Origin of the sequence: Photobacterium lipolyticum (assembly GCF_003026475.1) — a bacterium.
Lineage (GTDB): Bacteria > Pseudomonadota > Gammaproteobacteria > Enterobacterales > Vibrionaceae > Photobacterium > Photobacterium lipolyticum.
This window is the reverse complement of sequence record NZ_PYMC01000020.1, coordinates 1-57,671: the sequence shown is the minus strand read 5'-3', so window position 1 is coordinate 57,671 and position 57,671 is coordinate 1. Positions and strand designations below refer to the sequence as shown.

The 57,671-nt window shown below is 47.5% G+C and carries 50 protein-coding genes, 1 tRNA gene and 2 rRNA genes; 20 read left to right on the top strand and 33 right to left on the bottom strand.

Features of this window, described 5'->3' with window-relative positions; translation table 11 throughout:
• Positions 1–71: 71 nt before the first annotated feature.
• The 11 genes from lpxD to rpsB all read right to left on the bottom strand — a co-directional run bounded on the left by lpxD (position 72) and on the right by rpsB (position 11,766).
• Positions 72–1,091, bottom strand: coding sequence for a UDP-3-O-(3-hydroxymyristoyl)glucosamine N-acyltransferase (gene lpxD, locus C9I89_RS19695; protein ID WP_107285027.1), 1,020 nt, complete (start codon positions 1,089–1,091; stop codon positions 72–74).
• A gap of 99 nt (positions 1,092–1,190) precedes the next feature.
• Positions 1,191–1,700: an OmpH family outer membrane protein gene (locus C9I89_RS19690; protein WP_107285026.1), complete on the bottom strand. Its 510-nt coding sequence runs from the start codon at positions 1,698–1,700 to the stop codon at positions 1,191–1,193.
• 18 nt (positions 1,701–1,718) lie between these two features.
• Positions 1,719–4,139 carry an outer membrane protein assembly factor BamA gene (gene bamA, locus C9I89_RS19685; RefSeq protein WP_107285025.1) on the bottom strand — a complete coding sequence of 807 codons (2,421 nt, stop codon included), beginning with the start codon at positions 4,137–4,139 and terminating at the stop codon, positions 1,719–1,721.
• A 36-nt stretch (positions 4,140–4,175) separates the two neighbouring features.
• Entirely contained in the window at positions 4,176–5,531 is a 1,356-nt protein-coding gene (gene rseP, locus C9I89_RS19680) for a sigma E protease regulator RseP (protein ID WP_107285024.1), read from the bottom strand.
• Entirely contained in the window at positions 5,528–6,724 is a 1,197-nt protein-coding gene (gene ispC, locus C9I89_RS19675) for a 1-deoxy-D-xylulose-5-phosphate reductoisomerase (RefSeq protein ID WP_107285023.1), read from the bottom strand. The genes rseP and ispC overlap by 4 nt, the downstream gene beginning before the upstream one ends.
• Positions 6,725–6,786: 62 nt before the next feature.
• On the bottom strand, positions 6,787–7,635 hold the full coding sequence (locus tag C9I89_RS19670; protein ID WP_107285022.1) for a phosphatidate cytidylyltransferase: 849 nt from the start codon (positions 7,633–7,635) through the stop codon (positions 6,787–6,789).
• Between the two features lie 121 nt (positions 7,636–7,756).
• The gene (locus tag C9I89_RS19665; protein WP_107285021.1) at positions 7,757–8,521 is read right to left on the bottom strand and encodes an undecaprenyl pyrophosphate synthase; all 765 of its coding nucleotides are present in this window, start codon (positions 8,519–8,521) and stop codon (positions 7,757–7,759) included.
• A gap of 93 nt (positions 8,522–8,614) precedes the next feature.
• Positions 8,615–9,172 (bottom strand): ribosome recycling factor, encoded by a 558-nt coding sequence (frr, locus tag C9I89_RS19660; protein WP_107285020.1) that lies wholly within the window; start codon positions 9,170–9,172, stop codon positions 8,615–8,617.
• An 86-nt stretch (positions 9,173–9,258) separates the two neighbouring features.
• Positions 9,259–9,987 carry a UMP kinase gene (gene pyrH / locus C9I89_RS19655; RefSeq protein WP_107285019.1) on the bottom strand — a complete coding sequence of 243 codons (729 nt, stop codon included), beginning with the start codon at positions 9,985–9,987 and terminating at the stop codon, positions 9,259–9,261.
• Between the two features lie 91 nt (positions 9,988–10,078).
• The gene (gene tsf, locus C9I89_RS19650; protein WP_107285018.1) at positions 10,079–10,924 is read right to left on the bottom strand and encodes a translation elongation factor Ts; all 846 of its coding nucleotides are present in this window, start codon (positions 10,922–10,924) and stop codon (positions 10,079–10,081) included.
• 113 nt (positions 10,925–11,037) lie between these two features.
• On the bottom strand, positions 11,038–11,766 hold the full coding sequence (gene rpsB / locus C9I89_RS19645; protein ID WP_107285017.1) for a 30S ribosomal protein S2: 729 nt from the start codon (positions 11,764–11,766) through the stop codon (positions 11,038–11,040).
• A 342-nt stretch (positions 11,767–12,108) separates the two neighbouring features.
• Here rpsB and map point away from each other — a divergent pair, with 342 nt between their 5' ends.
• The 3 genes from map (at position 12,109) to C9I89_RS19630 (ending at position 16,198) form a co-directional block, all read left to right on the top strand.
• Entirely contained in the window at positions 12,109–12,930 is an 822-nt protein-coding gene (gene map, locus C9I89_RS19640; RefSeq protein ID WP_107285016.1) for a type I methionyl aminopeptidase, read from the top strand.
• A 115-nt stretch (positions 12,931–13,045) separates the two neighbouring features.
• Positions 13,046–15,667 (top strand): bifunctional uridylyltransferase/uridylyl-removing protein GlnD, encoded by a 2,622-nt coding sequence (gene glnD / locus C9I89_RS19635; RefSeq protein WP_107285015.1) that lies wholly within the window; start codon positions 13,046–13,048, stop codon positions 15,665–15,667.
• Positions 15,668–15,817: 150 nt separating this feature from the next.
• Positions 15,818–16,198 carry a DUF3461 family protein gene (locus tag C9I89_RS19630; protein ID WP_107285014.1) on the top strand — a complete coding sequence of 127 codons (381 nt, stop codon included), beginning with the start codon at positions 15,818–15,820 and terminating at the stop codon, positions 16,196–16,198.
• A gap of 134 nt (positions 16,199–16,332) precedes the next feature.
• Here the strand turns inward: C9I89_RS19630 and C9I89_RS19625 are convergent, their stop codons facing one another.
• The 3 genes from C9I89_RS19625 to C9I89_RS19615 form a co-directional block, all read right to left on the bottom strand.
• Complete coding sequence (locus C9I89_RS19625; protein WP_107285013.1) at positions 16,333–16,788, bottom strand: flavodoxin; 456 nt, start codon at positions 16,786–16,788, stop codon at positions 16,333–16,335.
• 110 nt (positions 16,789–16,898) lie between these two features.
• A complete protein-coding gene (gene truC / locus C9I89_RS19620; RefSeq protein ID WP_107285012.1) occupies positions 16,899–17,636 on the bottom strand; it encodes a tRNA pseudouridine(65) synthase TruC in 738 nt (245 codons plus the stop codon).
• A gap of 3 nt (positions 17,637–17,639) precedes the next feature.
• Positions 17,640–17,960 carry a YqcC family protein gene (locus C9I89_RS19615; protein WP_107285011.1) on the bottom strand — a complete coding sequence of 107 codons (321 nt, stop codon included), beginning with the start codon at positions 17,958–17,960 and terminating at the stop codon, positions 17,640–17,642.
• A gap of 176 nt (positions 17,961–18,136) precedes the next feature.
• Between C9I89_RS19615 and C9I89_RS19610 the strand changes: the two genes are divergently transcribed.
• From C9I89_RS19610 to C9I89_RS22880, 6 genes are all read left to right on the top strand, one after another.
• Positions 18,137–19,183, top strand: a complete 1,047-nt coding sequence (locus C9I89_RS19610; protein ID WP_107285010.1) for a DUF3549 family protein — start codon at positions 18,137–18,139, stop codon at positions 19,181–19,183.
• A 46-nt stretch (positions 19,184–19,229) separates the two neighbouring features.
• The gene (locus C9I89_RS19605) at positions 19,230–19,544 is read left to right on the top strand and encodes a DUF3301 domain-containing protein (RefSeq protein ID WP_107285009.1); all 315 of its coding nucleotides are present in this window, start codon (positions 19,230–19,232) and stop codon (positions 19,542–19,544) included.
• A gap of 1,665 nt (positions 19,545–21,209) precedes the next feature.
• Positions 21,210–21,440: a DUF2789 domain-containing protein gene (locus tag C9I89_RS19595; protein WP_107285008.1), complete on the top strand. Its 231-nt coding sequence runs from the start codon at positions 21,210–21,212 to the stop codon at positions 21,438–21,440.
• A 44-nt stretch (positions 21,441–21,484) separates the two neighbouring features.
• The gene (locus tag C9I89_RS19590) at positions 21,485–21,754 is read left to right on the top strand and encodes a hypothetical protein (RefSeq protein ID WP_107285007.1); all 270 of its coding nucleotides are present in this window, start codon (positions 21,485–21,487) and stop codon (positions 21,752–21,754) included.
• Positions 21,755–22,194: 440 nt separating this feature from the next.
• On the top strand, positions 22,195–22,407 hold the full coding sequence (gene cspE / locus C9I89_RS19585) for a transcription antiterminator/RNA stability regulator CspE (RefSeq protein ID WP_107285006.1): 213 nt from the start codon (positions 22,195–22,197) through the stop codon (positions 22,405–22,407).
• Between the two features lie 342 nt (positions 22,408–22,749).
• Complete coding sequence (locus tag C9I89_RS22880) at positions 22,750–22,962, top strand: hypothetical protein (protein ID WP_107285005.1); 213 nt, start codon at positions 22,750–22,752, stop codon at positions 22,960–22,962.
• Between the two features lie 279 nt (positions 22,963–23,241).
• On the opposite strand, the gene C9I89_RS19575 is transcribed toward C9I89_RS22880, so the two are convergent.
• Positions 23,242–24,015 carry a Zn-ribbon-containing protein gene (locus tag C9I89_RS19575; protein ID WP_107285004.1) on the bottom strand — a complete coding sequence of 258 codons (774 nt, stop codon included), beginning with the start codon at positions 24,013–24,015 and terminating at the stop codon, positions 23,242–23,244.
• Positions 24,016–24,018: 3 nt separating this feature from the next.
• Complete coding sequence (gene syd / locus C9I89_RS19570) at positions 24,019–24,585, bottom strand: SecY-interacting protein (protein WP_107285003.1); 567 nt, start codon at positions 24,583–24,585, stop codon at positions 24,019–24,021.
• 63 nt (positions 24,586–24,648) lie between these two features.
• Here syd and queF point away from each other — a divergent pair, with 63 nt between their 5' ends.
• From queF to xni, 5 genes are all read left to right on the top strand, one after another.
• A complete protein-coding gene (gene queF, locus C9I89_RS19565) occupies positions 24,649–25,494 on the top strand; it encodes an NADPH-dependent 7-cyano-7-deazaguanine reductase QueF (protein ID WP_107285002.1) in 846 nt (281 codons plus the stop codon).
• Positions 25,495–25,610: 116 nt separating this feature from the next.
• Positions 25,611–27,893 carry a tetratricopeptide repeat protein gene (locus C9I89_RS19560; protein ID WP_107285001.1) on the top strand — a complete coding sequence of 761 codons (2,283 nt, stop codon included), beginning with the start codon at positions 25,611–25,613 and terminating at the stop codon, positions 27,891–27,893.
• A 137-nt stretch (positions 27,894–28,030) separates the two neighbouring features.
• Complete coding sequence (locus tag C9I89_RS19555; protein WP_107285000.1) at positions 28,031–29,590, top strand: GGDEF domain-containing protein; 1,560 nt, start codon at positions 28,031–28,033, stop codon at positions 29,588–29,590.
• Between the two features lie 354 nt (positions 29,591–29,944).
• Positions 29,945–31,318, top strand: a complete 1,374-nt coding sequence (gene ppnN / locus C9I89_RS19550) for a nucleotide 5'-monophosphate nucleosidase PpnN (protein ID WP_107284999.1) — start codon at positions 29,945–29,947, stop codon at positions 31,316–31,318.
• 132 nt (positions 31,319–31,450) lie between these two features.
• A complete protein-coding gene (gene xni / locus C9I89_RS19545) occupies positions 31,451–32,224 on the top strand; it encodes a flap endonuclease Xni (protein ID WP_107284998.1) in 774 nt (257 codons plus the stop codon).
• A 146-nt stretch (positions 32,225–32,370) separates the two neighbouring features.
• Here xni and rlmM read toward each other — a convergent pair whose 3' ends face one another.
• Genes rlmM through C9I89_RS19525 form a run of 4 tightly spaced genes read right to left on the bottom strand, consistent with a single transcriptional unit; the run spans position 32,371 to position 35,444 of the window.
• Positions 32,371–33,453 (bottom strand): 23S rRNA (cytidine(2498)-2'-O)-methyltransferase RlmM, encoded by a 1,083-nt coding sequence (gene rlmM / locus C9I89_RS19540; protein ID WP_107284997.1) that lies wholly within the window; start codon positions 33,451–33,453, stop codon positions 32,371–32,373.
• Positions 33,454–33,462: 9 nt separating this feature from the next.
• Complete coding sequence (locus C9I89_RS19535) at positions 33,463–33,837, bottom strand: DUF423 domain-containing protein (protein ID WP_107284996.1); 375 nt, start codon at positions 33,835–33,837, stop codon at positions 33,463–33,465.
• Entirely contained in the window at positions 33,827–34,543 is a 717-nt protein-coding gene (locus tag C9I89_RS19530) for an alpha/beta family hydrolase (RefSeq protein ID WP_170107743.1), read from the bottom strand. Before C9I89_RS19530 ends, C9I89_RS19535 begins: the two co-directional genes overlap by 11 nt.
• Positions 34,536–35,444, bottom strand: coding sequence for a transcriptional regulator GcvA (locus tag C9I89_RS19525; protein ID WP_107284995.1), 909 nt, complete (start codon positions 35,442–35,444; stop codon positions 34,536–34,538). The genes C9I89_RS19530 and C9I89_RS19525 overlap by 8 nt, the downstream gene beginning before the upstream one ends.
• A 421-nt stretch (positions 35,445–35,865) precedes the next feature.
• On the opposite strand from C9I89_RS19525, the gene csdA reads away from it, so the two are divergent.
• Positions 35,866–37,086: a cysteine desulfurase CsdA gene (csdA, locus tag C9I89_RS19520; protein WP_107284994.1), complete on the top strand. Its 1,221-nt coding sequence runs from the start codon at positions 35,866–35,868 to the stop codon at positions 37,084–37,086.
• 8 nt (positions 37,087–37,094) lie between these two features.
• Positions 37,095–37,532: a cysteine desulfurase sulfur acceptor subunit CsdE gene (gene csdE / locus C9I89_RS19515; RefSeq protein WP_107284993.1), complete on the top strand. Its 438-nt coding sequence runs from the start codon at positions 37,095–37,097 to the stop codon at positions 37,530–37,532.
• Positions 37,533–37,599: 67 nt separating this feature from the next.
• On the opposite strand, the gene tcdA is transcribed toward csdE, so the two are convergent.
• The 3 genes from tcdA to C9I89_RS19500 all read right to left on the bottom strand — a co-directional run bounded on the left by tcdA (position 37,600) and on the right by C9I89_RS19500 (position 40,189).
• On the bottom strand, positions 37,600–38,409 hold the full coding sequence (tcdA, locus tag C9I89_RS19510) for a tRNA cyclic N6-threonylcarbamoyladenosine(37) synthase TcdA (RefSeq protein WP_107284992.1): 810 nt from the start codon (positions 38,407–38,409) through the stop codon (positions 37,600–37,602).
• Positions 38,410–38,521: 112 nt separating this feature from the next.
• Positions 38,522–39,622 (bottom strand): murein transglycosylase A, encoded by a 1,101-nt coding sequence (gene mltA / locus C9I89_RS19505; RefSeq protein WP_107284991.1) that lies wholly within the window; start codon positions 39,620–39,622, stop codon positions 38,522–38,524.
• 204 nt (positions 39,623–39,826) lie between these two features.
• The gene (locus C9I89_RS19500; protein WP_107285047.1) at positions 39,827–40,189 is read right to left on the bottom strand and encodes a DUF2850 domain-containing protein; all 363 of its coding nucleotides are present in this window, start codon (positions 40,187–40,189) and stop codon (positions 39,827–39,829) included.
• A 187-nt stretch (positions 40,190–40,376) separates the two neighbouring features.
• Between C9I89_RS19500 and argA the strand changes: the two genes are divergently transcribed.
• On the top strand, positions 40,377–41,702 hold the full coding sequence (argA, locus tag C9I89_RS19495) for an amino-acid N-acetyltransferase (RefSeq protein WP_107284990.1): 1,326 nt from the start codon (positions 40,377–40,379) through the stop codon (positions 41,700–41,702).
• Between the two features lie 69 nt (positions 41,703–41,771).
• On the opposite strand, the gene recD is transcribed toward argA, so the two are convergent.
• From recD to recC, 3 genes are all read right to left on the bottom strand, one after another.
• Positions 41,772–43,856 carry an exodeoxyribonuclease V subunit alpha gene (gene recD / locus C9I89_RS19490; protein WP_107284989.1) on the bottom strand — a complete coding sequence of 695 codons (2,085 nt, stop codon included), beginning with the start codon at positions 43,854–43,856 and terminating at the stop codon, positions 41,772–41,774.
• Positions 43,849–47,463: an exodeoxyribonuclease V subunit beta gene (recB, locus tag C9I89_RS19485; protein ID WP_170107744.1), complete on the bottom strand. Its 3,615-nt coding sequence runs from the start codon at positions 47,461–47,463 to the stop codon at positions 43,849–43,851. The genes recD and recB overlap by 8 nt, the downstream gene beginning before the upstream one ends.
• Positions 47,464–47,796: 333 nt before the next feature.
• Entirely contained in the window at positions 47,797–51,237 is a 3,441-nt protein-coding gene (recC, locus tag C9I89_RS19480; protein ID WP_107284987.1) for an exodeoxyribonuclease V subunit gamma, read from the bottom strand.
• 193 nt (positions 51,238–51,430) lie between these two features.
• Here recC and C9I89_RS19475 point away from each other — a divergent pair, with 193 nt between their 5' ends.
• Positions 51,431–52,324, top strand: a complete 894-nt coding sequence (locus tag C9I89_RS19475; RefSeq protein WP_107284986.1) for a LysR family transcriptional regulator — start codon at positions 51,431–51,433, stop codon at positions 52,322–52,324.
• A 7-nt stretch (positions 52,325–52,331) separates the two neighbouring features.
• Here C9I89_RS19475 and C9I89_RS19470 read toward each other — a convergent pair whose 3' ends face one another.
• Positions 52,332–53,018: a DNA-3-methyladenine glycosylase I gene (locus C9I89_RS19470; protein WP_107284985.1), complete on the bottom strand. Its 687-nt coding sequence runs from the start codon at positions 53,016–53,018 to the stop codon at positions 52,332–52,334.
• A gap of 83 nt (positions 53,019–53,101) precedes the next feature.
• Here C9I89_RS19470 and C9I89_RS19465 point away from each other — a divergent pair, with 83 nt between their 5' ends.
• Together C9I89_RS19465 and dapD are read left to right on the top strand one after the other, a co-directional pair.
• A complete protein-coding gene (locus tag C9I89_RS19465; protein WP_107284984.1) occupies positions 53,102–53,404 on the top strand; it encodes a YebG family protein in 303 nt (100 codons plus the stop codon).
• Between the two features lie 300 nt (positions 53,405–53,704).
• Entirely contained in the window at positions 53,705–54,736 is a 1,032-nt protein-coding gene (dapD, locus tag C9I89_RS19460; protein ID WP_107284983.1) for a 2,3,4,5-tetrahydropyridine-2,6-dicarboxylate N-succinyltransferase, read from the top strand.
• 68 nt (positions 54,737–54,804) lie between these two features.
• Here dapD and C9I89_RS19455 read toward each other — a convergent pair whose 3' ends face one another.
• From C9I89_RS19455 to rrf (C9I89_RS19430), 6 genes are all read right to left on the bottom strand, one after another.
• Entirely contained in the window at positions 54,805–55,140 is a 336-nt protein-coding gene (locus C9I89_RS19455) for a DUF2799 domain-containing protein (RefSeq protein WP_107284982.1), read from the bottom strand.
• 89 nt (positions 55,141–55,229) lie between these two features.
• Positions 55,230–56,426: a multidrug effflux MFS transporter gene (locus tag C9I89_RS19450; RefSeq protein ID WP_107284981.1), complete on the bottom strand. Its 1,197-nt coding sequence runs from the start codon at positions 56,424–56,426 to the stop codon at positions 55,230–55,232.
• 182 nt (positions 56,427–56,608) lie between these two features.
• A complete protein-coding gene (locus C9I89_RS19445) occupies positions 56,609–56,911 on the bottom strand; it encodes a hypothetical protein (RefSeq protein ID WP_107284980.1) in 303 nt (100 codons plus the stop codon).
• A 338-nt stretch (positions 56,912–57,249) separates the two neighbouring features.
• Positions 57,250–57,326, bottom strand: a tRNA-Asp gene (locus tag C9I89_RS19440).
• Between the two features lie 31 nt (positions 57,327–57,357).
• Positions 57,358–57,473 (bottom strand): 5S ribosomal RNA (gene rrf, locus C9I89_RS19435).
• A gap of 80 nt (positions 57,474–57,553) precedes the next feature.
• A 5S ribosomal RNA gene (gene rrf / locus C9I89_RS19430) occupies positions 57,554–57,669 on the bottom strand.
• Between the last annotated feature and the right edge of the window lie 2 nt (positions 57,670–57,671).

The window sequence follows — 57,671 nt, the reverse complement described above, 5'->3', positions numbered from 1 at the left end:
CGTACAGGTTAAACGCAAAACGGCCTACGCATGCGCAGGCCTGTTCAGCGGCTCGACTGAAGATTAATGAGTTACTCTTCCAGTTTCTTTTCAACTGACTTGAGACGTTTATTCATTTCGTCAATCTTCATGACACGCGCAGCGGTTTTACGCCATTCTTTGTTCGGCTGTAAGGGGATACCGGAAGAGAACATACCTTTCTCTTCAATGCTGCGCATCACCATACCCATACCGGTAATCGTCACACCATCTGCGATCTCAATATGACCGTTCAGTACAGATGCACCGCCGATAATACAGTATTTACCAATCTTAGTACTGCCTGCGACAATAGTACCACCGGCCATGGCGGAACCATATCCGATCTGCACGTTATGGGCGATCTGCATTTGGTTGTCGATGATGACATTGTCTTCGATAATCGTGTCATCCAGCGCACCACGGTCAATCGTCGTACACGCACCGATTTCCACACGGTTACCTATACGAACAGAACCCAACTGCGGGATCTTCACCCACTCACCTTTGTCATTCGCATAACCAAAACCATCAGCACCAATGACAGTGCTCGATTGCACTAAACACTGTGAACCCAAGACCACATCATGGTAAATGGTCACATTTGCCCATAGCTTGCTGTCGGCACCGATTTCTGCATTCTTACCGATAAAGCAACCCGCACCAATCTGAGTGTTTGCCCCGATTTTTACGCCTGATTCAATCACAGCATTATGACCGATGGCAACACCTTCACCGATGATTGCATCGTCTGCCACGTACGCAGAAGGGGCAATGCTCACAGCAGATGCCGGGGTTGTATCCAATAATTGTGCCACCAAGGCATAACCCAGGTAAGGATCATTCAGTACCAATGCATTGCCTTCAAAGTAAGGCAAATCTGCTTCTTTCAACATCACAGCTGCAGCTTGACACCCTGACAGGTGCTTACGGTACTTACTGGCAGACAAGAACGTGATCTGCCCTTCCCCTGCTTTTTCCATGCCGGCAATCGATTGAATCTCAACAGAACCGTCGCCATGCAGTTCTGCACCCAGTTTATCCGCTAATTCAGCAAGAGTAATACCAGTCATTATTTACCTTATTCTTTGTAACTACAGCCACGCAAGGTGGCTGTGGCGCTCAAACGGTCACTTATCAGTATGAAAAGTGACCATTAGATAATACGTAGCTTATTTTACTGCAGAAATAACCTTAGCAGACAGGTCATCTCCAGGGTTTGCATAAAGTACAGCTTGCGCGTCAACGACCAGATCGTAGCCTTCTTGCTTCGCTACCGTTTGAATTGCCTGGCGAATTTTCATTACCAGTTTCTGCTCTTCTTCTTGACCGCGACGACGCTGATCTTCCTGAAGTGCTTTCGCTTTCAGTTTGTAGTCTGAATCTAAAGAAGCTAATTCACGCTGGATCTTAGTGCGATCACTTGCACTCATTAGTTCGCCGTCACGCTTCATTTTTTCAACTTTCGTCTTCATGCGTCCTTCCAGACCACGAAGCTCATCAATACGATCTTTAAACTCTTGACGTAGCTTCTCAGACACATTGTAGCGCTTAGCTAGCTGAGCCATCGCCTGACCCGTTGCAACATAACCCACTTTCTGGGCTGCTTCTGCTGCATGGGCATACATGGATGATGAAAGAATAACCAGGCTAAGACTTGCCGCTTTAATCCACTGTTTCAAAAGGCTTCTCCTTAAAGATTAGAATGTTCGTCCAATGGTGAACGTGAAGAACTCTTCGTCATCACCGTCGTATTTCTTGAGCGGACGAGCAATCGAGAATACGAGTGGTCCCATCGGTGACATCCACTGCAGTGCCGCACCATATGACGCACGAATTAATGATGGATCAGAGTAGTCATGCAAAAACGCACCATCATCGTCTTTTAAATCATACTCGGTATCCCAGACGGTACCGGCATCAACAAACACACTGGTCCGGATCTGGTTACGCACTTCGTCTGAGGCAAACGGGGTCGGTACAATCAGCTCAACGCTGGCTAACGCAACCGCATTACCGCCAGCCGCATCATCGGTACCCGTCGCACAACTATTGTTGCCACCAATCGAACCGCCGGTACTACATCCTTCGACATAAACGGCTTTTGGCCCCACCGTATTGGATCGGAAACCGCGCAAGGTAGTGAAACCACCTGCGTAGAAGTTTTCATAAAATGGTAGCAGATGATCACTACCGTTATCAGTGCTGCCGTAGCCGTTACCGTAACCTAAGCGACCACGCAATAACAGGCTGAAATCATGCCCTTCATTTAACGCAAAGTACTGGCGTATATCATACTGAGTCTTGAAATACTGCGCATCAGATCCGGGAACGGTCATTCGGAACGACGCCCGCTGATGGTTACCCGCCGTTGGGAAGTAACCCCGGTTCAGGTTGTTACGCGTCCAGGAGACTGACCAGTCGAAATCATCCAGTTCGATAATGTTCTCACCGCGATCGAAGCCATGAATCTTCTTAAACTTCTCAATCTGGTAGTATTCTTGGGTGTTCGAGATCTTGTTGTGATCATAACCCAGGCCAAATTCGAAAAAGTTCAGTTCATCAAACGGGAAACCCCAAGTCAGGCTGGTTCCATAACTCTGGTTGGTATAGTCCGAAATGTTAGCATCAGAGGCTTCAAACTCGTTGTAGTAAATTTTACCGCCTAAGCTAACCCCATCGAGGGTGAAATACGGGTCGCGATATTCCAGGCTAACGTTTTTCTGGTAATCGTTCATCATAGCATTAATGCCAAAACGATTACCGGTACCCAAGAAGTTATCCTGCTGAATACCAGCCTGGAAGCTGATCCCCGATTCCGTACCAAAACCGACACCGAAGTTAATACTACCGGCATTCGATTCTTTCACGACGTATTTTACATCAACCTGATCTTCAGAGCCCGGCACACGTACCGTTTGTACGTCGACCGTTTCGAAAAAACCGGTTCGGCTCAGACGATCTTTACCACGCTCGACCGATTTAGAGTTCAGCCAGCTACCTTCCATCTGACGCATTTCACGACGCAGCACTTCATCTTTGGTCGATGTGTTACCAGAGAACTGGATATTACGTACGTAGATACGTTTACCCGGTTCAACGTTCACCAGCAGTGACACTTCTTTGTTCTCATCATCAAAGTCAGGGATCGTGGTCACTTGCGGGTAGGCATAACCAGATTCACCCAGTTTGCGCTTCACCGCTTCTTCCAGTGCTGTTACCTGAGCGCCGTTATAAATATCATTAGACTTAAACGTCACCAGCTTGTCGAATTCACTATCGCGATCAACCAGTTCACCACGGAATTCCACGCTTTTTACGCGATACTGTTCACCTTCATTGATTTTGAGAGTGATATAAACGCCTTTCTTGTCCGGTGAAATGGCAACCTGAGTCGATTCTAATTTATACTTCAGATACCCGTTATTCAGGTACTGCGACCGTAGTGCTTCCAAGTCACCAGCCAATACCTGCTTCTGGTACTTTTCATCTGCGAGGAAATTCCACCACGGCACTTCTGCCTGAAGGTTAAATTTACCTTTCAGCTCGTCATCGCTAAAGACTTCATTACCAATAACATTAATTTGCTGGATTTTGGCTGAGACGCCTTCGGTGAATACAAACTTCAAGTCGGCACGGTTACGAGGCAGTGGAGTAACAACGGCTTTTACGCTGGCGTTGTATTTACCAACACTATAATAGAAATCTTCTAAGCCTTTCTCTATCTTACTTAGCGTTGTCCGATCGAGCGCTTCGCCCATCCGAAGATTAGACGCGTCTAAGTTTTCAGTGAGCTGCTCGTCCTTAATTGCTTTGTTACCAGAAAATGTAATATTGGCAATAGTCGGGCGCTCTAATACGTTAATTAAAATCGCATTTCCATCACGAAAGACTTTGATATCTTCAAAATTGCCGGAAGCAAAAAGAGCCTGAATAATTTCTGCCACATCCCGGTCATCAACGCTATCACCTACACGGACTGGCATTTTTAACAATGCTGCACCTAATGTGACACGCTGAAGGCCTTCAAAGCGAATATCATCAACTACAAATTGTTCCGCGCTCTGCGCAACACTGCTACCAAGCAAAAGTGATGCGGCCAACAGATTTTTTATCGCCATTACTGTTCTAATTATTCCTTGCTAAAAACGCATTTATTAAAGGCGGGTAAAATCATTGAATAGCGCAACGGCCATTAACGCAACCAAAATGGCTGATCCCACTCTATAGCCAATATCCTGAACCCGTTCAGAAACAGGACGACGAGTTATCGCTTCAATTGCAAAAAACAGCAAATGTCCACCGTCTAACACGGGAAGCGGTAACAAGTTAACGATGCCCAAGTTGACACTTATCAGAGCCAAAAAGCCAAGGAAATAGACTATCCCGTAATCGGCTGTCATCCCTGCCCCTTTCGCAATCGATATTGGGCCACTTAAATTCTTAATTGCAATATCACCCGTCACCAGCTTGCCAACCATATCAAAGGTTAACGTGGTTAGTTGCCAGGTTTTCTCAACGGCTTTACTCACCGCTTCTAACGGGCCAAACTGCAAATTGATCTGATATGATTCTGGCCAGGCTTCCACCTTTGGTGCAAATCCTGCGTAACCAATCATATCGCCATTGGCCAGTTTTTTTACTGCCGGAGTCAGGGATAGCGTGACATTCTCCCCCTCACGCTCGACTTCAACCAGCATAGATTGATCCGGTTTTGAACGCACAGCCTCGACAACCTCTTCCCATTTCACAATCGGCGTATTATCGATGGCTACAATCTTATCATTTAACCTTAAACCTGCAGCAATTGCTGCCCCATCATCAACAAGTTGTGAGATGGAAAGGGTAATTGGCGGTGAGTAGGGTGTAATCCCTAAGGTTGCCAGTACCCGCTCACTTTCAGGGTCAAAAGACCACCCCGTCAGGTCTAAAGTACGCTGAACTTCATACTCAGCATCGGGTTCAGTAACCGTGATAACCATTTCTTTATCACCAATATGAGAAATCATTGCCATGTTAGCAGATTCCCAATCAGCGGTTTTGATTCCTGAAATGGACTTAAGTTCCATTCCTGAGCGAATTCCTGCTTCTGCTGCAATCGACTGCGGCACAACCTCACCGATCACCGGGCGCACGGCAGGCACCCCAATCAGGTAGACAATCCAATAGGCGGCAATGGCAAAAATAAAATTTGCTACCGGGCCGGCAGCGACAATAGCACTGCGCTGCCACAAGGTTTTGTTATTGAAGGCTAAATGTTGTCTGTGTTCAGGCACCTCATCGACGCGCCCATCAAGCATCTTGACGTACCCCCCTAGCGGGATCATGGCCAGGGTATATTCCGTACCGTCTTTACCGACTTTGCGCCACAGCGCTTTACCAAAGCCAATAGAAAAGCGTTCGATGTAAACACCGCATCGGCGGGCGACCCAAAAGTGACCGAACTCGTGAGCGGCAATCAAAATACCTAATGCAAGTAGAAATGCACCAAGGTTCCACAAAACGTCCATCATACTGATACCTTATGAATCACTTTCTGAGCCAATATTCGGGCTATCTTATCCAGCTCAATCACGCTTTCCAAGTCTGTCGGTACTGTCATTTGAGCTGACTCGAGAACATGTGCATTAATATGGGCAATATCGGTAAAACCAATCTGCTTATTCAAAAATGCCGCTACCGCGACTTCATTCGCTGCATTCAACGCGGTTGTTGCCGCCTGACCTTCGTAGCAGGCATCTATCGCCAGCTTCAGGCATGGGTATCGAGCATAGTCCGGTTGCAGGAAGGTAAACTCACCGACCTTGCTAAAATCCAGTGGTGCGACTCCCGCATCGACCCTTTCAGGATAGGACATTGCACAGGCAATCGGGGTTTGCATATCCGGCAACCCCATCTGCGCCAATACGGAACCATCCTTATACTGCACCATAGAATGAATAACAGATTGCGGATGAATGATCACTTGCAGTTGCTCACGGGACGCATTGAACAACCAGCGAGCTTCAATGTATTCCAGCCCTTTGTTCATCATGGTGGCGGAATCAACAGAAATTTTTGGCCCCATAGACCAATTAGGATGGGCGATTGCCATTTCCGGTGTCACCGCTGATAATTTTGACACCTCAGTATAGCGGAAAGGTCCGCCGGAGCCGGTTAATAAAATCTTGCTGATACCATGCTTGTCCAGATCGCATCGGCCCATTGCTTGCTGTATTTCAGCAGGCAAACACTGGAAGATCGCATTATGCTCGCTATCAACCGGCAGCAATTCAGCACCGGACTGCTCACAGGCATCAATGAACATCTGTCCCGACATCACCAGGGCTTCCTTGTTGGCCAGCAAAATACGCTTGCCCGCCCTGACTCCCGACATTGTCGGCAGCAAGCCCGCAGCACCGACAATCGCGGCCATGACGGTATCCACTTCATCAAGCGCGGCGACCTGACACAGGCCATCTTCTCCAGCGAAGACCTCAGTATCTATGCCATGCTGCTTAAGTAATTCTGACAATTCTGCTGCCGCTTTCGGCGACGCCATCGCGGCATATTTTGGCTTCCAGGTACAGCATAACTCAAACATCTTCTGGCTATTTGAGCCTGCAGCCAAAGCAACGACATCAAATAAATCTGGGTTTTGTGCTGCGACGGCCAGCGTGCTGCTTCCGATTGAACCCGTTGCACCAAGAATCGTTAACTTACGCATAAAATCACTTAATTCAGCTATGAAAGGCAGCCTGAGAACAGCTGCCCACTATATGACATTGCTTATAGTAACCAAAGATACAATAAAGCAAAAACAGGAAGGGCAGCGGTCAGACTGTCGATACGATCAAGAATACCACCATGACCAGGCAAGATATTACCACTATCCTTGATGCCTGAGGCACGCTTAAACATACTCTCGACCAGATCACCTAAAACAGAAGCGATGACCGTAATGATGGCTATAACAAACAAGCCACCCAGGCTGGTAAACGGAATATCCATCAATGCAGCCCCACCCCATGTTACTAGCAGAGCCAATGCAGCACCGCCGATTAAACCTTCAATGGTTTTGTTCGGGCTCACCGCGGGGGCCATTTTATGTTTACCAAAACGCTTACCTGAGAAGTATGCGCCAGAATCTGCAGCCCAAACCAGACAACAAACTAACAGCACCAATTTTGCGCCATGGTATGGATTTTCAGCATAGTGAACGGCGCGGAGCATCAAGATACCCCAGAAAAATGGGATTAAGGTAAGCAAGCCAAAAAGGTATTTTAAAGAAGGAGCTTTAACCCAAAGTTTGGCACTCGACGGGTACGTTATTGCTAAGGTAGATGCAATTAACCACCAAATACCACCCACAAGTAACATTGTATGGTGTGACTCGGCTAATACTGATAGTGCAGTAACGTCAGATGGTATTGCCGCTAAACTCAAACATAGAGTAATCGCAGGCACCATCATGGCAGCCATACGCGATTTAGCGTCAACAAATTGTGTCCATTCCCAAAAACCGATCATGGTAATCGCGGCTAAAGCAATTACAAAAGCAGGGAAAGGTAGTAGAAAGATCCCTGCAATCACTAACGGCGCGAGGATTAAGGCGGTAATAATACGTTGCTTTAGCAAGCTGCGTCCTCTCGTTTTATCATTTGTTTTATCACTATTTCGACCTACTTGTAGCTGTTCAATCTGCAGCTATCTTAATCAATGCGCTTTATGATAAAAAACACATTTTGCTAAATAGTGGTTATTCTTGTAATAAAGCTTGAATCTGTTCACCAGTACAGCCAAAACGGCGCTCACGGTTCACGAACCATGCAATGGCATCGGCAAAGCTATCTTCGTCGAAATCCGGCCAGAGCTGCTCTGTAAAATACAACTCCGCATAAGCCGCTTGCCATAACATAAAATTGCTAATACGGCATTCGCCACTGGTACGGATCATAAGATCGACATCTGGCAGATCGGCTGTCGACATACCAGCAGCCATCATATCTTCCGTAATCTCTTCAACCGTCAGATTTTGTTCGGCAACTTGCTGCGCCAACCGTTTAGTCGCTTGCAAGATATCCCACTGGCCACCATAGTTAGCGGCAATATTCAGCACCAAGCCGGTATTGCTTGCCGTTAAGGTTTCTGCCGCTGCTATCTTGTCTTGCAGACGGCGGCTGAATCGACTTTTATCACCGATGACGCGTAACTGAATGTTGTTCTTGTGCAAGCGTTTAACTTCACGACCTAACACGGTCATGAAAAGCTGCATCAACAGTGACACTTCGTCTTCTGGTCGACGCCAGTTCTCACTGCTAAAAGCAAATAAAGTCAGAGCCTTGACACCTAGGCGATTAGCCGTGGAGACGGTTTTACGTACCGCATCAACACCAGCCTTATGGCCAAACACTCGAGTCTTACCCTTCGCTTTTGCCCACCGACCATTGCCGTCCATAATCACGGCGACGTGCTTCGGTAAACAGTCCACTGAAAGTGCAGTTTCGATTGGATGCTTTGCCATACATTTCCCTCAAAAAAAAGCGCCGTACTGCACGCACAGCGCTTTAAGTCTCATAAAGCTAATTTTATGCCGCTAGGACTGACGTCAAGCGTCTTAAACTTCCATCAGCTCTTTTTCTTTCGCTTCAAGCACTGCGTCAATATTCTTAACGGCTGCGTCTGTCAGCTTCTGAATTTCGTCTTGAGAACGACGATCATCATCTTCAGAGATTTCTTTGTCTTTAAGCAGCGCTTTAATGTCAGCATTCGCATCACGACGGATATTACGAACCGCAACACGTCCTTGCTCGGCTTCCTTGCGTACGATCTTAACCAGATCACGACGACGCTCTTCTGTTAGCGGAGGAAGAGGAACACGAATCGTCGTACCCGCTGACATTGGGTTCAGCCCCAAGTCCGACATCATGATCGCTTTTTCAACTTTAGGCGCTAGCTCACGATCAAATACCGTGATCGATAACGTACGTGAATCTTCAGCAACAACGTTTGCCAGTTGCTTAAGCGGTGTATTTGCACCGTAGTATTCAACGTAAATGGTATCAAGCAAGCTTGGGTGTGCACGACCAGTACGCACTTTAGCCAGTTGATTTTTTAGCGCTTCAACGCTTTTTTGCATGCGTTCTTGTGCATCTTTTTGAATTTCGTTAATCACAATTAGTTCCCTTGATTATTCGGTCAAAGTAGAGGCGAAACCGCCCCATCCTGAATTAGTCGTTAGAAATCTTAGTCGTTAGAAACCTAGCTATTAGAAATCAATGTGCCTTCTTGCTCGCCCATCACCACTCGGCGAAGTGCACCAGGCTTAGTCATGTTAAATACACGAATAGGCATATTATGGTCACGAGCCAGAGTAAACGCAGCTAAGTCCATTACTTTTAGTTCTTTTTCAAGAACATCGTTATAGCCAAGCTTATCACAAAGAACAGCATCTGGGTTTTTAACTGGATCATCAGTGTAGACGCCCTCAACTTTCGTTGCTTTCAATACTACTTCTGCTTCAATTTCAATACCGCGAAGACATGCAGCAGAATCCGTCGTAAAAAACGGATTACCGGTACCGGCAGCGAAAATCACGACACGGCCCTGGCGCAGCTGGCTGATCGCTTCTGCCCAGTTATAACTGTCGCACACACCATTGAGTGGGATAGCTGACATGACTCGAGCGTTCACATAGGCACGATGCAATGCATCACGCATTGCCAAACCATTCATTACTGTGGCCAGCATACCCATGTGGTCGCCCACAACTCGGTTCATACCCGCTTCAGCAAGACCCGCACCACGGAACAAGTTACCGCCACCAATAACAAGGCCTACCTGTACGCCTAATTCAACGAGTTCCTTGATTTCCTGAGCCATACGGTCAAGAACTTGTGCGTCAATGCCAAAACCTTCGTTGCCCTGTAGTGCTTCACCACTAAGTTTGAGCAAAATGCGTTGATAAGTCGGTTTAGGGTTTGTGGTCATGCGTATTACCTTCCAGGCTTAACTAAAGAGATATGGAGTTGTAAAAAGACCGCAGCCTAGGCTACGGTCTTTGGAGTTCTTATGCGAAGGATTAACCCTTCTGAACAGCTGCTACTTCTTCTGCAAAGCTCATTTCTTGAGCTTTCTCGATACCTTCGCCAACTTCGAAACGGATGAAGTTAGTTACTGTAGCGCCTTTTTCTTTCAGCATTTGACCAACAGTCTGTGATGGATCCATGATGAATGCCTGACCTGTCAGAGAAACTTCGCCGGTGAATTTCTTCATGCGGCCAACAACCATTTTCTCTGCGATTTCAGCTGGCTTGCCAGATTGGATAGCGATATCGATCTGGATTTGCTTTTCTTTAGCAACAACGTCAGCTGGTACATCTTCAGGAGTTACGAACTCAGGCTTAGATGCCGCAATGTGCATTGCAACTTGCTTGATTGTTTCTGCGTCTGCATCAGAAGCAACAACAACACCGATACGATCGCCGTGACGGTAAGAACCGACTTTAGCACCTTCGATGAATTCAACACGACGAATGCTGATGTTTTCACCGATCTTAGCTACAAGAGCAATACGCTGCTCTTCAAATTTAGCTTGTAGTTCAGCGACTTCAACACGGCCAGCAAGAGCAAAATCAGCTACTTCGTTAGCAAATGCAAGGAAGCTCGCATCTTTAGCTACGAAGTCTGTCTGACAGTTTACTTCTAGAATTGCAGCAACACCTTCAACTTCTTTGATGATGATTGCGCCTTCAGCTGCGATGTTACCCGCTTTTTTAGCAGCCTTAGCAGCACCGCTCTTACGCATGTTCTCAATCGCCAGCTCGATGTCAGCGTTAGCTTCAACAAGCGCTTTTTTACAATCCATCATGCCTGCGCCAGTACGTTCGCGCAGTTCTTTAACTAGGGCAGCTGTAACTGTTGCCATTGTTATATCCTCAGTTTGAATACTCGGTATAAAAATCAGGGGCCTGTTAGCGGCCCCTGTTAACCATACTTAGTTTACACAAGGTAACTTAAGATGCTCAAAGGAGCAGGCTATTACTCAGCTTCTACGAAACCGTCTTGCTCAGCTTGCACAACGATATCTTGGTTGCGAGCTTCAGTAACAGTTTGTGCTACAGCACCAGTGTAAAGCTGGATAGAACGGATTGCATCATCGTTACCAGGGATAACGAAGTCAACGCCGTCTGGGTTAGAGTTAGTATCTACTACTGCAAATACTGGGATACCCAGGTTGTTAGCTTCTTTAACTGCGATGTGTTCGTGATCAGCATCGATTACAAACATTGCGTCTGGCAGGCCAGCCATGTTCTTGATACCACCAAGAGACTTCTCAAGCTTTTCCATTTCACGAGTACGCATTAGCGCTTCTTTCTTGGTTAGCTTGTCGAAAGTACCGTCAGAAGACTGTGCTTCTAGATCTTTCAGACGCTTGATTGACTGGCGAACAGTTTTCCAGTTAGTCAGCATACCACCCAACCAACGGTTGTTTACGTAGTACTGGTCACAGTTGATCGCTGCTTCTTTGATTGATTCGCTGGCTGCACGCTTAGTACCAACGAAAAGGACTTTACCTTTACGAGCAGAAATCTTGTTGATTTCAGCTAGTGCTTCGTTGAACATTGGTACAGTTTTCTCAAGGTTGATGATATGTACCTTGTTACGAGCACCGAAGATGAATGGCTTCATCTTTGGGTTCCAGTAACGAGTTTGGTGACCGAAGTGTACACCAGCCTTAAGCATGTCGCGCATTGATACAGTTGCCATTGAATATTCCTCTATGGGGTTAGGCGTCCACATATCCCATCCTACCGACCCTTAATCACCGTTCGAAACAACTCGCCGCCTCATCGAGAGAACAGCCGCAGAACGAAAGAATGACGGGCACCCCGGAGCATGTGCCGATATGTGTGAGTGATTAATAAAAGTAAGTGTAATTTAACTAACAGAGTCGAAACCCAATTAGCTAATTACGGCGCGCTTTATACCATATTTCGCCACCAAAAATCCAGCCTAAATATATTCGAAGTCACGAAACTTGGTTTCCATCCTAAGCCCTCGCTGTTAACATATGCGTAATAGTAAACCGTCATTCATAGAGAAGATTAAATGAGCATCAAGATCAAAACGGCTGAAGAAATTGAAAAAATGCGCGTTGCAGGCCGTTTGGCCGCTGATGTGTTGGAAATGATCGAACCGCACGTCAAGGCGGGCGTCACGACAGAAGAACTTGATCGCATTTGCCACGATTACATCACCAAAGAGCAAGGTGCCATACCTGCACCGCTGAACTATCACGGTTTCCCTAAGTCGGTTTGTACTTCAATTAACCACGTTGTTTGTCACGGTATTCCTAGCGACAAAGATGAAGACGTAAATGGAAAGTACAACAAACCTGCAATATTGAAAGACGGCGATATCCTTAACATTGACATTACCGTGATCAAAGACGGTTACCACGGCGACACCTCTAAAATGTTTGAAATCGGTGAAGTATCACTGGAAGACAAACGTCTTTGCCGGGTGGCACAAGAGAGCCTGTACCTGGCCATCAAAAAAGTGAAGCCGGGTACCACGCTGGGTGAAATAGGCACTGCCATTCAAAAATTCATCAAAAGTGGCAATAGCCGTTTTTCTATTGTCAAAGACTACTGCGGCCATGGTATTGGTAGCGAATTCCACGAAGAGCCACAAGTTGTCCACTACAAGAACAACGATCGCACCGTACTGAAAGCAGGCATGTGTTTCACTATCGAACCGATGATCAATGCCGGTAAATTTGGCTGCGTATCAGATGACAACGATGGCTGGACGGTCTACACCGTTGACGGCAAGAAATCTGCACAGTGGGAACACACTCTGCTAGTCACTGAGACCGGTTGTGAAATTCTGACCTTGCGTAAAGACGATACCCTGCCTCGTATTCTGTAAGTCAGACCACCAAATACGTAGTCCCCCTAAGAAAGCCGGCAAATTGCCGGCTTTTTATTTGTTGTTATCCGGTTATAGTAAGAACAAGCATTTTTACTCTATGGCACGGACTGCGATGACTGACACTTCTTCGGCTCTTCAGGCTTTTTCATCTGAATCCCTCACGCAAGAGAACTTGCGAACGGCACTCGAGCACTTTTCTGAACAACAAAAGCAACTGTTTCTCCAACACCACCCAATCACGGATTTAGTGCATGCTCGCTCAACATTTATCGACCAGCTGCTGATCCGCCTGTGGCAACATTTCGGCTTTGAACAAAAAACTGGTCTTGCCCTCGTGGCCGTTGGTGGTTACGGGCGAGGCGAACTGCACCCCTTGTCTGATGTTGACATTTTAGTGCTCAGTGAACAACCACTGGATGAAGCGACGGGGAAAATCATCTGTGAGTTCCTGACCTTCCTGTGGGATTTGCGACTGGAGGTTGGCCATAGTGTCCGCACTGTTGCTGACTGTATTGAAGTCGGCCTGGCCGATCTTACCGTTGCAACCAACCTGACAGAAGCCCGGCTGCTGTGTGGCAGCGAAGCGTTGTTCCAGTGCCTGCAGGAACAAGTAAACTCCGGTAAATTCTGGCCCAGTGAAGACTTTTACCGCGCCAAGCTGGAAGAGCAAAAAAGGCGTCATGCCCGTTATCATGACACCACCTATAACCTCGAGCCCGATATCAAATCCAGCCCGGGCGGCCTGCGTGACATTCATACCTTAAGCTGGGTGGCACGGCGCCATTTTGGTGCCACTAACCTGTTAGAAATGAGTCGGTTCGGCTTCCTGACAGATGCTGAATACCGTGAACTGGCTGAGTGCCAGGACGCCCTATGGCGGATCCGCTTTGCCCTGCATATTGAATTGCGCCGCTATGACAATCGCCTCACCTTTGCCCATCAACCGTCAGTCGCCAAAAACCTGGGTTACACCGGCGAAGGAAACCGCGGTGTCGAAATGATGATGAAAGAGTTCTATCGCACTTTGCGCCGGGTGTCCGAACTCAACAAGATGCTGCTGCAGCTGTTTGATCAGGCGATTCTCGACAGCGGTAAAACCACCGATGCGATCAGACTGGATGATGATTTTCAGCTTCGCGGCCATTTAATCGAGGCAACCAAACCGGCTCTCTTTCAAGCTCGTCCGGAAACCATTCTCGATATGTTCATGCATGTTGCACAGAATTCTGAAATTGAAGGCATTGCAGCACCGACTTTGCGTCAGTTGCGCACTGCGCGCCGACGATTAAATCGCTTTCTGGTTGAGATCCCTGCCGCCAGAGAAAAATTCATGGAACTGGTCCGCCAGCCTAATGCCTTGCAGAAAGCCTTCCGGCTGATGCATCGTCATGGTGTTTTAGCCACCTACCTGCCGCAATGGAGCCAGATCGTAGGACAAATGCAGTTTGATCTGTTCCATGTCTATACCGTCGACGAACACAGTGTTCGCCTGCTCAAGAACCTCAATAAATTCAATGATCCGGGAAACCGGCAACTTCATCCAATCTGCTGTGAAGTCTATCCGCGGATCATAAAAAAAGAAATTCTGATCTTAGCGGCGATCTTCCATGACATAGCCAAAGGTCGCGGAGGTGATCATTCTGAATTAGGTGCCACAGAAGCGTACAATTTTTGCCTGCAGCATGGGCTTTCCCGCCCCGAGGCAAATCTGGTGGCATGGTTAGTCAAACAACATCTGCTGATGTCGGTCACCGCCCAGCGCCGGGACATCTATGATCCGGAGGTGGTGTCCGAATTTGCCAAAGAAGTCCGTGATGAAGAACGATTGGATCACCTGATCTGCCTGACGGTGGCCGATATCTGCGCCACCAACCAGGATTTGTGGAACAGCTGGAAACGCACCCTGCTTTCTGAACTCTATTATGCAACTCAGAAAGCACTTCGCCGAGGGCTGGAAAATACCCCGGATGTTCGCGAGCGTATCCGCCATAATCAGCAGCTGGCCTCGGCAATATTACGCAGCAAGAACTTTACGCCTCGAGAAATTGAAGTGCTATGGCAGCGCTTTAAAGCCGATTACTTTCTGCGTCATACTCACAAGCAGATCGCCTGGCATGCTGAAGCTATCCTGGCCCATGACGACCATGACAAACCCCTGATCCTGATCAGCAAAAAGGCAACCCGGGGCGGTACCGAAGTTTTTGTTTACAGCAAAGACAAAGCGAAGTTATTTGCCATTGTGGTTTCTGAGCTGGATAAGAAGAACCTCAGCGTCCATGATGCACAGATCATGAATAGCAAAGACGGTTACGCCCTCGACACTTTTATGGTGTTAGACCCGACCGGGAAAGCCATTTGTGAAAACCGCCACCACTCAATACGTCGCGCCCTGATCAAAGCCCTCACGCACATGAAATCGGAACGCAAAAACAAACGAGCTCCTCGTCAGCTACAGCACTTTAATGTGAAAACTAAGGTCGATTTCTTACCGACCAAAACCGGTAAGAAAACCACGATGGAATTGGTTGCGTTAGATATGCCCGGGTTACTGGCGAGAGTAGGCTCGGTTTTTGCCAAGCAGAAAATAAGCCTGCAGGCCGCAAAAATTACCACTATTGGCGAACGGGCCGAAGATTTCTTTATTCTGATCAATGAGCAGGGTACTCAATTAACTGCCGAACAACAGCAGCAATTGAAAGAAGCGCTCATCACCAAGCTTGATTCACACGATTAATACCGGTTGGTATAACCCACCTCCTGAGCATCTGATCCCTGATGCTCAGGGGATGCGCGATCTTGCCCACACTCTCACCACCCAGCTCAAGAAGTTATGATCGGTTCTTGCTACAGTGGCGGAAAACCAGAACAATTGAATGAGACCTATATGTACCCACACCTCACCAGTATCGGTATCGAATATCCGGAAAGAATTGAGCGTTACAGCCTGCGGCAGGAAGCCGCAAATGATATTTTAAAAATCTATTTTGCCAAGAATAAAGGTGAATTGTTTGCCAAAAGCGTAAAGTTTAAATTCCCGCGTCAGCGCAAATCTGTCGTCGTGAACAGTGGCAACCGCGAATACAAAGAAATTACCGAAATCAATCGCACGCTTACCCACATCATTGATGAACTCGATCAAATCACCCAAAGAAAACCCAAAGATGTAGACATTAAAAAGAAAATTCTCAGTGACTTACGCCACTTAGAGCAGGTGGTCAGTCATAAGATCGCTGAAATAGAAGCGGATTTAGAAAAACTGAAATAAACACAGTACCCAAACCACCTCAAGATGCAGAGTTCAGCAACAATGAAAGAGGCCTGATATAAGGTTCTCGATGGCTATAGGCACCAAGGCATTCCTGATCTATAAAATCAGCAGGAATGCCGACTCACGGCCTATTACACAACTTGTTTGATGAAGCCACTCAACCAAGGCAGTGTCACTTCCAGCGCATCAAAATTCACACAGGCATCGATATCCAGCCGCTCTGCGAGAGGAGTGGCTTGCAACTGCTGTAACAGTTCATCAAATTGTCGCCCGGCCCCGCAATAACGCTCCTCACCATAGCTGGAATCCCCCATCGAAATCACACCGTAGTGAAGATTGGGCAATAAGGGAAACTGATCATTCAGTGCACAATAAAGCGGCAGGATATTATCCGGTAGTTCCCCCTGCCCGGTGGTTGAAGTAATAATCAAAACCACATCATTTTGATATTCAAGGAATTCAGTAAGCAGAGGCTCTAAATAGAGTTGGGCTACATGACCATTTGCGGTCAACGTCTCCACCACCTCTTGCGCGACATCCTCCGCGCCACCAAAGACTGAACCAACAAATACACCAATTTTTGCCATCGTTTTCCAGCCTCGCTTTCTGTCTTTCCTTAAATTTGGCTATTGATGGCACAAGATGCAAATAAACCCCCTCACAACGGGAGCTATCTCATTAAAACAACCGATCAGCCTTATTGGTTTACCAGTAAGTCTGTCGACCAATCAAACGCAGCCATAACACGTAACCAGACTTCATCAACATCAGCTCGAATATCAATCCCTTGCCCGGTTACAGGATGGTCAAACTGCAGCCGTGATGCATGCAGCATCAGACGATGGCATTCATAATTTTCACGGAACATGCGGTTATGACGACCATCACCATGATTGACATCTCCGATAATATGGTGGCTTAAATGGTGCATATGGCGACGTAGCTGATGCTTGCGCCCCGTCTCCGGCTTCATTTCTACCAGACAATACCGGCTTGTGGCATAGCGCCCGACCGGAATATCGGTTTCGACAGTGGCCAATGGTTGGTATGCCGTTACCGCCTCTTGGGCTTCTTGCTCTTCAACCGCATTTTTGTCCGCGATCTTATCCAGCTCTTTCTTTAGAGGATAATCCAATACCGCGGCTTCTTTGATCCAACCGCGCACCACTGCATGATAGGTTTTATGGATATCGCGCCCGGCAAATTTCGGCATCATTAACGCGGCTATTTCACTGGATAAACCAAACAGCAGCACCCCCGATGTCGGGCGATCTAATCGATGTAACGGAAAAACATGCTGGCCCAACTGATCTCGCAGTGTTTGCATCACAAAAACCGTTTCATGGCTATCTAGCCAAGATCTGTGTACCAACATACCCGCAGGTTTATTGACTGCGACCAAATATTGGTCCTGAAAAAGAATTTCTAATTCCATCGATTATTGAGCCTTAAACAGGTTATCTAATTCACGTGTGACACGAATAATGGCACCAACACCCTTGTTATGCTTCATTGCTTCTTCAACATAAGGTGAAAGTTCGAAATGCGCAGGCAAAGGCTGCTGCATGGTGACTAGCTGAGTCATTTTAGGAATAAAGATCCATTGTAACCATTGGTTACAGGTTAGCGTATCTACCGCAAACGGTTCTGTACTCGCCAACGAAGCCTGACTTGGTGCAACGCTTTCCCAAAGGCCAGTTTCATGCATGACAACCTTAAGCTTTTCTAACAACAACTGGCTATGACGATTTTTATCCATGATTCTGCTCTTCAAGAAATGGGCGGGCAAGGATACCACCTCAACTCCCCGCACCCAACCTGTTACCTATTATCGCCCATTCCATGGCAAAATCTGACAACGCGATTTACGCAATTGAATAGTCAGTTAATTGTTGTCTTTGATATACTCTCGATTCAGATTTAGGAGCGATAGCTATGTCCATGGATACATTTCATACCCTCACCCAGTTGCTGGATAACGCCGGTTGTCAGTACACGATTTTCGATCTTGGTCGCCGTGTCAGCGAAATTGATATCGAGCAATTTAAGGCCGTTGAAGAAAACCGCCAACCTTATCCATGGCCGCTGCAGCAACATGCCCACCTTTCCATCTCTTTTTGGCAGAATGGTAATCCACCTTGGATCTGGTTCTTGCGCTTGCCATTAGATGAACGTGGTTTATTAAAACAAGCCGCGGTTGGTGATTTCATCAAGTATGTTATCGAAGCGATGGGCGCAACCCTGAATGCAGAACCAACAGAAGAAGAACAGCAGAAACTAGCCAAAAATCCATACACGTTTAAGCCTAATGACGACAAAATGGCAATTTTTCATGCCCAACTTCGTCAACAGCTTTCTCTGCCAGCAAGCCAGTATTACGAACATGCCCAGCACTTCTTAAGTGGTGCGCTAGGCTGGGAGCAATGGCAAGGTGTCGGTCTACAAGGTCTGGCTGATGTTTGTGCCCGTATGAAGCAAGAAAATAACAGTACTTTGCTGCGAAAAGCGGTGAATAACCTGCCAATGACACCACTCTACGCATTACTCGGCTGCTTAGAGCATTGTGATATTCCGGATAATATTAGCCAGCGTTTAAGTGAGCGGTTACTAACAGAAACCGCATCGACGGAGCCTGATCTCTTCTTAGTGGCAGCGCTGATCCGCTCTCTGGCTGGGGGTAACAGTGAAACACTGACAGAGCAATTAGATCGGCTGTTACAGCAAGCTGAGCTTTGCCACCCAGAAGTCTTAGTGGCAATAGCCGGGCGCTGCTGGAATGGCCTTACGAATACTGACACTGCAAGCCTGTTCTTGCTCCGTTTAGCTGAAACCAAAGATCAAACCTTGTTCAACCAGCTATTTGCCGACCTTGTTATGCTGCCTTTACTGCGTGGCATCATGTTGCAAGTGCTTCATAGCCAAGCTAACCCAGCGTTAGTTGAAGCGATTACACAACTTCAGCAACATGCTCGTGGTCAGTAACTATACCAATCGGCACCTGCCGCACTAAGGACAGCCTCTCTCAGAAATGGATAACTTACTTGCAATACTTTTGGTCACTTTCGGCGCTTACCTGTTCTGGCAGCAGCGCCGACAAACTGAATTGGCCCAAAAATTTATAGAACAGCGCTGTAGCACTCTAGGATTACAGTTACTCAGTACCGCCAGAGGCTCACATAAGCTTAAGGATAAGAAAGGTAACTGGGGATGGCAAACAGTGTATCTTTTTGAGTTCTCAGCCGATGGCCATGACACGTATCAAGGTTATGTGATAATGAAAGGCTTCCGACCAATGCACATTCATGTACCGCCGCATCGTATGCCGGAAACTGAAGGGGTCTAGGGTCTAGGGTCTAGGGTCTAGGGTCTAGGGTCTAGGGTCTAGGGTCTAGCAGCGATGCGTACTGGGCTCTGGGCCAGAAACAAGAACGGGCGCGACTTTCGTCGCGCCCTTAGGTCTTACTTGCAGCAATCCCGCTACTATCGTGCTCCCTGCATCATTCCATTGAATCGCCGTAATCCTTCGGCGTATTCCTTAATTCTTCGTCCTGAAGTTGTCCTTTGGCCTAATCCCGACCCGTCAGTACATCCAATACTGACTCTCTTCTCCGTCCTGGAGGTGTCCTTTACTTCGTCCTGAAGTGTTCCTTTATGCCTCTATCCTAGAGGTGTCCCTGACTTCATCCTGAAGTGGTCCATTTGTCTTCCTGACCAGTAAGTATCCTACTTACTATTAACCGATCCTTCGGTTGTTCCCTTCCCAGTCCATGTTCGATACATCGTCCTGATATACCGGCCTCATCCTGAGACTGCCATAATCCTTGGCTATTTCCTGTTCCGTTCCGGTCAGTTCCTTCCGACACCAATAAGATTACGCGGAATCGTGAAGAAAAGAACCCTTGATCAAACAATCGCATCTGTGAGAAAAAGACGCACATTAAGAGAAACCAATCAAAACCCTTTGCATTCAATTACTTAAAATTATAGGCGCGTGATCTGCCCGTTTGTTTTTCCCGTATCTCCCACAGCTTTGTAAGAGATCTCTCACACGGAAGCGAGATAAAAGAGATTATGACGACCTAGCTACGGGTTATTAAAAATTCAATTGATAACGTTTTTGACGATTAAGGTGGAAATTTATTTGAAACAAAGAAAATAGTCAGCATGAAAATTCCATGCGTAACCGAAAGAAGTGTGGTTGTGTGGGGGCATATTTCAAAAAAACGGGCGCGACTTGCGTCGCGCCCTTAGGTCTTACTTGCAGCAATCCGGCTACGAGGGTGCTCCCTGCATCATTCCATTGAACCGCTGTGATCCTTCAGCGTATTCCTTTTATTCTTCATCCAGAAGAGATCCTTTGGCCTTCCTGACCCGTCGACACATCCAGCATCAACTCTCATCTCCTTCCTGGAGGTATCCTTTACTTCGTCCTGAAGTGTTCCTTTATGCCTCTATCCTAGAGGTGTCCCTGACTTCATCCTGAAGTGGTCCATTTGTCTTCCTGACCAGTAAGTATCCTACTTACTATTAACCGATCCTTCGGTTGTTCCCTTCACAGTCCATGTTCGATACACCGTCCTGATATACCGGCCTCATCCTGAGACTGCCATAATCCTTGGCTATTTCCTGTTCCGTTCCGGTCAGTTCCTTCCGACACCAATAAGATTACCCTTTTTCCAATTCTGAACAAGGTAGGAAAATCGCCTTTCTGAAAAATATTTAATAAAAAAGAACACCATGAAATCATAAGTAACTGATAATAAGTATATAATTCATTTTACCTACCACGATTACCACCAATCAAGCTGAGTATCTCCTACGCCTTTGTAAGAGATCTCTTACAAGACCGGCAGATATCAGGTCGACTTGTTGCTTGGATCCAGCCTCACTATACTTGTCTAGAACCACTATTCACTCAAATGGCAGCCGTGATAAGAGCCAATGAATTCTCGCTGAACTCTGCAGCTGAGTGGTTTGGATATAATATTAATTTGCTGAGGGAATAATGATGGAAACATTCAATCACAATTTATCAAGTCTTTTCAGTCAACTAGGTTTGAACAACTCAAAGGAATTTATTGAAAACTTCCTCACAGAACACCGTCTTGAACAACACGAAAAATTGATAGAAGCCAATTTTTTACAACCATCTCAGCAACGTTTTTTAAAAGAATCGCAGGAACAGGACGCAGACTGGTGTGAAGTCATTGATCAACTCGATGCTTTGCTACGAAAATAGCCCATATATTGAGATACATGTTGCCCACAGGGATCCAGGATAAAATGTCAGACATTACCCAAGCATTAGAACAGGTTATTACGTCACTTATCGCAGAAGGCAAAGAGCCCTCTGTCGCCTTAATCAAAGCAAGGCTGGCTGATCCGCTGCCAATGCCTGTGATTATTAGAGCGCTGCAAGCATGGAAGAAAAATGCCAAAGTTCCGAATATTCAAAAAACAGAGCCGACACTCAATACCGAAGCGCGCATCAAACAGCTTGAACAGCAAGTCGCCGAACTAACCATCCGATTAGCGCGTTTAGAAAAAATTTAAAACAAGGGGCACCGAACGGGTGCTCCTCTGTATACCTGGTGTTATTCCGGCTGATATTACTGGCTTTAGTTGAGACACGGCCCCCATCTGAGCCCATAGTGCTTCTATTTTGGGTACGGCTAATGCAGTATATAAGCCTCTCGATGCGATCATTGTCAGTGTGAGGGTGTCGCACTTCAACGTTGGATTCGGGTTTTATCTTTTTAAATTAACGTAAAATAAACCTTTACAATATTCGATACTAAGGTACTATTCATCTCGCTCTGTTGTTCAGAGTTATTAATGAAACATTAAGTAAAAGTAAAACCTCAGAATTTCTTCGTTATTGTTGTTATCCTCAGTGTTTCCCTTAGCTTCGTCGTCACATTCAATAATTCAAGCTCTCAGCGCATCGCATTATCGCGATAACTTTATGAATTTAAATATATAAGGGACACTACATGTCTAATAAAACAACTGGTCTAGTAAAATGGTTTAACGAAGACAAAGGTTTTGGTTTCATTACTCAAGACAACGGCGGTGCTGACGTATTCGTTCACTTCCGTGCAATTGCTTCAGAAGGTTTCAAAACTTTGGCTGAAGGCCAAAAAGTATCTTTCGAAGTAGAACAAGGCCAGAAAGGCCCTCAAGCTTCTAACGTAGTAGCGCTATAATTTTGTAAGTCGGCGTAAATGATCTCATGATCATTTACGTCACTCTAAATTAACTATTAACCAATTATTTATACCGTACATTAGAAAATATAAACATTTCCTACATCTGCTTTTTGTATATGTCGTTACGTTCCTTATTTACTTCGCAGTATTATTATAAATAAAATTATTAAGCTTAACTATCAGATACTTAATCACAACTTTAGGTTTTTTAACTTATTATATTTTTATCATGCTGATAATTAAGACAAGGATGCTTATGTCTCGTTCAATAGGTCGCAAACGATTTTGGTTTCAGCAAGGTCGCCAAGAAAACACTACAGTAAAAACCGAGGTAAATAAATGATCGTGAACTTCAATATTTTAAAAGGTGACGTTTCTTGGGATGCATTAATACATCAATTAAATAGCGATGTATTATTACGCCACATTCTAATTAAAGGCAATGTGGATAATATGGATATTAAACTTTCTTATTGTGAAAAAACATGTGAAGGTAGTATTATTAATAATAACAGCAATCAACTTATTGGTAATTTCTCCATTTCCTTTTAGTACTTCTATTATACTCCGTTAGGTTTTATATATAACCGCATACTGCGCATTGCATTTTTCATAAAAACTAATTAAAAACAAATCTGAAAAATGGTTAATAACAATGTAAATCACAGTCTCGGTAGTTGTTGAAAACCAGATAGCTTGAGAGATTTTTACTTATTTGATAAGTCCAATCTAGTGCATTAACTATAAACCTGGTTATATCCCGAAGCTCTTCAGAATCAGCTATCAATAATATTTATCGATAGCCGCCTGTTTTACTGCTGTCGAGAATGTTTAATCCTTAAAATCCCACGACAAGTTAGTCACCAAACGGCACTCGTCGCATTTGAAGTCAAAGATCTCATGCAATGGCTCATCCAGTGCCCAATCGCCTCCGCATACAGGGCAGACACGAGCTTGCTCTGATTCTTTGCTTTCACCGCCAACGCGATAGATATACAGGTAAGTAGGGATCTCACTTACCACTTCCATACGGCGACAGATATCCCAACCACGGCGGAACAGAATGCTTTTACTGGAGCTGATTTCAAGCAACGTCGGGTGCTCAACCACAGAAGCGTTCATTTGGAGTTGATCACAAGCGCTCCAGTCTTCCTGCCATTTGATCAATCGCTTTTGATCGCCATTTTCGAGTGCAGGTAACCGATATAAAGGAACAGGCTGGAAATGTTCACCACAGCGGATCGGTGAGCAAGTATGCAAGTGACTGGTGTATAAAATCAGCCAACCGGGCTTTTCACATTCATCACTGGGATCAGAGTTCATATCTTCACCGATGACTTTCACTTTCGGTCGCAATAGACCAAATTCACTCAGCTGGTCGAAAGCCTGTTTCACCTGATGGCTATGGAAGTCAGGATGAAGACTGTTCGCCTCAGGGCAAACAACTCTGGCGACAAAATTGCCACCATTCATCGCAATAGGGAGTTCACGACCAATAATTTGACCGCTGTAACGCAAGCAGTCCAAACAATAGTTAATCGCTTTTTCAACGGCTCCCAGAGAAGTGTCACAATAAACCTCAAAATCCAGTTCAGTTATATACATGGATCAGGCCTCTTTTACCACGGGCTCTAACTGATACAGAAAGCTTGCGACATCTTCCGCCAGAACCTCGCGTATATTTTTTCCTAAGGTCTCCAATACCACCTGGCCGGTCATATTACAGATAGCAATGACTTTATCTTCTTTTTCTAATGCGCCGATAAATACGGTCGGCTTAAGTTTCAGGCGACGCTGGGTCACTAAGTGGCCAAGAATATTTTCCTGCAGGCGCTGCACATCTTCTTCACTGAATGCCTGAAGCAAGTCAAACTCTATATTGTGACCTGCCCCTTGGAACCTGACAGCCATATCACCGCTAAACTGCGCACCGTAAAAAGCAGTAATATCCTCATGCAGGCGCAGCTCAATCCCTTTTTCTACCCCGGCAAGATCCCCCATCGGATTTCGGGCTACCGGAGTCCAGGTCACTTCGTAGCCATCATCGGCCTTTACACATGGCGAGGCCAAGCCAGTCAAGTCACCGCTTCTTGGAAAACCTTGACCGGCATCACGCCATGCTTGCAGAAAACGGGTGGAAAATTCAGATAAAGCCACCGCAACCGGATGATTCATTCGCAACCTCACAAAAGATTAAGTAAACTTTGCCTATTCTAATCCAAGTGTGTCCAGGACAGTATGAGCAAATATCAAGACGCGAAAGAATTAGCCGGTTTAACCCTAGGTCAGGGTACGGAATACAAAGACCAGTATGATCCCTCTCTTCTTCAGCCTGTACCACGCAGCCTGAATCGTGATGATCTGGCACTTGGCGAAACATTGCCATTTACTGGTTATGACATCTGGACACTCTATGAGCTTTCCTGGTTAAACAGCAAAGGCCTACCTCAGGTTGCCATTGGTGAAGTTCGCCTACCGGCCAGCAGCCCGAACCTAATTGAATCGAAGTCATTTAAGCTATATCTAAACAGCTTTAACCAAACTAAATTTGCAAGCTGGCAGAAAGTGGCCGATGTGCTTCAGAAAGATTTAACTCAGTGTGCCGGTGAAGATGTCGATGTCACTATTCAACCTTTAGCCGATTTTGATGACCAGCCGATTGTCAACTTCAGTGGCGAATGTATCGATGATCAAGATATTGAAATCACCGATTATGAATTTGACGCCAGCTACCTTGAGGGTGCGGCTGAAGAAGTTGTTGTAACCGAGGAGCTAAATAGCCACCTCCTTAAGTCCAACTGCCTGATCACCAGCCAGCCAGACTGGGGCAGCGTAAAGATCTCGTATAAAGGCAAGCGTATTAATCGCGAAAAACTGCTGCGATATCTGGTTTCCTTCCGCAACCACAATGAATTCCACGAGCAATGCGTTGAGCGTATTTTCACGGATATCATGAAGTTCTGCCAGCCAGAATTACTGACCGTTTATGCACGTTATACCCGTCGTGGCGGATTAGATATCAACCCATACCGTACCAATCAAGGCAAAACACCAAGCAATAACTTCCGCTTAGCTCGTCAGTAATTACCAGACGGCGGAATTTGAGGCAATAAGTCCAGCAAAAACGTGTACTTTGCTGGACTTGATTCCCCAACCCAGTAATATTAGACCACTGTGTTTATTGTGGTTTAAGAGATAGTATGAGTTTTCGCCGTTGGCTGCTAAGTATAATAATTATCCTGATTGCTTCCTTTAGCGCGAATGCAAAAATCTATACTACGCCAATTCTGACTGACGCTAGTGAGCTATTACAAACCAGCCCGGAAAAAGCGCTGGAAGCCGTCAATCGTTATTTAAGCCAACGTCGCCTAAGTGAGCCAAAAGAATCGTCGCGGGTTCATGTTAATGACGAAACCGACCATACAGTTCGCACCCCACTGAATACAATCAATGCGCTGCAGATCAAAGCGCAGGCATACTCGCTGTTAAACCAGCCAGAAAAAGCCATCAGTACCATTAAGTCAGCGCAAACGTTGGCCTCCGACAATGGACTCACCTATACCATTTTTGAAACACGCCTTCTTCATGCCAAAATCTACTGGGACAACCTGAAAAACAGCGCCATAGCCCTCAACATGTTGGATCAGGTTGATAACGATATCAGTCAATCGCAGCCGCTTAAACTCACCAAACAGATTAAAGTGCTGCAATATCAATCGTCAATGCAGCGTGCCGTCATCGAATCCGCTCTTGATAATAATGACCAGGCAGAAAAACTGTTTGCCCAAGCCAAACGTTTTTTGAATGATCTGGACGATCAGGAAGAGCGGATCACTTATCAACTCACGATCGGCCATCACTACCTGCAACAGAAGCACTACGATTTAGCGTTAGACCGCCTGCTGAGTGGTTACTGGCTGGCTGTAGAGAGCGGAAAAAAAGCAAAAATAGCGCACGCAAACTACGAGCTAGCTATGTTATTTGAACAGCGCAATGTCTATGACAAAGCATTGGAGCACGCCACCCAGGCGGGGGAATTTTTCGAGCATTTCCAACACACTCAGCCTCTGGCCAAAACATTAGCGCTTATTGCTTCCATCTATGAACAACAAAGTCGTTACAATCTTGCTTTGGTGCATTATTTCAATGCATTAGATCAGGAGAATCAACTGCGCCATAATATTGTTCATTCAGCACACCTGCGACTGAGTATAGCCCGGGTCTATCTGCACCTATACAACTACCCGAAAGCAGAACAGTATCTTCAGCAAGCCCGTCAACTGGCTCAGCAAGCAAGCAATGAAACCATCCAGGCCGAAGTCCAAATCCTGCAAGGCAAGCTTGAATTAGCCGAAGGTCGACTCGAAAAGGCAATATCAACGCTGCAAGCAGGTCTGATTTCGGCCAGTCGCTCAGGACAACGGGAACTTCAGCTGCAGGGAGAGTCTCTTCTTTCTGAAACCTTTGAAAAACAGCATGACTACTACAATGCCTTGTTAAGCCAGCGACGATATGAGCAGATTTTTGCCAGCCAGCAAGAAAGCCAGCTCAAAAGTCATGTTGACGTATTCAAGCAACAGCAACGGATGCTGGAACGTTCCTTGCACCTTGAAGAAATGGAACGTCAGCAATTTGAAAATGAAAAATCGATATACAATCAAAAGAAAGTAAGCCTGTTTTTACTCAGCTTAATTGCATTACTGATCATTTTTCTAATCCGCCGGCACCGGATAGTCAAGCACCTGAAAATAAGACTGGGTATTTTACGTACTGAATTCTATACCCACCCTCGTAGTGGATTACGCAACCTGCGAATGCTCAATGCCCGCCTGCCAAACTCGCTGCAACAGAGCAGCGCTAACTTTGAACAATGGCATTTAGGTGAAATTATTAATGAACCGCTGAGTGATCGGCTGCGATTTGCGTTATTTGAAGTCCCTTTTTTGAAGCACCTTTACCTGCAATACGGCTACCAGCACGGATTAGAAGTTGAGCGTCAATTTGGTGATTACCTGAAAGAGCAGATCTGCAAACCAGCACGTCTCTATCACTTTTCAGACGCGATGTTCCTGTATATTGAGCCTAACTCGCGCTTAAATACAGAGCCTAAACAATTAGCTGACTCAATCCAGCAACTGGTCGATAACTTCCTGATTGAACGTCAACTCGATTCACGAGTTCGAATCGGCATGGCCGAATACCCCTTTTTGCCTCGTGCCTATACCGCCATCAATGATCAGGAGCTGATTGATATCCTGCTGATGGCCGCTAACGCCGCACGTCTTAACAGCCAGACTGAACAAGGTAGCCAATGGGTGCACCTGAGTGCGATTGATGCCGCGCCGGCTGCAAGTTTCGCATGTGATAATATTCGTAAGGCCTGTATTCAGGGCATTGATAATGGACTGGTCAAAGTGCAGAGTTCATCGGCAAAAGAATTCAACTGGAACAATGATCACGATTCAGACAAAAATGTCATTTAAACTAATAGCGTTATCTATCATCACGCCGATAACAGCTAAACGCCAAGCTCGTTTTTTGCTAACATGGCTCGACTAGGCCTGAGTAAACGACTAATTAAAAAGGTTAATATTATGTGTTTGGGTAATTCATCAACAACGTGACAGATATTAATGCCGTTGCTTCGGAAGTGAGTAAATTGAAGCAACGCTTAGACCAAGCTCAATTGTCTTATCGCGATGCTTCGCTGAAGTCTCGTCGTGAGATTGTAATCTTAAAACGCTTGATCACCCGTTTATCTGTCGCTTATCGCGGACTGGACAGTGAGCTGGACACTAAGCTGACTGAACTGCGCACTGAGCTCGACCAACCCAAAGACATCAGTAAACTCATTCCCCGTCTGGCTGTTATTGAACGCTTAGTTACCCGACAAGCCGGATTCACCGAAAAAGAAAACCAGCGTCTCGAGCAACAGATTCACCAGAGTGGTGAAACGCTGAAACGGGTCCACGGTTTACCGGCTCAGCTAAAGCGCGAACTGCGCAATATCCTCAGTGCAACGTCTGATAGCCTGGCTCACAATCATCAACGTATTCTGCGCTTACTGGAATTGTATGAGCGCTCTTTGAAGCTGATATCAACATCCAATGATAATCTGGTTCTTAAAGACACCCTAGATCATGATTTGCAGCTTCAGCTGACCAATGAACTACAGCATTTGATCACCGAGCTGGATTTTGATGGCGAATCCGGTGATAAGCTGCTGACCATCCGCAACCGATTATTGATCGGTGTGCCTCCACAGACACTGATTGAGTTGTCTCTGGAAGTCTTGCGCCTGGTACTTAATGGCACTCACCAGGAACGTCGTTCATCACAGAAATTCTTAGATTCGGTGAACAGCGATCTGGCAACACTGCAAAAAACCACCAATCAAAATGTTGGGCAGACATCGGCCTTATACGCACATCACGGTGAACTCACCACGGAACTGGCGACGGTCGTCAATACCGTCAAACAAGGCCTACAAGATCAAAAAAACCTGGAAAACTGGCGCCCGACATTAACCGAACTGACGAAAGAGTTACAGGTATTGGTCGATCGCAACCGTGCGTTGGAAAAAAGAGAAAAAATGCTGATTGAGCAGCTCAGTTATAACGAGAATAAAGTCACCACCTTGTTTGAGCAAACTCAGGATTACCGCCAGCGCCTCAATGATCAGGAACGTAAAATGTTTCTCGATCACCTAACCAAAGTCTATAACCGTGCAGCACTGAATGATCGCCTTGAACATGAATATCGTCGCTGGTTACGCTACCAGCATCCGTTATGCGTTTCATTGATTGATATCGACGATTTCAAGGACATTAATGACAGTTACGGCCATATAGCCGGCGATAAAGCATTAAAGATCATCGCCCGCACTATTCATCAGTGCCTGGAAGAAACTGACTTCATCGCCCGTTTTGACGGCGATGAATTTGTCGTGATCATGCCTGATGTTAGTGAAGAAGAGAGGAATAAACGTCTTAACAAGGTCCGCGAGTCAATTTCGCAATTACCTTTCCGCTTCCGGGATCAAAATGTCACGATTTCAATATCGATTGGTGCCACCTTATTTGAAGGTAACGATACACCAACCGATATCATTGAACGTACTGAAAAAGCACTCTACAGTGCTAAAAGTGCCGGCCGTAACCGCATGTTCTGGATTTTATAACCGTAATGCCAATTTACACTGAACTCTGGTCAAACCCTCTATCCCTGTGTATGGTAAAAGTAACCGATTGTTCGTTAACAGTCTGACAACAACCTTTATACCTAACTGATATTTATACCGATTGGTATTATATCTTCAACAGACTCCTGCCACTGTTCAACTCGCCGCAATTTCGTTCTGGAGCAAATTGAAAGCAAGCTATTACTGACAAATCAATATAAGCATAAATGGCACTTTTAATAATGGTATTAGAGATATAGGCAACCAGTTTAATATCAATCCCGATTGGTATTACTCTAAGATTTTCTCTTACGACGTAACCAACGCCGTTTCATCGTGACCAGGGAGGTAACTATGATTACTCATATCAGTCCAGTCGGATCCATGGAGCTGCTTTCGCAGCTCGAAGTTGACCGTCTGAAAGCCACTGCATCCAGTGATCTGTATCGCTTGTATCGAAACTGTTCACTGGCAGTCTTAAACTCTGGCAGCCATACCGATAATTCAAAAGAACTGCTGGAGAAGCACAAAAGCTTTGATGTCAATGTCATGCGTCGCGAGCGTGGCATCAAGCTCGAACTGATCAACCCACCAAAACATGCCTTTGTTGATGGTCGTATTATCCGTGGTATTCAAGAGCATATGTTTGCGGTACTGCGTGATATCGTCTACGTCAACATGCATGTACAGCAGCGCAATGACATTAACCTGACTAGTGCCACCCACATTACCAATTATATCTTCAGTATCTTACGTAACGCCCAGATGTTGCATTCTGGTGAAGACCCTAACATCGTTGTATGCTGGGGCGGCCACTCGATCAATCCGGTAGAATATCAGTACACCCGAGAAGTGGGCCAAGAGCTGGGCTTGCGCGAGCTGAATATCTGTACCGGCTGTGGTCCCGGAGCAATGGAAGGGCCAATGAAAGGCGCTGCTATCGGTCATGCTCAACAGCGTTATAGCAACAGTCGTTTTCTTGGCATGACCGAGCCGTCAATTATTGCCGCTGAACCGCCGAATCCGATTGTTAACGAGTTAGTGATTTTTCCGGATATCGAAAAGCGCCTGGAAGGTTTTATCCGCGTCGGGCATGGCATTATTATATTCCCGGGCGGAGCAGGTACGGCAGAAGAGTTGCTCTATATTCTGGGGATTTTAATGCACCCGGAAAATGCCGATCAGCCAATGCCTTTAGTGCTGACCGGACCAAAAGAAAGTGAACCGTATTTCCGTACCCTTGATGCCTTCATCAAAGACACCTTAGGGACTGAAGCCCAGAAACATTATCATATTATTATTGATGATCCGGAGAAAGTAGCCCAAGTCATGAAGGCATCAATGCCATTGATCAAAGAACACCGTTTAGCAACTGGCGATGCTTACAGCTTTAACTGGTCACTGAAAATCCCACCTGAGTTCCAGTTACCGTTTGAACCAAACCACGATTCAATGTCAACATTAGATCTACATACAAATCAACGTCCGGAGCACCTTGCCGCCAGTCTGCGGCGTGCTTTTTCTGGCATTGTTGCCGGTAATGTAAAAGAAGACGGGATCCGTGAAATTGAACGTAAAGGACCGTTTAAGATCAATGGCGATATCGCACTGATGAAGCGTATGGACAAACTGTTGAAGAATTTCGTCGAACAGCAACGAATGAAGCTGCCAGGCACCCAGTATGAGCCTTGCTACGAGATCATCACAGCCCCGACAAACGGGAAATAGAACCACTATTCACTCAAATGGCAGCCTGACTAAAAGCTAATGAATTCTCGCAGTGCACTGCATCTTGAGGTGGTTTAGGTATAGAATAAGGGCCTGTATCGGCCCTTTTTCTTATCAAAGTCAGTCACTGTTATGTCTATCCATCTTGTTGTTATTGATGCCCTTAACCTTATTCGTCGTGTTCATGCAGCCCAACCCGGCGAGCCGGATGTACACAACACAGCCCGCGTTTGCTGCCAGGCATTAGGCAAGATCATTAAGAGTAGTATTCCTTCGCATATTGTGGCGGTCTTCGACCATCATAGCGACGACCGGGGATGGCGTGCCGAGCTCCTGCCTCACTATAAAGAAGGCCGCAAGCCGATGCCGCCTGAACTGGTTGAAGGCATGGAGACGATACAAGATGCCTTTATGGGGATGGGGGTCGACTCACTGTTATCAGATGGTGATGAAGCCGATGATTTAGTGGCCACTCTGGCACTGAAAGTCGCCGACAGGGGGGAGCAGGTGACCATCATTTCAACCGATAAAGGCTACTGCCAGCTCTTGCGCCCGACTTTACGCGTGCGTGATTATTTCCAGCAGCGCTGGCTCGATAGCCCTTTTGTCGAAAAAGAGTATGGGGTTAAGCCGGAACAACTGCCAGACTACTGGGGATTAGCGGGGATCAGCTCCAGTAAAATCCCCGGCATTCCCGGTATCGGCCCGAAAGCTGCCGTCGAATTACTGTCACTTTACCCTGATCTTGAAACGATTATTACCGTCGGTGATCTGCAGCCTAAGTGGAAGAAAAAAGTCGATGAGCATCATGATCTAGCAATCGCATCGAAACAAGTTTCCACGCTGAAAACAGATCTGCAGCTTGGCTTCAATCTGCAGGATATCCGCTACCGGCCACAAAGCTAATCATCGTCGCTCCTGTTGATATAAAAAAACGCCATCAGCGATGATGGCGTTGTTTGTATTTCAGCATTGTCTATCCGAACTAACTTAACACTCGTTATACGAAATCCCGCTTTAGCAAGAATAACGAGTATTGTTCCGCCTCAACATTAATGCGGAGAACGGTTGTCCAAACGCTGGATGTGTACCGTGATTTCTTCACGATCATGATACAGGTGCTTCGCCTGTAAATTGAATTTCACACCATTTTGGATCAGGTAATGCTTCAGGTTTTCAATATCCTGCAGCACTTCATCGTAACGGCCTTTCATTGGCAGTTTCAGGTTGAAGATGGCTTCTTTTGCCCATGCTTTGATCAACCAATCACCCATCAGGTGAGCAACCCGTGCTGGTTTCTCAATCATGTCACAGACAATCCAGGTCACGTTCTTACGTGGCGGCTCAAACTTGAAACCATCCACTTCGTGGTGCTTAACCTGACCGGTATCCATCAGGCTCTGCGCCATCTGACCGTTATCAATCGCATGTACAAACATCGAGCGCTTAACCAGCTGATACGTCCAGCCACCCGGGCAAGCCCCCAGGTCAACAGCCCACATACCGGAAGCCAGACGCTCATCCCACTCTTCACGAGGAATAAACACGTGGAAAGCTTCTTCCAGTTTTAGCGTTGAACGGCTTGGCGCATCGGAAGGGAACTTAAGACGCGGAATACCCATAAAGAACTGCGAGTTATTGTTGGATAGCGAGTAACCGACATAGCAACAGCCGGGGGCGATAAAGCAGACATGAAGCACTGGCTTCCATCCATTATCTTTCGCATACAGCACTTCTTTTTTACGCATCGCCTGGCGTAGCGGCACCGTGAACTTACGACAGAATTTCAACAGCTCTTTGGCTTCATTGGTATCTGGCGTTTCAATGCGCAGCTCACCACAACGAGGGAAATCTTTAACCGCTTCAAGGATCGGTGAAATACGATCGTCTTGCGGTAAATCCGTTAATAGCGTTGTTGCCGCAAACATCTGGCGGGCAAAGATTAACGAAGAGAAAGGCTGTAGTTTAATGAATTTCTCGGCATCACCCTGCTGATGAAATTCAAACACCACATAACCGGTATTGTTTTTCGTCCGAGGAAAACCATATAACTCCAGTTTGTTCGCTTTGTCTTGAACTTCACCGGCACATTCTTTTTCAAAGCCTGGACGACAGTACAATATAACTTGATTCACTTTGAACCCTCAAGCTGAACGCCAGGCAGCCACAGCAAGCGCTACCCAACCAATAATAAAACACATGCCCCCCAGCGGAGTGATGGGGCCGAACCATTTAATTCCCGTCAACGCCAGCGCATACAGGCTGCCACTAAAGAGCAAAATTCCTGTTGCAAAAAACAGGGCTGCGTATTGTACTGCTTTTGTCGGCATAATGCGTGCCCATAATCCACATCCGACCAACGCGAGCGTATGCCATGCCTGATATTGCACCCCGGTTTGAAACACATCGAGCAAAGAAGGTGGCAGCTGAGCTTTCAGGCCGTGAGCGGCAAAGGCTCCCAGTGTCACCATTACGGCACCGCTTAACGCTGCGAAAAATAAGATAATTTTAACTGGCACCCACACACACCTGAATAAAAGCAGCTAACTGTTCTATCGCTAATTCGCGGTTTCCCTGCGCAGTATACCCCGACAATTTTCGCGGCTTAAAGCTGTGGTCACCATCGGGTAAAAAACTGACAGAAACCGATTTTGCATACTGCCAGCCTTCAACTTCAGCTCGGGTACCAAAGGTATCTCGCTCCCCCTGCAGAATTAATATCGGTAAAGTAGCGACTTTTAAGTGCTCACCTCGAAAGTTCTCCGGCTTGCCGGGCGGGTGAAAAGGAAAACCTAAACACGCCACCCCCTGCACGTTCGCACTGCAGTTTTCCACATCCGGTGATTCAGCCGCGATGTCGCTAACTATCAGGCTGGCCATACGACCGCCCATGGATTTCCCGCCAATCACCAGTTTACCGTCAGCAAACTCATTGATGTGCTTTTGGAAATCCAGCAACAGCTTAGGCTGGCGATCTGGCGGACGCTTTTTACCGTCTTCCCGGCGTTTGACCATATAAGGGAAGTCAAACCGGATAACGCGGATATCATGCTTGGCGAGGCCTTGAGCAATAGCCGTCATGAATTCGTGATCCATCCCGGCCCCGGCACCATGAGCGAATAAAAAGGTCGCTATAGCCTCTTCACCCCGCAGGGGGCCGTCAATCAGGTATGTCGGCGATGTGGATGCTTGTTCGACATCAGTAACAGGTACAGCATTAGGCATCCGTAATGTCCTCTTGCTCACTCGCGGCTTTTGCTAAGACCCAGTCACGGAAAGCCTGAATACGTCCGGTCTCCGCTTGTTTTTCCTGGCACACCAAATAGAAAGCGTTTTTACTCATCAGGATTTCATCAAAGGGGCATACCAGACGCCCGGCGTCTAATTCTGGTTGCGCCAACACATTATTACCCAAGGCAATGCCCTGACCGTGTACAGCAGCCTGAAGCACCATGGTTGAGTGGCTAAAAATCGGCCCCTGGTTAACGTTCATACCGGAGAGCTCAAATTGGCGGACATAGCTTTTCCACTCTTTACGCGAGGTATCGTGCAACAGGGTGTGAAGCTTGAGATCATCGAGCGTACGCAGCGGTTTAGGTCCCGTTAGCAGCATTGGCGAACAGACCGGCAACAGGTATTCCTGATACAGTTTATCGGCCCGTAATCCCGGCCAATTACCACGGCCGTAATAAATCGCGACATCAACATCGTCGGTTAACGATCCTTCATCCAGATCCACGGCTTTAATTCGCACATCAATCTCAGGATGGTGCTCATTAAAATCAGCCAGCCGCGGCACCAGCCACTGAATAGCAAAACTAGGAGGTAAACTAATGGTTAACGCCCCTTTTGCCCCCCGTTCAAGCACCTTATCTGTCGCATCCGAGATAGCAGAAAAAATGTCTTTTATATCGAGAAAATAGCTTTGCCCCTCCTCGGTCAGTAACAATGAACGGTTACGACGGCGAAATAATTTCAGCCCGAGAAATTCCTCAAGGGCTTTAATCTGGTGGCTTACAGCCGCTTGTGTGACAAATAGCTCTTCCGCTGCCCGAGTAAAACTCAAATGCCGGGCTGCAGCTTCAAATACCTTGAGTGAATTGAGTGGTGGTAATCGTCTAGACATAGTTTTCCGGTACTGGCCGACACATTAGTTTTTTTTATGGCGAACATTATAAATTGTCCATTGTCCAAGCGCTATAGAAACCCTATGATTCTCGCCGCAACAAAGGCTTAAACATCTGATATTTTGCTCTCTAGCATTTATCAACAAGCCAATGCTGCGATGTTGTGTTTGCATATTGTCCGGGTTGTGCCGGACAGGTAGTCAATCTACCCATTTACTTCCTGTTTTTTTGACCTATCCGTCAAAGTTTTTATTGTTAAGCACTGTGTCTCAACACGGTGCTTTTTTTTATTCCGGCCTTTGTGGCAACGATAAAATCACTTCTTGAGTATAATTATCTGGTGGATGAGGGATAACCGCTTGCTCTTAACGCCAATAATTAGCATGATCGCCCTCTAAAAATAACCCAATGTGACTCACCATGACTGCCCAATTTGATATCAACCAAATTCGCCCACAGTTTCCGGCTTTACATCAAGACTGTAATGATCAGCCTCTGGTTTACCTTGATAGTGCCGCGACTGCCCAGAAGCCTCAGGTTGTCATTGAAACCATCAGGCAGTATTACAGTGGTCACAATGCCAATGTGCATCGTGGCAGCCATAGCCTGACGGCAACGGCGACAGCGCAATTCGAACGCGCCCGCAACACGGTGCAGCAATTTATCAATGCCCGCTTTAGCAACGAAATTATCTGGACCCGGGGTGCCACCGAAGCACTCAATCTCATTGCTCAGACCTATGCGCGCCAGAACCTGCAAGTTGGCGATGAGATTCTCGTGAGTGAACTGGAACACCACGCCAACATCGTGCCCTGGCAAATTGTAGCTGAGCAGACCGGGGCAAAGGTCGTCAAGATCCCGATGAAACCCGATTGCACGCTGGATATGGATGCCTTTCACCAATGCTTAACCGACAACACCAAAATTGTCGCCGTCGCGCATATCACTAATGTGACAGGCACCCGTAATCCAATTGAACAGATCATTGCTGACGCCCACCAGCAAGGTGCTGTCGTCGTCGTTGACGGTGCTCAGGGTATCGTCCATGAAACGGTTGATGTTCAGGCGATGGATGCCGACTTTTATGTCTTCTCCGGCCATAAGCTCTATGCCCCTACCGGCATTGGCGTGCTCTATGGCAAGCAAGCCATTCTTGAAGCCATGCCACCATGGCACGGGGGCGGAAAAATGGTCGAAAAAGTCTCTTTTGCCGGCACCACATTTTCAGGCCTGCCGGGTAAGTTTGAAGCAGGCACCCCGAATGTTGCGGGTAGCCTGGCACTGGCCACTGCGATTGACTGGTTGCAATCACTCGACCGGGAAGGTGCCGAACAACACATTCAGCGCTTACGGCAGAAGGCGATTGATGGCATCGCCGAGATTGAAGGTCTGCGTATTGTCGGCTTACAAGCCAATGCCAGCCTGTTTTCGTTTATCGTCGAAGGCGTGCACCATCAAGACATTGCAACCTTATTGGATCAACAAGGTATCGCCCTGCGAGCAGGCCACCACTGTGCCCATCCGATGCTGGATGCACTAGGGCTAACAGGCACTCTGCGGGTATCATTAGCGCTATATAACACAGAACAAGACATCGAGCGCTTTATTGCCGCGCTCCACAAAGCATGTAGCTTGCTATAAGGACACCCATGACAGAAGCGACACTACCTCAACACCCATTCGGTACTGAGATTACGGCTGACGATATTGTGGCGCAAATGCAAACCGCCAAAGGCTGGGAAGACAGATACCGCAATGTCATTCAGTTAGGTAAGAAATTACCGGCATTGCCTGAAGAGTTAAAACAAGATCAGTTAAAGGTCAGCGGTTGCGAGAGTCAGGTTTGGCTAACCCATGAAGTGCAAGGCAATTGCTTTCATTTCGCGGCAGACTCTGATGCGCGCATTGTCCGCGGCCTGATCACCCTGGTACTTGCCGCGTACGAAGGCAAAACCGCCGAGGAGATCCGTGAATTCGATGTGGATGGGTATTTTGACCAGCTCGGCCTGATTGCTCACCTCAGCCCATCGCGGGGCAATGGGTTAAAAGCCATCGTCGAGCAGATAAAAGCGCTGGCTGAAGGCTAACGCTTCTGTAAAAAGTAGAGAGTGGCGAGGAACTAGAAACTAGACTCTCGCTACTCGGATCTCATATCTACTGACGATGCTTCTCAATCAGTTTGGCAATGATGCGCGATACCGCCACAAATCCAAACGTTGCCGTTACCATGGTCGCCGCCCCGAAGCCGCTGGCACAGTCCATACGTTTAGGGCCTTCGGCCGTGGCTTTCACATTACACACCGAGCCATCAGCCTGCGGGTACTTTAGCTGCTCGGTCGAGAACACACAGTCGATACCGAATTTACGCTTCGGGTTCTTTGGGAAGTTATGATGACGACGCAAGGTATCACGTAGCTTCTTGGCTAACGGATCCTGAATGGTTTTCGTCAGATCAGTAATTTGAATTTGCGTCGGATCCATCTGGCCACCCGCACCACCGGTGGTGATAACCTTAAACTTATTACTCTTACAATAGGCCAGCAATGCCGCCTTTGGTTTCATGCTGTCAATGGCATCAAGCACGTAATCAAAACGGCTGTCGATATATTCCGGGATGTTTTCCGGCGTAATGAAATCATCAATCAGATTCACCGGGCATTCCGGGTTGATCAGCTTGATACGTTCCGCCATCACTTCAATTTTACTCTGACCAACCGTCCCCGTCATCGCATGGATCTGACGGTTAATGTTGGTGACACAAACATCATCCATATCAATCAGAGTCAGCTCGCCAATACCTGAACGCGCCAGCGCTTCTGCTGCCCAAGAGCCTACACCACCAATACCGATCACACACACGTGTGCGGCACGCAGAATTTCAACGTCACTGTTGCCATACAAACGGCGGGTGCCGCCAAAACGCTGGTTGTAATTGTCTGAGGCTGGATTTTCTAATTTACGCATAGTCATTCACGTATAACTTTTAGTCGTTCAGATAAAGAATGAGCGCGTTTTATACGCGCTCTATTCTTAATTGTCCAGTCTCCCCTGCTCCCGGCAAGTTCATGGAACCGTATTAATTTGTCGCCGCAGGAGACAGCCATGGGGCTTCCGTCTCGCTATCTTGTAAGCCCAGCTTCCATACCCGACCAAAATGTTTGTAGTGGCCAGCATCAGTACCCGCCTGTGTCCCCATACCATGATACAGGTCGAGGTGGTTTTTCTTTACTGCGCCTCCCGTATCCAGCGCCATTAACAGCTTAAGGACATGCTGACCGTTCCAGTTACCTTCGCTGTCAAGCTGAGGGACTTCTGCCAGCAGCACGCTTCCCATCGGTAAATACTCACGATCTGCTGCGACCGAAGCATGTGCCAGCAGCGGGATACCTGCCGTTCCCATCACATCGAGACTCTCTTGTGGCTGAAAAAATACATAGGATGGGTTTTGCTCTAACAATTCACGCACAGTGGCTTCATCTTGCAAAGAGACCCACTCTTCAATCGCCTTTAATGACATCTTCTCACGAGGCACTGCATCGCGCTCAATCAAAATGCGACCAATGCTGACATAAGGGTGACCGTTCTTGCCTTTATAGGCGAAATACTGCAGCTCATTGTTATCATCAAAGTGAACAAAACCGCTGCCCTGCACTTCCATCATAAACACATCAAGCATCGATGCACTGTAGCCGAGCTCCAGTCCTTGCCCTTCCAGTGCCCCCTGATAGATCTCTGCGCGGGTCGGGCAACTCTGTTCACATTTCGGCATACCGTAAACAGGATAACGGAACACTTCATCCTGCTGATGGCGTAACTCTATAACCGGTGAAAAATAACCGGTGAACAGCACATTGCCATTTTCATCACCGCCCCCCATTTGCGCGACCTGAATACCATAATTAGCTAACTGGCTGGGATCACCGCTCTGCTCCGCCCAATTGTCAATCTGGCGATATAACGTCTGATATTTGCTTGTCATCGACGATGAGCGTGCTATCACCTGCGCTACCTGTTCGGCAAACATGCTGTAATCACGCGGTTTGTCTGACTCTACCGTCGGTACTTGATTCAAGACCTGATCAAAATTGCCATCTATATATTGCTGACCTCGATCAGTCGGCTTAGCGCACCCTGCTAAGCCAATAATTAACATTGCGATTGTAACTTTACGAAACACGGTAGAGACCTACTATAGTTTGAAAAAGAGCCTGACGGCTGAATATGCTTGATGTTAGCAAACACTCACCCGCTGGAAAGCGTTATCTTCATGGGAAATTAACACTTTGTGTAAGGCTTTGTGTCAAGGCTTTGTTTTATTTGCGGAATAGGTGAATAGTAGAGTCAGGGGAAACAACACGTTATTTTACTTATTCGGCTTCCCCTAACGGCTGAACGTGGAAATATAATGCGCGGGTTTTTGCCGAACCAGCTTCTCAGATAAATAGGTATAAAGATAAATTTCATCACCCAGGCGATACTTTAACGTACTGCCATCCCATTCAAAGTGAGTACTTACCTGGCGCCCGTGAATGAACACCCCTGCAGGGCGGATTTCAAAGCTGTCTGCAACATACGGCGCCACTTCCTGCTCAACCCAGGTGCCATAAATATGAGTTACCGGCTCTGGTTCGAATAAGTCAGCTTTAACCAACCCTAACGCCAGTGATGCCGAAAAAATAAGTGCCGTCGAAGAAAGCAACACCAGACAGACGCTTTGCAATGTTTGTAGCCTAACCTTTTTCATCGCCATTCATACGTCATTGATAACCTGAGTAATATACCGGATCCCCGCCACAGAGCTGGAATGATTTTACGACCGATATTCGATAACGGGATCTTGTGGCAAAAAAAAATATTTCTTTACTATCTGTACAATTATGAGAATTCATTTATTTTTTATGAATAGTTACTTACAGCATGGATGTAAAATATTGAAGCTTCGTAGTACGGCCCTGGTCAAAGGGTTTCGGCAATCGGCGCCATATGTGAATGCCCACAGCGGGAAAACCATTATTATCATGCTCGGTGGTGAGGCCATTGCAGATCGTAATTTTTCCAATATTGTCAATGATATAGCACTACTTAACAGCCTTGGACTGCGGATTGTGGTGGTTTACGGTGCCCGTCCCCAGATCTCACATTTATTAACCAGCCAAGGGTATTCAACGCCTTATCATAACGGGGTAAGGGTTACCGACGAACGGGCCTTAGAACTGGTTAAGCAGGCCGCTGGACAGCTACAGCTCGATATTACTGCCCGATTTTCGATGGGACTAAACAATACCCCAATGGCCGGCGCACAAATTAACGTCGTCAGTGGCAACTTCATTATCGCGCAGCCACTCGGTATAGATGAAGGCATCGATTATTGCCATAGCGGTCGTATCCGCCGGATAGATGCTGATGGCATTCACCGCCAGTTAGATCAGCACTCCATTGTCCTGCTTGGCCCCGTCGCCAGCTCGGTGACAGGGGAATGCTTTAATCTCACCTCGGAAGAAGTGGCCACTCAGTTAGCGATTCGATTAAAGGCAGACAAATTGATTGGCTTCTGCTCTGAACAAGGGGTGCTCAGCGAGCAGGGTGAAGTGGCTTCTGAACTGCTACCCAATGAAGCCGAAATGGCTTTACAGCGCCTGGTAGATGCCGATGACGATGAATGTGGCACAGCACGCTTTTTACGCGGGGCGATCACGGCATGTCGCGCCGGCGTTCCCCGCAGCCATCTGATCAGCTATAAAGAAGACGGCGCTCTGATCCAGGAACTGTTCTCACTTGACGGGATTGGTACCCAAATTGTGATGGCCAGTGCCGAAAAAGTCCACACGGCGGGCATTGACGATATTGGCGGTATCTTAGAGCTCATTTATCCGCTGGAGCAAGAAGGGATCTTGGTACGCCGATCCCGCGAGCAGCTGGAACAGGAAATTGAGCGATTTACGATTGTTGAACGTGACGGTCTGATCATCGCCTGTGCCGCGCTCTATCCTTTCCCGGAAGAGAAAATGGCCGAAATGGCCTGTGTGGCGGTGCATCCCGATTTCAGAGACGGCGATCGTGGCGCATTGCTGCTTAACCGGCTTCGCATGCAAGCCAAAGAGCAAGGCTTAAAACAACTGTTTGTTTTAACCACACGCAGTCTGCACTGGTTCCGTGAACAAGGCTTTATTGAAACGGATGTCGAGCAGTTACCAATGGCAAAAAAGGCGCTGTATAACTTCCAGCGCAAGTCAAAGATCTTAACGCTAACACTCTGAGCATCTTCGACATCCTCATAAAGACAGCCAGCAGACACTGCTGGCTGTCTTTTTTCGCCTGAAAATCAATTAGGCCAGCAACTGCGCCAATCCACTCGCTCGTTCTGTACGTAAGCGCACAGCCCGGTTGACCACCTCTTGCTGAGCAAAAAGATGCAGCTTTTCTTTCGCTCGGGTAACACCTGTATAGATCAACTCACGGGTCAATATCGGACTGAAATCTGCCGGCAGTACCATCAAGGTATCGGCAAATTCCGATCCCTGAGATTTATGGATTGTCATCGCATATACCGTCTCATGTGCCGGCAGGCGGCTAGGCAGCACGCTACGGATCGAGCCGTCAGGCATCTCAAAGTAAACCCGCAAATGCGGCTTCTCAGGAGTCACCTTATGATCAGTCATCGCAATACCGATATCACCGTTATATAAGCCTAAGCCATGATCATTACGGGTGATCATAACCGGACGTCCCGCATACCAGGTCTCATCCGTCGGGCGAATTTTACCAATACGAACCAGTTCACGTTCAATGCGTTGGTTTAAGCCTGCCACACCGAAATCACCTTCTCGCAATGCACACAATAACCGAACTTTAGAAAAGGCTGTCAGTACGTCTTTCGGTTCCTGTTTCAGCTCAATCGCATCTAAATAATCGCGATAGAACGTCACCGTCAGATTAATCATGGTCTGGTAACTTTCAGCGCTCAACGGGTAGCTATTGATATCTTTAAAGCCCTGTTGGCACACTTTTTCGACATCATACGGCTTGCCTTCGTTGATGGCTTTCGCCAGCTTTCCAATGCCTGAATCGGCATGAAACCGGTAGCTTTTACGCAGCATGCAGAGGCTATCAGCCACTTTACTGACGTCGCCAGCCTGGATCGGAGACAAATTAAACCCCGTCAGATGGCTCAGCAGCCGGCCTTGTTCCTGACTGTATCCCTGAGACGAAAAGGCGCAGATATCCCCGAGTACCGCCCCCGCCTCAACCGATGCCAGCTGATCCCGATCACCGAGCAAAATCAGTTTGGCATGCGGTGGCAGGGCGTCGAGCAAACGTGCCATCATGGGTAAATCCACCATTGAGGCTTCATCGACGACCAGCACATCAAGGTGCAACGGGTTATCCCGGTGATGACGGAAGTCGACCTGATTAGGCACTGAGCCTAACAAACGATGAATAGTACTGGACTGAGTCGGAATACGCTGACGCACTTCCGGCTCAACGGGTAAAGACTGTACAGCCAAACCAATCGATTCTGTCAGACGGGCAGCAGCCTTACCCGTAGGGGCAACCAGTTTAATGTTGGGTACGTGTAATTCACCGTCAGGGCTGGTGTGCTGTGCCTGCTTGACCAACGCTGCCAATAACTTTGCCACTGTCGTGGTTTTACCCGTGCCCGGCCCCCCTGAAATAACCGAAAACTGACGGGTGATCGCCGTCGCTGCGGCGACTTTCTGCCAGTTCAGGCATGCATTCTGCGGTATGAGATCATCGAGTGGGTTCAGCTCTTCCGCTCTGTCGGCCGACAGCAGCACCTGATCGATGGCCGCCCAGTCCAGTTGTTCGGCGCACACAATATCTAGCTTATCGCACACTTCATTGTGGCGACTGTCAGCACTATCGGCAGGCCCGGGGCCCCCTTTCTTCAACTGCTGCAATGCCTGATACAAGTAGGTATAGGTACGCGGAAACAATTCATCCAACACCGTCGGCATGATCGCTGCCGGTTCAATGGATTGCGCGCTATGATGAAGTTTCTCTGCCACCCGCTTTTCAAAATTCCAGTAGCGATGTAGGTACAGCCGCCCCTGTTCGAGCACTAGTGGAGTCGCCTGCCGGGCGCCTGATCCCGAGGCATCCGATACCGCAGGCAACGACGTCAGTTCCGCAGCCCATTGTTCAGGTGCCGGTAAGCCCGCTAACAACGCCGCCGAAACTCTGACGGGTAAGCCAAACAGTGAGTGGTTTTCGATTTTATCGAGCATCAGACATACATGCCCTTTGCCTAGCTCATGGCTGACTAAGGCTGCCACCAACGCCAGTAGCGAAGAATGTGACTCGGGCGTACGCTGAGCCAGAAATTTAGCAAACTGATAATCCAACGGACGCAGTACACCTTGTTTGGTGAGATCTTCTAAACGCTTAAGCATCAATCTGCTCTCCATCAATTAACAGGTCTAATTCAGCCAGCAAGGATTGGGTCGGACGCGCATAAAAAATGCCGCTGTCACTGCCGGCATCCATACCGCGTAAGAAGAGGTAATAGACCCCGCCAAAATGCGTTTCATAGTCATAGGCTGGAATGCGGCTGCGCAAAAAACGCTGCAAGGCTAAGGCATAAATCTGGTATTGCAGATCGTAGCGGTGATCGCGCATGGCCCCGGTCAGCAGCTCCCCCCGATAGGCATTAGGATCATCGCCTAAGTGATTCGATTTCCAGTCCAGTACATAGTATTTACCCTGATGTTCAAACACTAAGTCAATAAAGCCTTTCAGCATTCCGCTTACGGTAGCAAAGCCTAACTCACCGGCCCGGGCAGAGATACTATCGTGTCTGGCAATCACCTTGTTCAGCATCGCAGAAGAGAGCAATTCAATCGGCAGCAAAAACTCCATTTCAGTTAAACGTTGGGTCGCTTTTTTATCAACCAACTTAAGATCATTGCCATCCAGCGGGCAATGAAGAACATCTTCAATCAGCTTTTGCAGCACTGGCAGCCAGGCCGCCTCGTAATTTTCCCGCAGCAGTAACTCAGTCAGGATAGTGACGGTTTCAGGGCTATCTACCGGTGCGGTAAAGTCAATTTCTTCGAACACGGTATGTAAAAACGTGCCCGGACGCGCACCACGGGGGAAGGTATAAATGGAGTACTCAGGCTCAAGCTCAATGATCGCCTCTTCGCCGTCCTGCGCTTTTTCTGCCGCAGAATCGATATCAAAACCGGGCAGATCCAAGCTGCTGTCGTGATAGGCCTGATGGCCCTGCTTGACCAGGCTGGAGTAACTGGTCATCCACCAGTTACGTTCAATTTTTGCGTTAAATTCACTTGGCTGCAGTGTCGGTGCATCCTGCTCGACTGGCTGCCATTTGCTATCTGGCAAACCTGGCGGCTCGGCCACTGTGATTGCCGGCTGGCTTTCAGCCAGTTTAGCCAGGGCAAGCTCCAGAGCCGCGATACTGCCTTCCTGACCATTTTGCACCAAATGCCCCATGGCAGAATGGTGCAGGCCAGTCGGCTCTTTGGTACTGCGGCCATTACGGATTGGCGCCATACCAACAAAACAACCATAGACCGCTCGCGTTAGCGCGACGTAGATCAAGCGTAGATCTTCTGCCAGACGCTCTTTATCGGCTTTTTCTATCGAGTCGTCTTGCTTAGTAATATCAAGAACGGTGATATTTGCCTGTTCATCGTGATACTTCACTTCGCTTTTCTTGTCGACTTCACGATAGCTACAAACAAACGGCAGGAATACCAGATCGTATTCCAGCCCTTTCGATTTATGGATCGTGACGATCTGCACCAGGTTCCGCTCTGACTCCAAACGTAAAACCTGATCTTCCGCATTACCGTTAGGCTCTGCAATGTGTTCGGCTAACCAGCGTAACAGGCCGTAATCACTGTCTAAGGTCTGGCTGGCTTCCTGCAGCAATTCACCAATATGCAGTAAATCCGTCAGACGCCGCTCGCCGCCCTCTTCCGCTAACAAACGTTCAGCAATGGTCGATTTAGCCATCACACTGCGCAGCATTGGCATCACACCGCGGGTTAACCACAATTTACGGTAGTCTTTAAACGCATTAACGGCCGTTTCCCACTCGGTTTCATCACTATTGAGCTGGTCTAAATCGACCGCCGTTAACGCAAAGAGACTGGAAGCTAACGCCGCACGCAGTGCGCGATCATCTTCTGGTGTTAATACCGCTTGCAATAAACGCTGCATATCAGCGGCTTCCGGCGTGGAAAACACACTGTCGCGATTCGATAAATAGACACTGGCAATCCCCTGTTCAGCTAAGGCCTGACGTACCAGCTTGCCTTCATTGCCGGTTCTGACCAGGACAGCAATATCACTCGCCTGAATGGCTTTCTTGTGCTCTTTGTCTTGGAAAAAGGCACTACCTTGCTGGGATTGGGTGAGAACATTCTGGATCTGGGCTGCCGTCGCCTCGGCCATCACTTGCTGATAACTGCCTTTAGTCACGGGTTTGCCATCCAGGCTATCCTGATGCCAGAAGGTCAGCGCATGCTGAGCCTGATTATCGAGCCACCAGCTACGTTCCGGCGCTTTGGGGCTATGGTTCACCGACAGGAACTGAATGTCCTGATCGTAAATAAACGGGCTATCCGGCTGTTCAAATACCCGATTGACCGAGGCAATCATGTCGGCGGTTGAGCGCCAGTTAGTACCCAGGGTGTAATGATCACTGACCTGACGACGCGCTTGAATATAAGTGAAAATATCAGCACCGCGAAAAGCATAGATAGCCTGCTTAGGATCGCCGATCATAAACAAACCGCACTGCGCCTGCTCTGCACTTTCGGTGGTATAGATGTTGCTGAAAATACTGTACTGGAGGGGATCGGTATCCTGGAATTCATCAATCATCGCCACGGGATACTGGCTGCGAATGCGCTCAACCAGCAGCTCGTCACGATCATTATCGATCGCCGCAGAGAGCTGAGTCAGCAAGTCATCGAACGATAACCAGCCTTTGCGCTCTTTGGCTTTCGCGAGCAGGGTGCGGCATTCTTCTATTGCGTGAGCCATTAAGGGATCGCGCAGATTGGCCGGGTTATCAAGCAGCTCAGCAACAGCAGCAAACACCTCATGCTCAGGGGCGTCACCTTTTGCCGTTTTTTCGATCAGCACCTGCTGATGGAAGCGATCGAGCTTATCCGGCAAGTCGTAGCCCAAGGTTGGCGATGCCGCCCATAAGCCCACCTGTTCTAACCATGCCGGCAAACTCTTTTTGGTATAGCTGCGCTTGTTTACACCGGAATTGGCTATCAATGCTTCCAGATCCGCTTCATGTTCACGCCATAACGCTTTAAAACCGTCGATGCGGTCGAGGTTTTTATTGTGCAATTCAGCCAGTGAATCCGTCATCGCCTCGACGCTTAACTTCACCGGAGCACCGGTTAAACTGCCACCGATATCTTTCAGTAACGCCGCCGGCGAAGACCATACGTCTCGCACTTCAACCGCCAGGCTATGCGGCAAGTGGTAGAAATTACGACGCCAGTAGTCGGCCGCGACTAAACTTTTCAGCTGGCTTTCATCGGTCACGAATTCATTATTAAAACGGCTGCCCGACTCAAAGGCATTTTGGGTCAGCATGCGCTGACAAAAACCATGAATGGTATAGATAGCCGCTTCATCCATCTGACGCTCAGCTTGCAGTAAAATCTGCGCCGCCGTCTGATGATCGCTAATTTCCTCAAGCAAAGGCTGGATCACCGGATCGTGACTGACACCCCGGCTAAATGCTAACCGGGCATCATGGATCCGGGCTCGAATGCGATCTCTTAATTCGGCGGTCGCCGCTTCGGTAAAGGTTACAACCAGAATTTTATCAACGGTCAGCTCGGTGGCATGTCGCGTTTCTGCACTGCCATGGCCCAGCAGCAAACGTAAATATAAGCTGGCAATCGTAAAGGTTTTACCTGTACCCGCAGAGGCTTCGATCAAACGGGCCCCATGCAGTGGAAATGTCATTGGCTGCAGGGTTGCTGCCCCGACTGATTTCGGCATCAAATGTGTTCCCGAGCCTGACTGCGAATGACATTCGGAGTCTTGCGTTATTGCTTGAGTCATCAGACATCACCCTGTTTGATTCAGAAACCAGATCCGTTAGTGATAATGATCACATTAGTTTTGTGATCCAATGCTTATAACGGGTTTTCAGTATCTGGAATAACATTTTATTCTATTTATGTGAGAGTTTACTCACGGTTTACCGTTCGTAGTTTGGTTAGTATCGCGGCCAGAAACTTGGTCTGCCTCTGGACCTGTGGTCGTACAGCGAACACCCTACAAATAAGAATGATTTGCTGACGACCACACTACACCCCTTTATATTTTTCCCTACGATTCTTCCGCTGTTTCGCTATGTAAAACGGCAGCCTGTAATATTCGGCTCGCCATTTGTGATGCCTCATTCGCTAGCGTTTCGTTCCATTGCGGCCAGACCCGGGCAATATAATTGTCGGCCCCTTCGCCCGGATAGAGATAGCCGTCATTAAAACAATCAGCCATTTTCTTGAGTGATTTTTCCAAGGTATCGGCATCATCTTTCCAGCTGCCGTCGCGACCAATACACGCATTAATACCCGCAAGGGCCGTTTTCGGAAAATACGGCAACGGCTTATTCAAGCCCTGGTAATACAAACTCACGGCTTCTTTGAGGTAAGCATTGGCCTGCTCAGGCTCAACCTTAAGTAAGGTTAAATGGTTATCGGTACCAATCAGGTGAGTGATCTGGCTCTGGCCTCCCGCGGCCAGACAAAGGTGATCGAACCATGCGGTTAATAAATCCTGCACACGAACTTTGCCACTGCGATAACGTACCAGTCCGGCTTGATAACGCTGCTTGAGCCAGCCCTGCAGCCGGATCTCTTGTCCTTCAATCTGGAAAGCGATATCCACTTCATGATCATCCAGCGGGCCCGCCAGTAACGGGACAATTGAATCGGCCAGTGCGATCACTTCGATTCGTGTCGCTTCCAGCTCTAACTCGCCAAACGCCGCGACAGGGACATTTCCTGCCGCCTTCTGTTCCGCTGAAAATTGTCTGAATACGTCATCATCATTTTGCTGATTCAATTTGGCATCAAGCAGCAACGCCAGTAATTGATCGCGCATCAAATAACTGTCTAAACCGTTAAGTACAAAGGGTTCATCATCTTCCATCACACCCATCGGCGGTTCAAAGAATACTTTTAAACGACGATTAAAGAAATAACGCACAGGTAAGCGCCAGAATCGCTGTAATTCAGCCAGATCCAGCTCGCGTGTTTGCTCCGCGTCAAGTGACTCTTCCTCAAGGGCCGCCAGCTGGAAATCTTTACCTGCTTTACCGTCACGCAAGGCCGCCGGTAACCATTCCACGGCATAGCTGGTTTGCTGACCCGTAAAGGCATCAGGGCTGAACGGGACTAACGGGTGGTGATGAATTAACTGATCTTTGATCCGCACCGCTGATGCGTCGACAGGGAGCAATTGATCACCTGCCACGCAATAACCTTGCTGACAATATTCCACCAGCTCACTGACCAGTACCGACGGCACTTTTTCGCTGTTGTCCTGAATCGAACGGCCCACATAGCTGATATAAAGGGTTTCCTGTGCCGACTGGATCGCTTCAAGGAACAGGTAGCGGTCATCATCACGGCGAGATCGATCACCCGCTTTGGTGCGGCCGTCCATTAAATCAAAGCCTTCCGGCGCAATATTTCGCGGGTAAGCGCCATCGTTCATGCCCAGCAAGCAAACTGCCTTGAACGGAATAGAGCGCATTGGCATCAGAGTACAGAAGTTAACCTGACCCGCTAAGAAGCGCTGACTCACCCGCTCGCCCGATAGTTTATCTTGCAGGTACTGGGTCAGAACCGCGGGGGTGATCAATGTTTGATAACCGGCATCATCAAGCTGTTCATGTAAGCGATGTAAGCTGTCACGGATCGATTTAAGGATCAGTTCGCCTTCCAGTTCGACGGCAAAGAAATCATCTAATAACTGATTTAATCGCTCCGTCCAGGCTGTCACCGATTGCGGCTGCGCCAGCTGTTCACGGTAAGCGATCAGGCTATCAATAAAGCTCGCTAACTGACCGGCAAGCTCGGCATCTAAGCCCTGTACCTGCTCATAAGCAGAAATCCCTTCAAATAAACCCGCATCGTGAGGCATGGCATAACCCAGTAACATACGCTGAATACCGAACAACCAGGTATTCTGATGTTGCTCCGGCAACTCAAACTGACAGGCCGTCTCTTTATCTAAGCCCCAGCGAACACCGGCTTCTTCAATCCAGCGCTTGATTTGCCCAAAGCTATTACTGTCAAAGCCAAACTTGCTCATTACTGCCGGCACTTCGAGCAGTTCCAGTAGTTCAGATGCGTGACAACGGCTTTCAGGCAGGGCCAGCAAACGCAGGAAAGCCAGCAGAACCGGGTTTTCCTGTTCCGCAGTTCGATCTGAGATGGAAAACGGAATATAACGATTACCCGGCGCATTACCAAATACCGCCTGAATGGCTGGCCCGTAGGCATTGATATCGGCCACCATCACAATCACATCACGCGGCTTGAGGTTTTCATCAGCATCAAACATGGCGAGCAGTTTGTCATGCAGCACTTCCACTTCCCGCATCGGGCTATGACAAGCGTGAATAGACAGGGAAGGATCATTCGCCGCAACGGGCAACTTATGGAAGCTGGAATCTAAAATATCGTCATTTTGGCGATCTTCTAAATTGAGAATATCGGCCTGAATAGAATGCAGCAGCGTATCTGCTTCAATATCCACAAACGCTTCCACTTCCCGGGCTTGCATTTCAGACAACAGATACAAATTATCCCGTCCGAGTTTGCCCATTGAAGCCAGCAGGCTGTTGCCGACCACATCGTTGTGCATGTCATCATGGATATTGTCTTCAACGCTGCCTTTAAGCTGCTCGGCTAACTCGCCCTGCTCACTGTGATCATCTAACCATTTCACTTGTAAACGCTGTTTTGCCGCGAGCCGCGCCAGGTATTTACGGTCACGGACATCGCCCCAGTAATAACGACAAGGGTTAGTAAACATCAGATGAACGTCAATATGCTCGCCCATTGCCGCCAAGGCATCAAGGTAGCGAGGGGGTAACGACGAGATACCAAAGACAAACAATCGTTTAGGAAGCCCTTCAGGCAAAGTTCCGCTGTGAGTGTAGTTCTCAAGCGTATCGATAAAATGCTCGTACAAATTGGCACGATGATACGGCGATTGCTCTAATGCCAGGGTATGATCATATAATGCCTGCCACAAAATGGGCTGCCACGGATGTTCACCCTCTAATTCGGCAACGACGTCACCCGCTTCCCATTGTTGGATCCACTCCGGGCGATACACTAAGTACTGGTCAAAAATATCTGCGATTTTTTCTGCCAGCTGATAACTTTTCAGACTGTCTTGATCATGTTCTAAATACCGTTTAAGCGGCTCAAACTCCGGCTTCTCCAGCTGCTCAGGCAATACCTCCATCAACTTCCAGGTCATCGCTTCTTTATTGAAAGCACTGCGCTCGGGCACGTCAGCCAACACCTGGGTAAACATTTTCCAGATGTAGGTTGCAGGCAGAGGGAATTCGAGGTTTGCCGCGACACCAAATGATTTCGCCAGCTCCATCTTCAGCCATTGCGACATGCCGGGGCTTTGCACCAGAATTTGTTCTGGTTCGAATGGGTTATCAAGAGGATTGAGGCGGATCAGTTCAACCAGCAGCGATTTCAATAAATCCAGTTGGTTTGAGTGATAAACAGTAAACACGCAGATATCTCACAAAAAGAGAAAGTTACCCTGATTGTCTACCAAGAGCCGATAAGCTGCAAACACGAATCTTTGAACCCGGAAAGGAAAATGTGTATTAAATTTGAAAGATTTATAATAATTGAATACATTTAACCGCACTTTCAGTTTTGCTTAATCTGTTTTTATTACCCATATTAACCAATGAGATAAAATGAATATTGCGCTGAAGCAACTCAGGGTCTTTGTCACCGTTGCCCAGGAAAGAACGATCACGGCTGCCGCCGAAAAACTGTTTTTATCAAAGCCGGCAGTGAGCATGGCGTTAGCTGAGCTGGAAAGGCAGCTGGATCATAAGCTGTTTGATCGCAATAACAATCGTCTGATCATCAATGAACAAGGTAAGCGCCTGTTGCCTTTAGCCGATGAACTGTTGGCTCGCAGCCACGCCATCGAAAACTTATTTGACCAGGCAGGGCCGGTCACCGGAAAATTAAAAGTGGGATCCAGTGACACGGTCGGTAATCAGGTGACCCCTTTCCTGCTCCGTGATTTTCGCGCCAGCACCCAACATGCGGATCAGTCGCTGTTTATCTCCAATACGGCTCAGATTTGCCACAAGCTCAGTGAATTTGAACTTGATGTCGGTCTGGTTGAAGGCAAAGTACAGCAAGCCGATCTGATCACCAAGGCCTGGTTAGACGATGAAATGGTCGTGGTTTGCCATCCGGATCACCCACTGACGCACATAGACAACTTACGGTTGTCGGATCTGGAAAACTCACAATGGATTCTGCGCGAGCCGGGATCGGGCACCCGTGAGTTTTTCCTTAATCGCATTTCACCGCGGCTGGAAGAGTGGCATCAGGCATTCGAACTCAATACCACCGAAGCGATCATCAACTGTGTGGCGGCCGGGTTAGGGATCACCTGCTTGTCAAAGCTCGCCATTGCGCACGCGGTCAATGACAAGCGCCTGGTCTTGCTGGATTTACCTATCGATATGCGCCGCCAGTACTGGTTGCTCTACCACAAAGAAAAATACCAAAGCCCGTTATTGACCCTGTTTCTCGATTTTTGTCTGCAGTGGCAGTTAAATCCGGCATAGAGAAGAACTACATGCGGTTATCACCAGAGCTGAAAGCAATGATCTGGCTGATCTGACACAGGGGACGGCCCGTTTCCTGCTGCCAGTCATTGAAGGCCGCTTGAGAGGCCAAAAGCGATTTTTGCGTATCGCGGCCACCATCAATGATCCCAGTATTGCGTAAATAGGCTTCTACGTCGTGACTCAGAATAAAGGTATCTTTACCCATAACGCGTAGCGTATAGGGGCCGGTGTTTCCCCCCAGCCGTTTGCCATTACGTTTCAGGTAACGCCACAAGCCGATAATATCCTCTTGTGGCCAGTCGGCAACCATGGCGGAAAATGAACCATGTGCCAGAGCGGCTTCATGGATCATCTGAGCATTTTCCGCAATGGTCATGACCTTACCTAAATGACGAATAATGGCAGGATCGGTCGCTTTGCGTTCCCACATGTCATTCGGGATCAAGAGCATCTTCTCGATATCAAACCCAAAGAACACCTCTTCAAAATTTTGCCATTTACTGCGAACGACACGCCAGCTCATACCACACTGAAACACTTTCTGAGTAAATGCCGCCAGCCAGCGAGCATCAGAAATTGTATTTAATTCCTGAGGACTCAAAGGAGTAGCGAGTAAACTCTCAAGCTCAGCCTCACCTCCCTTTCTTTCTGCTGCTCGGGCATAAATCTGAGTAAATTTTTCTCTCACCATCACATTAACACGCTTATCACTGGACAGAAGCCTTTATGCTACTGTATAAACAGCCAGTAAATCAATTTCGGGAGAGGGTGACCATGGCTGTTATCGTCAAATATGTAGTTGAGCGCAACGGAGAAGAAAAGATGACTTTCACCTCTAAATCCGAAGCCGACGCATACGACAAGATGCTGGATATGGCTGACGATATGTTTACTTTACTAAGCGAAAGTGAACTATTCGAAGATGAAGCTAAACAAGAAGAACTTTCACTGTTCTTAGCACAGAAGCGTGAAGAAGTACTGGTTGCATTAGGGGCTAAAAAAGCGAAAGCGGCACCTAAGAAAAAAGTGGCAAAGCCTGAAGTGATTGAAGATGAACTACAGGAAGATGCTGCTTAATCATCATTGATGATGACGTCGTTAAGAATAGCGCCGTTTATAAGTACTTCATCATAATAAACCTCCGATCCGGAGGTTTTTTTATGCATGAAAAGTACGTTTTCAGCGAACCACTTCCGGCCAAAGTGTGAAATTAGTCATAATCTCGTCATTTTTGACTGATTGCTTCGTCAGCCCTTCTATATCGTGCCAACTGTCTTTATGATGGTTTTATATTAATACTTAGCGATGAGCTAATTTTACAATCTGTGAGATTTACAGATTGAGCTTTGAAATTTTTAGGAACGGAGACGATTGATAATGGCTAGCTTTTCACTTGCCTTAGGTACTGCGACTCAAAACCGCGATGGTAAAATCATTGAAGCCTTTTTCCCAACGCCAGCGCTTAACCCGTCAGAAGAACTGGTTAAAGCAGTCGCTGCCGTTGTGGGTTACAAAGAAGGTAACCAGGCTATTGAAGTGACACCCGCTCAGTGCGCAAGCCTTGCTACTGCATTCGAATCTGCAGGTGACGAGAAAAGCGCGCAGTTTGCAGCTAAAGCCGCTCTCTCTTCACAACCATTGGTTCTGGTTATTCTTGCGACAGACTCTGCACCGGCATCTGTCGCTGAAGGCTTCCTGAAGCTACAGCTTATCTCTCACCGCCTAGTTAAACCTCACGGCGTGGTACTAGACGGTATCTTCGGCCTGCTTCATAACATCGCATGGACCAACCAGGGCCCTATCGATCTTCCAGAGCTGGCAGAACGCCAGATGCAAGCGCGCCTGAACGGTGAAGTGCTAACCATCGACTGTGTCGATAAATTCCCGAAAATGGTTGATTACGTCGTACCGGCAGGTATTCGTATTGCTGATACTTCTCGTGTTCGCCTTGGCGCGCATGTTGGTGAAGGTACTACCGTGATGCACGAAGGCTTCATTAACTTTAATGCGGGTACCGCAGGCGTAAGCATGGTTGAAGGGCGTATTTCTGCCGGTGTTATGGTTGGCGAAGGTTCTGATATCGGTGGTGGTGCCTCTATCATGGGTACCCTGAGCGGCGGTGGTAAGGTGGTTGTTTCTATTGGTGAAAACAGCCTGCTGGGTGCCAATGCCGGTCTTGGTTTCCCACTCGGTGACCGTTGCACCATTGAATCAGGCCTGTATGTCACGGCTGGCTCTAAAGTACGTATGCTGGATGCCAGCGGCCAGGAAGTCGAAGTGGTGAAAGCACGCGATCTTGCCGGTAAGTCAGATTTGCTATTCCGCCGCAATTCTGTAACCGGCCAAATCGAGTGCCTGACCAACAAGAGTGCGGTTGAACTGAACAGCGAGCTACACAGCAACAACTAAGTTCAGACTATCAATAACTAGAAGGCTGCTATCGCAGCCTTTTTTATGCTATTCAATAGCATCATCAATCAATAACCGCGATCAGTCGCACTGTAGCTACTCTCGCCTTCCTTTGACTCGAGACATTCATTTATGTAGCCCGGATTTATCACCGTCGAGACTTGCTGACGACCCGTACAGTAATCAAACCGGCCTTTCAAATATCCCGCCCGATAAGATTCGTACTCAGTCTCTGTTAATGCCCCCAACTCCGACAAACGCTTATTATTAAGCTCTCGGTAACCCTGCTCTCCGTGGTAAGACCCTAATTGCAGCCACTCTTTATTCGCAGATAATTCAGCCTCATACCGGGCCGCACAACCAGACAGCACGATCAGGACAACTAACATCGTTAACCTCAGCATACTAACTCCCCCTGCCAATAACGTTTATACCAATTGGTATTATTTATTAGTTATTTAGTAAGTATGGTTCAAAGTATTAAAATGCGATGTTAATTTAGAGCCGCGGCCGCTTGTTTGCCGCTTTCACTTTTCGTACCAACCGCAACCAGCATTAATCCGATAAAGGCTGCAACCAATAACACCACACCTAAGTGCCAGGGCTGACTAATTCCCGATTTCAGCAACATACTGCTGATAAGCGAGGCTGACACCATCTGACAGGCTCCAGACAGTGCTGAAACGGTTCCCGCACGATTGCCATAGGGAACTAATAGCATCGACTGTGCACATGGGAATGCCATACCATTTGCCATTGCCAGCAAAAAGTGTCCGGCACTGACCCACCCCGCAGAAACCGGCGCAATCATCAGTACCAATCCGGCAAGTAAGTGGATCAATGGCGCTAACTGGAGGATTTTCTGGGTACCAACAACGGGCCTGATTCGCTGGCAGAGCAATCCGCCGGTCAACATGCCAAAGGCTGGGATCATCGCCCAAAACGCGTATTGATCGGAACTCATCCCAATCTGAACCTGCATAATGAAAGGCATCAGAGAAATAGAGATCACAACCAGGGAGAAATTGATCCAGCCAATTCCGGCAAAACTCAGGAAGTGACGCTCACGCAGCAGAGTAAAATAAGAGAAAACAAGCTTACCAACGGATTGAGGCCGAGAAGAGTGACTCAGGGTTTCGGTAAAAGTGAATACCAGCACCAGCCAAATCGCCGCGATATAGACCAGCAATAATATAAATACCGCGAGCCACCCCCAGTAGTGGTTTACCATACCGCCGATAACTGGCGCGACGATAGGGGTAAAAGCAGCAACAATAGCAACCCAGGTCATCGCTTTCACCAGATTCTGATTTTGGTAGCTATCACGCATGGTTGCCCTGGCAAGTACCGCGACACTCCCGGCTCCCAGCCCTTGCACAAAGCGTCCGGCTAGCAACCAGGAAAAAGTATCTGCATGGGTAACAGCCAGTACCAGCCCTAAAAGTGCAATAAGCAAACCGAAAAGCAAAACGGGACGGCGGCCAAATACATCCGATAGTGGGCCATAAATAAGCTGTGACGGCCCGAACCCCAGTAAGTAGCCCGAGACTAATAATTGAACCTGATCAGCACTCAACTGAAGATCCTGAGCGATCCATGGTAAAGACGGAAAGACTAAGCCGAGACTCAGCTGACCAATACTGACGATCAAACAAGCCAATAATAAAGGTTTCCAGTTAAACCTTTCCATATATCCCCTTTTATACCAATACCCGACTCTCCATTATGCACGTTACAGGTAAAACTATTAGCAACAAGCACTTAAGGGCTTATTTCCCACTGGGACGTAATATGGATTTTCACTAAAAAAGCAGCTTAACCAAAGGCATAAGCTGCTTATTTTTATGCATTAAAAGCAATCTGGATAAATAGCTAGATTTTACTGATCTTATAGGTTAACGGATTAGATGCTGAAAACTTACTGCCTGATGTTTCAACATTGCCTTGCTTCATCGCAACAAGCACTTCTTTCTGTATTTTCACAACCGAGAAAAACCTCACAATCATAAAAACGATAAAAACCGGCATAATGATCTGGCTTAGCGGGACTGATTGCAGTACAAAATCATTGATTAGCCAGATAGCCAACATCAACAGCATGATATAGAGGGAGTTGGGCTTCAGTACGATCTTCACATCTTCAGGCGTTTCTATTCGTTCGTAGAAAAACTTCATGGTTATTGCCTATTATCAGAAATTGCCCTAAGCCTCTCACACTTACTTATCAGATGACAAGATCGGAATGCCCGGTTGAAATTTTGAGTTGTAACAAAGGATAAAAGGAAGGTGATTAGAGTCGCGAGAGGCGGGGCTCTAAGGGGTCATAGTGCGCTTCACTAAACCTTGTCATCCTCGAACTCGAGGGACGAGATTATCGGGGATCCATCGCGCGTTGTTCGACCGTGGCTATAGATTCCCTATCTCGCTCGTGCCTCGCTGGAGGGAATGACGAGGTTTTAGCTTTTGTTCAAACGTAAAAAAGCCCAGTCTTTCGACTGGGCTTCTCTAATAAGTGGCGGAGTGGACGGGACTCGAACCCGCGACCCCCGGCGTGACAGGCCGGTATTCTAACCAACTGAACTACCACTCCGCAGTGTCTATTCAGCATAAAGCAATTTGGAACCTGGCGATGACCTACTCTCACATGGGGAGACCCCACACTACCATCGGCGCTACTATGTTTCACTTCTGAGTTCGGCATGGGATCAGGTGGGTCCATAGTGCTATGGTCGCCAAGTAAATTCTTTTTTTTCAGCAAGGCTGAAATATCAATCTTTATACAGTTTACGTTTATAGCAACGCAAACTTAAATTTGGCGCCTGGCGATGACCTACTCTCACATGGGGAGACCCCACACTACCATCGGCGCTACTGCGTTTCACTTCTGAGTTCGGCATGGGATCAGGTGGGGCCACAGCGCTATGGTCGCCAGACA

Coding starts and splice junctions, on each gene's coding strand:
- lpxD (WP_107285027.1), bottom strand. CDS start 1,091: ATGACTGGTATTACTCTTGCTGAATTAGCGGATAAACTGGGTGCAGAA.
- bamA (WP_107285025.1), bottom strand. CDS start 4,139: ATGGCGATAAAAAATCTGTTGGCCGCATCACTTTTGCTTGGTAGCAGT.
- rseP (WP_107285024.1), bottom strand. CDS start 5,531: ATGATGGACGTTTTGTGGAACCTTGGTGCATTTCTACTTGCATTAGGT.
- ispC (WP_107285023.1), bottom strand. CDS start 6,724: ATGCGTAAGTTAACGATTCTTGGTGCAACGGGTTCAATCGGAAGCAGC.
- C9I89_RS19665 (WP_107285021.1), bottom strand. CDS start 8,521: ATGGCAAAGCATCCAATCGAAACTGCACTTTCAGTGGACTGTTTACCG.
- pyrH (WP_107285019.1), bottom strand. CDS start 9,987: ATGACCACAAACCCTAAACCGACTTATCAACGCATTTTGCTCAAACTT.
- tsf (WP_107285018.1), bottom strand. CDS start 10,924: ATGGCAACAGTTACAGCTGCCCTAGTTAAAGAACTGCGCGAACGTACT.
- rpsB (WP_107285017.1), bottom strand. CDS start 11,766: ATGGCAACTGTATCAATGCGCGACATGCTTAAGGCTGGTGTACACTTC.
- map (WP_107285016.1), top strand. CDS start 12,109: ATGAGCATCAAGATCAAAACGGCTGAAGAAATTGAAAAAATGCGCGTT.
- glnD (WP_107285015.1), top strand. CDS start 13,046: ATGACTGACACTTCTTCGGCTCTTCAGGCTTTTTCATCTGAATCCCTC.
- C9I89_RS19630 (WP_107285014.1), top strand. CDS start 15,818: ATGTACCCACACCTCACCAGTATCGGTATCGAATATCCGGAAAGAATT.
- C9I89_RS19625 (WP_107285013.1), bottom strand. CDS start 16,788: ATGGCAAAAATTGGTGTATTTGTTGGTTCAGTCTTTGGTGGCGCGGAG.
- truC (WP_107285012.1), bottom strand. CDS start 17,636: ATGGAATTAGAAATTCTTTTTCAGGACCAATATTTGGTCGCAGTCAAT.
- C9I89_RS19615 (WP_107285011.1), bottom strand. CDS start 17,960: ATGGATAAAAATCGTCATAGCCAGTTGTTGTTAGAAAAGCTTAAGGTT.
- C9I89_RS19610 (WP_107285010.1), top strand. CDS start 18,137: ATGTCCATGGATACATTTCATACCCTCACCCAGTTGCTGGATAACGCC.
- C9I89_RS19605 (WP_107285009.1), top strand. CDS start 19,230: ATGGATAACTTACTTGCAATACTTTTGGTCACTTTCGGCGCTTACCTG.
- C9I89_RS19595 (WP_107285008.1), top strand. CDS start 21,210: ATGGAAACATTCAATCACAATTTATCAAGTCTTTTCAGTCAACTAGGT.
- C9I89_RS19590 (WP_107285007.1), top strand. CDS start 21,485: ATGTCAGACATTACCCAAGCATTAGAACAGGTTATTACGTCACTTATC.
- cspE (WP_107285006.1), top strand. CDS start 22,195: ATGTCTAATAAAACAACTGGTCTAGTAAAATGGTTTAACGAAGACAAA.
- C9I89_RS22880 (WP_107285005.1), top strand. CDS start 22,750: ATGATCGTGAACTTCAATATTTTAAAAGGTGACGTTTCTTGGGATGCA.
- C9I89_RS19575 (WP_107285004.1), bottom strand. CDS start 24,015: ATGTATATAACTGAACTGGATTTTGAGGTTTATTGTGACACTTCTCTG.
- syd (WP_107285003.1), bottom strand. CDS start 24,585: ATGAATCATCCGGTTGCGGTGGCTTTATCTGAATTTTCCACCCGTTTT.
- queF (WP_107285002.1), top strand. CDS start 24,649: ATGAGCAAATATCAAGACGCGAAAGAATTAGCCGGTTTAACCCTAGGT.
- C9I89_RS19560 (WP_107285001.1), top strand. CDS start 25,611: ATGAGTTTTCGCCGTTGGCTGCTAAGTATAATAATTATCCTGATTGCT.
- ppnN (WP_107284999.1), top strand. CDS start 29,945: ATGATTACTCATATCAGTCCAGTCGGATCCATGGAGCTGCTTTCGCAG.
- xni (WP_107284998.1), top strand. CDS start 31,451: ATGTCTATCCATCTTGTTGTTATTGATGCCCTTAACCTTATTCGTCGT.
- C9I89_RS19530 (WP_170107743.1), bottom strand. CDS start 34,543: ATGCCTAATGCTGTACCTGTTACTGATGTCGAACAAGCATCCACATCG.
- C9I89_RS19525 (WP_107284995.1), bottom strand. CDS start 35,444: ATGTCTAGACGATTACCACCACTCAATTCACTCAAGGTATTTGAAGCT.
- csdA (WP_107284994.1), top strand. CDS start 35,866: ATGACTGCCCAATTTGATATCAACCAAATTCGCCCACAGTTTCCGGCT.
- csdE (WP_107284993.1), top strand. CDS start 37,095: ATGACAGAAGCGACACTACCTCAACACCCATTCGGTACTGAGATTACG.
- tcdA (WP_107284992.1), bottom strand. CDS start 38,409: ATGCGTAAATTAGAAAATCCAGCCTCAGACAATTACAACCAGCGTTTT.
- C9I89_RS19500 (WP_107285047.1), bottom strand. CDS start 40,189: ATGAAAAAGGTTAGGCTACAAACATTGCAAAGCGTCTGTCTGGTGTTG.
- recD (WP_107284989.1), bottom strand. CDS start 43,856: ATGCTTAAGCGTTTAGAAGATCTCACCAAACAAGGTGTACTGCGTCCG.
- recB (WP_170107744.1), bottom strand. CDS start 47,463: ATGCCGAAATCAGTCGGGGCAGCAACCCTGCAGCCAATGACATTTCCA.
- C9I89_RS19475 (WP_107284986.1), top strand. CDS start 51,431: ATGAATATTGCGCTGAAGCAACTCAGGGTCTTTGTCACCGTTGCCCAG.
- C9I89_RS19470 (WP_107284985.1), bottom strand. CDS start 53,018: ATGGTGAGAGAAAAATTTACTCAGATTTATGCCCGAGCAGCAGAAAGA.
- C9I89_RS19465 (WP_107284984.1), top strand. CDS start 53,102: ATGGCTGTTATCGTCAAATATGTAGTTGAGCGCAACGGAGAAGAAAAG.
- dapD (WP_107284983.1), top strand. CDS start 53,705: ATGGCTAGCTTTTCACTTGCCTTAGGTACTGCGACTCAAAACCGCGAT.
- C9I89_RS19455 (WP_107284982.1), bottom strand. CDS start 55,140: ATGCTGAGGTTAACGATGTTAGTTGTCCTGATCGTGCTGTCTGGTTGT.
- C9I89_RS19450 (WP_107284981.1), bottom strand. CDS start 56,426: ATGGAAAGGTTTAACTGGAAACCTTTATTATTGGCTTGTTTGATCGTC.
- C9I89_RS19445 (WP_107284980.1), bottom strand. CDS start 56,911: ATGAAGTTTTTCTACGAACGAATAGAAACGCCTGAAGATGTGAAGATC.